The organism is Bacteroides sp. MSK.18.37 (assembly GCF_019129155.2).
In the GTDB taxonomy this organism is placed as follows: domain Bacteria; phylum Bacteroidota; class Bacteroidia; order Bacteroidales; family Bacteroidaceae; genus Bacteroides; species Bacteroides ovatus.
This window is the reverse complement of sequence record NZ_JAHOIB020000001.1, coordinates 2,479,876-2,537,546: the sequence shown is the minus strand read 5'-3', so window position 1 is coordinate 2,537,546 and position 57,671 is coordinate 2,479,876. Positions and strand designations below refer to the sequence as shown.

At 40.6% G+C, this 57,671-nt stretch carries 49 protein-coding genes and 1 pseudogene (1 of these 50 running past the window's edge); 34 read left to right on the top strand and 16 right to left on the bottom strand.

The annotated features are described in order from the left end of the window. Positions 1 to 488, top strand: the 3' end of a protein-coding gene (locus tag KSX81_RS10605) for a glycosyltransferase family 4 protein (RefSeq protein ID WP_004298302.1). 589 nt of this gene lie to the left of the window's left edge; the window shows 488 of its 1,077 coding nt (coding positions 590-1,077); its start codon lies off the left edge, out of view; the stop codon is at positions 486 to 488. Here the strand turns inward: KSX81_RS10605 and KSX81_RS10600 are convergent. Next, complete coding sequence (locus KSX81_RS10600) at positions 471 to 1,529, bottom strand: glycosyltransferase family 9 protein (RefSeq protein WP_004298301.1); 1,059 nt, start codon at positions 1,527 to 1,529, stop codon at positions 471 to 473. The genes KSX81_RS10605 and KSX81_RS10600 overlap by 18 nt on opposite strands. A 232-nt stretch (positions 1,530 to 1,761) precedes the next feature. Here KSX81_RS10600 and KSX81_RS10595 point away from each other — a divergent pair, with 232 nt between their 5' ends. Beyond that, the gene (locus tag KSX81_RS10595) at positions 1,762 to 2,673 is read left to right on the top strand and encodes a lipopolysaccharide kinase InaA family protein (protein WP_004298299.1); all 912 of its coding nucleotides are present in this window, start codon (positions 1,762 to 1,764) and stop codon (positions 2,671 to 2,673) included. On the opposite strand, the gene KSX81_RS10590 is transcribed toward KSX81_RS10595, so the two are convergent. From KSX81_RS10590 to KSX81_RS10560, 7 genes are all read right to left on the bottom strand, one after another. Continuing rightward, positions 2,674 to 3,486, bottom strand: a complete 813-nt coding sequence (locus tag KSX81_RS10590; RefSeq protein ID WP_004298298.1) for an FkbM family methyltransferase — start codon at positions 3,484 to 3,486, stop codon at positions 2,674 to 2,676. Further along, positions 3,483 to 4,616 carry a glycosyltransferase family 4 protein gene (locus KSX81_RS10585; RefSeq protein ID WP_004298297.1) on the bottom strand — a complete coding sequence of 378 codons (1,134 nt, stop codon included), beginning with the start codon at positions 4,614 to 4,616 and terminating at the stop codon, positions 3,483 to 3,485. Before KSX81_RS10585 ends, KSX81_RS10590 begins: the two co-directional genes overlap by 4 nt. Positions 4,617 to 4,645: 29 nt before the next feature. After that, positions 4,646 to 5,458, bottom strand: a complete 813-nt coding sequence (locus KSX81_RS10580; RefSeq protein ID WP_004298296.1) for a phosphorylcholine transferase LicD — start codon at positions 5,456 to 5,458, stop codon at positions 4,646 to 4,648. A gap of 15 nt (positions 5,459 to 5,473) precedes the next feature. After that, positions 5,474 to 6,205: an NTP transferase domain-containing protein gene (locus KSX81_RS10575; RefSeq protein ID WP_004298295.1), complete on the bottom strand. Its 732-nt coding sequence runs from the start codon at positions 6,203 to 6,205 to the stop codon at positions 5,474 to 5,476. Then, positions 6,202 to 7,251, bottom strand: coding sequence for a pyridoxal phosphate-dependent aminotransferase (locus KSX81_RS10570; RefSeq protein ID WP_004298294.1), 1,050 nt, complete (start codon positions 7,249 to 7,251; stop codon positions 6,202 to 6,204). Before KSX81_RS10570 ends, KSX81_RS10575 begins: the two co-directional genes overlap by 4 nt. A gap of 1 nt (position 7,252) precedes the next feature. Next, positions 7,253 to 8,062 (bottom strand): glycosyltransferase family 2 protein, encoded by an 810-nt coding sequence (locus KSX81_RS10565; protein ID WP_004298293.1) that lies wholly within the window; start codon positions 8,060 to 8,062, stop codon positions 7,253 to 7,255. 421 nt (positions 8,063 to 8,483) lie between these two features. Continuing rightward, on the bottom strand, positions 8,484 to 9,473 hold the full coding sequence (locus KSX81_RS10560) for a glycosyltransferase family 2 protein (RefSeq protein ID WP_004298291.1): 990 nt from the start codon (positions 9,471 to 9,473) through the stop codon (positions 8,484 to 8,486). Between the two features lie 293 nt (positions 9,474 to 9,766). Between KSX81_RS10560 and KSX81_RS10555 the strand changes: the two genes are divergently transcribed. After that, on the top strand, positions 9,767 to 10,771 hold the full coding sequence (locus tag KSX81_RS10555; RefSeq protein ID WP_004308031.1) for a glycosyltransferase: 1,005 nt from the start codon (positions 9,767 to 9,769) through the stop codon (positions 10,769 to 10,771). Positions 10,772 to 10,864: 93 nt separating this feature from the next. Here KSX81_RS10555 and KSX81_RS10550 read toward each other — a convergent pair whose 3' ends face one another. Next, positions 10,865 to 11,806: a glycosyltransferase family 2 protein gene (locus KSX81_RS10550; RefSeq protein ID WP_004298289.1), complete on the bottom strand. Its 942-nt coding sequence runs from the start codon at positions 11,804 to 11,806 to the stop codon at positions 10,865 to 10,867. Positions 11,807 to 12,082: 276 nt separating this feature from the next. On the opposite strand from KSX81_RS10550, the gene KSX81_RS10545 reads away from it, so the two are divergent. The 3 genes from KSX81_RS10545 (at position 12,083) to KSX81_RS10535 (ending at position 15,080) form a co-directional block, all read left to right on the top strand. Continuing rightward, positions 12,083 to 13,063, top strand: a complete 981-nt coding sequence (locus KSX81_RS10545; protein WP_004298288.1) for a glycosyltransferase family 2 protein — start codon at positions 12,083 to 12,085, stop codon at positions 13,061 to 13,063. A gap of 11 nt (positions 13,064 to 13,074) precedes the next feature. Continuing rightward, positions 13,075 to 14,049: a glycosyltransferase family 2 protein gene (locus KSX81_RS10540; RefSeq protein WP_004308033.1), complete on the top strand. Its 975-nt coding sequence runs from the start codon at positions 13,075 to 13,077 to the stop codon at positions 14,047 to 14,049. 119 nt (positions 14,050 to 14,168) lie between these two features. Beyond that, positions 14,169 to 15,080, top strand: coding sequence for an alpha-1,2-fucosyltransferase (locus tag KSX81_RS10535; protein ID WP_004322485.1), 912 nt, complete (start codon positions 14,169 to 14,171; stop codon positions 15,078 to 15,080). Between the two features lie 18 nt (positions 15,081 to 15,098). Here the strand turns inward: KSX81_RS10535 and KSX81_RS10530 are convergent, their stop codons facing one another. Next, positions 15,099 to 15,890: a family 6 glucosyltransferase gene (locus KSX81_RS10530; RefSeq protein ID WP_004298285.1), complete on the bottom strand. Its 792-nt coding sequence runs from the start codon at positions 15,888 to 15,890 to the stop codon at positions 15,099 to 15,101. Between the two features lie 313 nt (positions 15,891 to 16,203). Then, positions 16,204 to 17,202 (bottom strand): glycosyltransferase, encoded by a 999-nt coding sequence (locus tag KSX81_RS10525; protein ID WP_004322484.1) that lies wholly within the window; start codon positions 17,200 to 17,202, stop codon positions 16,204 to 16,206. 384 nt (positions 17,203 to 17,586) lie between these two features. On the opposite strand from KSX81_RS10525, the gene KSX81_RS10520 reads away from it, so the two are divergent. From KSX81_RS10520 to KSX81_RS10510, 3 genes and pseudogenes are all read left to right on the top strand, one after another. After that, the gene (locus tag KSX81_RS10520) at positions 17,587 to 18,459 is read left to right on the top strand and encodes a glycosyltransferase (protein ID WP_004298281.1); all 873 of its coding nucleotides are present in this window, start codon (positions 17,587 to 17,589) and stop codon (positions 18,457 to 18,459) included. 168 nt (positions 18,460 to 18,627) lie between these two features. Beyond that, a pseudogene (locus KSX81_RS10515) lies at positions 18,628 to 18,816 on the top strand (ATP-binding protein); the annotation flags it as partial. Between the two features lie 45 nt (positions 18,817 to 18,861). Continuing rightward, the gene (locus KSX81_RS10510) at positions 18,862 to 20,415 is read left to right on the top strand and encodes an ATP-binding protein (RefSeq protein WP_004298280.1); all 1,554 of its coding nucleotides are present in this window, start codon (positions 18,862 to 18,864) and stop codon (positions 20,413 to 20,415) included. A gap of 171 nt (positions 20,416 to 20,586) precedes the next feature. Here KSX81_RS10510 and KSX81_RS10505 read toward each other — a convergent pair whose 3' ends face one another. Further along, positions 20,587 to 21,198, bottom strand: coding sequence for an HU family DNA-binding protein (locus KSX81_RS10505; protein WP_004298279.1), 612 nt, complete (start codon positions 21,196 to 21,198; stop codon positions 20,587 to 20,589). 606 nt (positions 21,199 to 21,804) lie between these two features. Between KSX81_RS10505 and KSX81_RS10500 the strand changes: the two genes are divergently transcribed. The 7 genes from KSX81_RS10500 (at position 21,805) to KSX81_RS10470 (ending at position 31,254) form a co-directional block, all read left to right on the top strand. After that, positions 21,805 to 23,886: a BT4734/BF3469 family protein gene (locus tag KSX81_RS10500; protein WP_004298277.1), complete on the top strand. Its 2,082-nt coding sequence runs from the start codon at positions 21,805 to 21,807 to the stop codon at positions 23,884 to 23,886. Between the two features lie 78 nt (positions 23,887 to 23,964). Further along, the gene (locus KSX81_RS10495) at positions 23,965 to 25,098 is read left to right on the top strand and encodes an AAA family ATPase (protein WP_004298276.1); all 1,134 of its coding nucleotides are present in this window, start codon (positions 23,965 to 23,967) and stop codon (positions 25,096 to 25,098) included. A gap of 120 nt (positions 25,099 to 25,218) precedes the next feature. Continuing rightward, positions 25,219 to 27,054 carry an ABC transporter ATP-binding protein gene (locus KSX81_RS10490; RefSeq protein WP_004298275.1) on the top strand — a complete coding sequence of 612 codons (1,836 nt, stop codon included), beginning with the start codon at positions 25,219 to 25,221 and terminating at the stop codon, positions 27,052 to 27,054. A gap of 14 nt (positions 27,055 to 27,068) precedes the next feature. After that, positions 27,069 to 27,872, top strand: a complete 804-nt coding sequence (locus KSX81_RS10485) for a polysaccharide deacetylase family protein (RefSeq protein ID WP_004298274.1) — start codon at positions 27,069 to 27,071, stop codon at positions 27,870 to 27,872. Then, positions 27,869 to 28,825: a glycosyltransferase family 2 protein gene (locus KSX81_RS10480; protein ID WP_004298273.1), complete on the top strand. Its 957-nt coding sequence runs from the start codon at positions 27,869 to 27,871 to the stop codon at positions 28,823 to 28,825. The genes KSX81_RS10485 and KSX81_RS10480 overlap by 4 nt, the downstream gene beginning before the upstream one ends. Continuing rightward, entirely contained in the window at positions 28,809 to 29,228 is a 420-nt protein-coding gene (locus KSX81_RS10475) for a GtrA family protein (protein WP_004298272.1), read from the top strand. Before KSX81_RS10480 ends, KSX81_RS10475 begins: the two co-directional genes overlap by 17 nt. A 46-nt stretch (positions 29,229 to 29,274) precedes the next feature. After that, the gene (locus KSX81_RS10470) at positions 29,275 to 31,254 is read left to right on the top strand and encodes an LTA synthase family protein (RefSeq protein ID WP_004298271.1); all 1,980 of its coding nucleotides are present in this window, start codon (positions 29,275 to 29,277) and stop codon (positions 31,252 to 31,254) included. Here KSX81_RS10470 and KSX81_RS10465 read toward each other — a convergent pair. Further along, on the bottom strand, positions 31,241 to 33,013 hold the full coding sequence (locus KSX81_RS10465; protein WP_004322482.1) for an ArnT family glycosyltransferase: 1,773 nt from the start codon (positions 33,011 to 33,013) through the stop codon (positions 31,241 to 31,243). The genes KSX81_RS10470 and KSX81_RS10465 overlap by 14 nt on opposite strands. A gap of 29 nt (positions 33,014 to 33,042) precedes the next feature. Then, positions 33,043 to 33,678, bottom strand: coding sequence for a viroplasmin family protein (locus KSX81_RS10460; protein WP_004298269.1), 636 nt, complete (start codon positions 33,676 to 33,678; stop codon positions 33,043 to 33,045). A gap of 140 nt (positions 33,679 to 33,818) precedes the next feature. On the opposite strand from KSX81_RS10460, the gene KSX81_RS10455 reads away from it, so the two are divergent. From KSX81_RS10455 to KSX81_RS10415, 9 genes are all read left to right on the top strand, one after another. Next, positions 33,819 to 34,421, top strand: coding sequence for a nitroreductase family protein (locus KSX81_RS10455; RefSeq protein ID WP_004298268.1), 603 nt, complete (start codon positions 33,819 to 33,821; stop codon positions 34,419 to 34,421). 115 nt (positions 34,422 to 34,536) lie between these two features. Further along, on the top strand, positions 34,537 to 35,064 hold the full coding sequence (locus KSX81_RS10450) for a shikimate kinase (protein WP_004298267.1): 528 nt from the start codon (positions 34,537 to 34,539) through the stop codon (positions 35,062 to 35,064). Positions 35,065 to 35,320: 256 nt separating this feature from the next. Beyond that, positions 35,321 to 37,819, top strand: coding sequence for a tetratricopeptide repeat protein (locus tag KSX81_RS10445; RefSeq protein ID WP_004298266.1), 2,499 nt, complete (start codon positions 35,321 to 35,323; stop codon positions 37,817 to 37,819). A gap of 9 nt (positions 37,820 to 37,828) precedes the next feature. Further along, entirely contained in the window at positions 37,829 to 39,595 is a 1,767-nt protein-coding gene (locus tag KSX81_RS10440) for an HSP90 family protein (protein WP_004298265.1), read from the top strand. A gap of 8 nt (positions 39,596 to 39,603) precedes the next feature. After that, the gene (locus KSX81_RS10435) at positions 39,604 to 40,674 is read left to right on the top strand and encodes a tetratricopeptide repeat protein (RefSeq protein ID WP_004298264.1); all 1,071 of its coding nucleotides are present in this window, start codon (positions 39,604 to 39,606) and stop codon (positions 40,672 to 40,674) included. A 69-nt stretch (positions 40,675 to 40,743) separates the two neighbouring features. Beyond that, positions 40,744 to 42,636 (top strand): biosynthetic arginine decarboxylase, encoded by a 1,893-nt coding sequence (gene speA / locus KSX81_RS10430; RefSeq protein ID WP_004298263.1) that lies wholly within the window; start codon positions 40,744 to 40,746, stop codon positions 42,634 to 42,636. Between the two features lie 56 nt (positions 42,637 to 42,692). Continuing rightward, on the top strand, positions 42,693 to 43,466 hold the full coding sequence (gene argB / locus KSX81_RS10425) for an acetylglutamate kinase (RefSeq protein ID WP_004322481.1): 774 nt from the start codon (positions 42,693 to 42,695) through the stop codon (positions 43,464 to 43,466). Between the two features lie 61 nt (positions 43,467 to 43,527). Beyond that, complete coding sequence (locus KSX81_RS10420; RefSeq protein WP_004298261.1) at positions 43,528 to 44,037, top strand: RNA polymerase sigma factor; 510 nt, start codon at positions 43,528 to 43,530, stop codon at positions 44,035 to 44,037. Then, a complete protein-coding gene (locus KSX81_RS10415; protein ID WP_004298260.1) occupies positions 44,027 to 44,506 on the top strand; it encodes a hypothetical protein in 480 nt (159 codons plus the stop codon). Before KSX81_RS10420 ends, KSX81_RS10415 begins: the two co-directional genes overlap by 11 nt. 182 nt (positions 44,507 to 44,688) lie before the next feature. On the opposite strand, the gene KSX81_RS10410 is transcribed toward KSX81_RS10415, so the two are convergent. Beyond that, positions 44,689 to 45,471 (bottom strand): head GIN domain-containing protein, encoded by a 783-nt coding sequence (locus KSX81_RS10410; protein WP_004298259.1) that lies wholly within the window; start codon positions 45,469 to 45,471, stop codon positions 44,689 to 44,691. Between the two features lie 129 nt (positions 45,472 to 45,600). On the opposite strand from KSX81_RS10410, the gene KSX81_RS10405 reads away from it, so the two are divergent. Then, the gene (locus KSX81_RS10405; protein ID WP_004298258.1) at positions 45,601 to 46,299 is read left to right on the top strand and encodes a SprT family zinc-dependent metalloprotease; all 699 of its coding nucleotides are present in this window, start codon (positions 45,601 to 45,603) and stop codon (positions 46,297 to 46,299) included. A gap of 124 nt (positions 46,300 to 46,423) precedes the next feature. Here KSX81_RS10405 and KSX81_RS10400 read toward each other — a convergent pair whose 3' ends face one another. Then, a complete protein-coding gene (locus KSX81_RS10400; RefSeq protein ID WP_004298257.1) occupies positions 46,424 to 46,819 on the bottom strand; it encodes a hypothetical protein in 396 nt (131 codons plus the stop codon). 172 nt (positions 46,820 to 46,991) lie between these two features. Between KSX81_RS10400 and rimP the strand changes: the two genes are divergently transcribed. The 8 genes from rimP to KSX81_RS10360 all read left to right on the top strand — a co-directional run bounded on the left by rimP (position 46,992) and on the right by KSX81_RS10360 (position 57,532). Beyond that, a complete protein-coding gene (gene rimP, locus KSX81_RS10395; protein ID WP_004298256.1) occupies positions 46,992 to 47,459 on the top strand; it encodes a ribosome assembly cofactor RimP in 468 nt (155 codons plus the stop codon). Between the two features lie 2 nt (positions 47,460 to 47,461). After that, the gene (nusA, locus tag KSX81_RS10390) at positions 47,462 to 48,757 is read left to right on the top strand and encodes a transcription termination factor NusA (protein WP_004298255.1); all 1,296 of its coding nucleotides are present in this window, start codon (positions 47,462 to 47,464) and stop codon (positions 48,755 to 48,757) included. Between the two features lie 91 nt (positions 48,758 to 48,848). Continuing rightward, complete coding sequence (gene infB / locus KSX81_RS10385) at positions 48,849 to 51,947, top strand: translation initiation factor IF-2 (protein ID WP_004298254.1); 3,099 nt, start codon at positions 48,849 to 48,851, stop codon at positions 51,945 to 51,947. Between the two features lie 187 nt (positions 51,948 to 52,134). Next, entirely contained in the window at positions 52,135 to 52,668 is a 534-nt protein-coding gene (locus KSX81_RS10380; protein WP_008776068.1) for a CvpA family protein, read from the top strand. A 1-nt stretch (position 52,669) separates the two neighbouring features. Further along, positions 52,670 to 54,148, top strand: a complete 1,479-nt coding sequence (sufB, locus tag KSX81_RS10375) for a Fe-S cluster assembly protein SufB (protein WP_004307399.1) — start codon at positions 52,670 to 52,672, stop codon at positions 54,146 to 54,148. Positions 54,149 to 54,191: 43 nt separating this feature from the next. After that, entirely contained in the window at positions 54,192 to 54,944 is a 753-nt protein-coding gene (sufC, locus tag KSX81_RS10370) for a Fe-S cluster assembly ATPase SufC (protein WP_004298251.1), read from the top strand. Between the two features lie 13 nt (positions 54,945 to 54,957). Further along, entirely contained in the window at positions 54,958 to 56,301 is a 1,344-nt protein-coding gene (sufD, locus tag KSX81_RS10365) for a Fe-S cluster assembly protein SufD (protein ID WP_004298250.1), read from the top strand. Positions 56,302 to 56,320: 19 nt separating this feature from the next. After that, positions 56,321 to 57,532, top strand: coding sequence for an aminotransferase class V-fold PLP-dependent enzyme (locus KSX81_RS10360; protein WP_008776065.1), 1,212 nt, complete (start codon positions 56,321 to 56,323; stop codon positions 57,530 to 57,532). The last annotated feature ends 139 nt before the right edge of the window (positions 57,533 to 57,671 follow it).

Sequence of the window (57,671 nt, the reverse complement as noted above, 5' to 3'; positions counted from 1 at the left end):
ACTTCCATCTCTTGGTTGACGTAATGCGTCATTTCCCGGAATATGATCTATATATTTGTGGCGATGCTCATTTTGCTTATGCTGAAGAAGTGCGCAATCTGATCCGTGAGAATCAGCTCACTAATGTCTTTTTGACGGATGTTATTTCTCAAAGCGAGAAGATCTGGTTATATCGGAACTGTGAGGCATTCCTGTTTCCTAGTGAGGGAGAAGGCTTTGGATTGCCGGTGGTGGAAGCTATGCAATTTGGGAAGGCTGTATTTGCTGCTAATCGCACTAGTTTGCCGGAAGTTTGTAATGGACACGCTATCATGTGGGAACATTTGGATACAGAATCTATGGTGGAAAGTATCCGGGAGCATCTACCTGATTTTTATAAAGATAAGGAACGCTTGGAGAAAATCAAGGAACATGCCGCTTCATTCAGTTACGAGAAGCATATACAAGCCTACCTTGATTTATATCGGGAGTTAGCTCAATTGCCTTAGTATTGGAATCAATTGCTCGTATACCTTTTCGGGAGTAATTAATGCAAAACGCTCCTCATAGGGTAATGTCGCCTGTTGTTCCGGTGGAAGAATGTCGTCAGGACTAATTCCTTCGGCGAGTACGGAATTGGCGGGTAACCACATTGACTTTGACGCACTTGGTGAATAAATGGCAAATGAAGGAACTCCAAGAGCTTGGGCGATGTGTCTGGCTCCTCCTTCGTTCCCGAAGTAAAATGAACAGTTGGCACAAAGTGCTGCCAGTTGTCGTAATGAAGAAGCTTGTATATCGATCTTGATACGTTCCGGACATCCTAATTCCTTGTAGATATTTCTGGCATCTTCTTCTTCGTACCCCGGCGCGTAGTTGAAGATCATTTGTATGTCCTTGTATTCCTCTAATATTCTTTTCAGTGTGGCTACCATGAACTCCGTATTCCATTTTTTATGGATGAGTTTGGTTGTGACTCCTATTAATAACACAGGGCGTGCAAAATCAATCCCTTCCTTTTCCATATAATATCGGAAATCTTCTTTTTCCCGGTCAGTCAGATATAACTTGAATTCTTTTGTGTATTGAATAGGTCTGATCTTTTCTAATGGTGCTGCAAGCAATAGATTGCGTTGTACCATGTCAGTTGTCAGATTCTTACTGTAAGTGTCTGTCCGGTAGTTCAGTAGAAAATGTGTATATCCTTTAATGCGTCCTATCCGGAAAGGGGTTCTTAATGAAAAAAGAGAGAAAAAAAGAGTCCGGATAGTAGAGCGCATATCGATGATTACATCGTATCTGTTTTTATGCATTACCTGCCATACTTTTTTTATATAAGCAGTGAATGGTTTATTCTCATTCTTGTCAAATGTAATGACTTTATCTATATCCGGATGCCCCTCATAGAGTGGAGCAATATTTTTATTAAGCACGAAGTGTATCTCTGCATCGGGAAAACTTTTTTTCAGCGTGCTGCACAATGCAACAGCCAGAATTGAGTCGCCTATTTGTCTAAATCGAATAATTAGAATTCTTTTGATTGGTTTCATGCTTAAACTTCCTTATGCTTTTTATCGTGCAAACATAACTAAAAAAAAGCATTTATGTCTAAATATAAATGAAAAGAAAAAAGAAAAAATGACTAAAGCGGTTCGTAACAGGACTTATATGTAGAGAGAGTTAGCCAATCTTTGTGAGAAAAGAGAAAAATATAGTCGGAATATGGCCTAATTTCTTTATCTTTGCTCAATCTTTGTAATTAGTATTATATAGGAGAGTGTAATGAGAGTGATTGTAAATCCCAAGTACGCACATTTGCAGAAGGAGATAGAAGAAATTCCAAGGTCCTTCCAGAAAGAAAGAGATGTGGTGTATGATGGTCGTAATGTTTTAAAACGAATTGGCTTGGGCAGTATTGATGTTGTGGTGAAGAGCTTTAAGAAGCCTCACATCATCAACCGCGTTGTATATTCGTTTTTCCGGCAATCAAAAGCAGAACGTTCCTATATTTATTCTATGGAGATCCAACAGCATGGTTTTGACACTCCGGAGCCAGTGGCTATGATTGAACAATTTCAGAATGGTCTTCTTTCACATAGCTATTATATTTGTTGTTATGATGGTGGCGAAACTGTCCGTTCCCTGATGGATGGGAAAGTAGAGGGAAATGAAGATAAACTTTCTGCTTTTGCGCGCTACACTGCTGCTTTGCATCAGGCAGGTATTCTCCATTTGGACTATTCTCCCGGTAATATACTGATTCATCAGAATGAAACGAATGAATACAGTTTCTCTCTGGTCGACGTGAATCGCATGCAGTTGCTATCGGATATTGATTGTGATATGGTATGCCGTAATATGTGCCGTTTGTGTATTTCGCGTGAGGTACTGACTTACATCATGACAGAATATGCTTCTTTGCGTGGATGGGACGTCGAATCTACGGTCAGTCTGGCCCTTCGTTACAGCGATCAGTTTTTTACTCATTATATTTATCGTCGTGCGGCACGGAAAGAGAAAGAAAAGCATATTGTATCCCTGATTTTATTCTTCCGTTTATACCGTTCCGTACGTAAATTCTTTTCTTGGGAACCGCATATCTCACGTTTCTTATTGAAAAAGGAAAAGCATATCTATGATACATACCTGTGCAAGTATGATTATTGTGAATTGCTTTCTGCTGATTATCAATGATTACTTCTTACTTCCGCGCATCACTACACTGCGGATTTTATGCCTGAAAAACCCTTTTTGATTAATATATGTGCAGTTATGTTTGTCCAGAAATGCAGAGATAACTTCTTCGTCATCACGCAAATGGTATGTGCAAATGGCAAAATCCAGCTTCTGGCAATTTTGGAATAAGTTATTGCATCCGGCCAATGCGTGCCGTTCGGCTCCTTCTATATCCATTTTAAGAAATAGATGTTCATTCGTCTGGTTGTTAAAGAAATCATCTAGTGTTTGCTCTCTCGAAGAATTATGATCGCTCACATACTTCTGGACAATCGTCACTTTGTCCTGCCATGGTTCGAAGGTAGCTCTGATGGCCTCTAACCATTGCTCGTCCTGCTCAAACAAATAAACATGTTTGGCTTCTTCGATAATTTCCAATGATGAATATCCTTCGGCACAACCGACATCCACAAATACTTTCCCTGTCACTTCTTTAACGCTGTTGAAGTAATGGTGCGGTGAGCGCCTGTCTTGTTCCATACTCAAAGCCCTATAATATTTTTGAATTTTCTTGGCTGGAGTGCTTTTTCTGAAATAGAGTCGCTTCTTTTCTTTTTGAACATAGTATAAGCCTTTTTCCTCATCTTTCTGTACATCAACAGGCATATTGGCGTATTCATCCTTGAATTCATACAGGTGTCTTGAATATCCATGTTCTTTAATATATTCATAGTATTTCAGATAAGGAGAGCCAGGCTTATATCCTTTCATGAAATAATATGGGAGAGTGCCATATATAAATTTCTTTATTGTATGTTTAAGTACGTTCATTTCATTAGTTTCTTGTAGATGTTTAAGATTTCTTCCGCTTGCTTTTCTTCAGAGAATCTTTTGGCAAATTTTTGCCCCTTTTCAATCATCTCCTTTTTTCTTTCAGTATCGGAGTATATCTGTTTGAAAGCATTGGCCATTCCTTTGATATCGTCAGGATGTACATAGATAGAGTCGGGACCTCCGGCTTCTTCCAGGCAAGATCCAGTCGCGGCCACTACCGGAATATCGGAGTATAGAGCTTCTATAATGGGAATACCAAAACCTTCGAAACGGGAAGGGTATACAAAAATTTCTGCTAACTGATAAAAAGCCGGTAGATCATCAAAAGGAACATTGCTGATGATATGTACCCTTTCTTCCAGCTTATTCTCCTTAATGAAACGTTCAATTTTATCAGTATATTCCGTGTGGCGTCCTACAATGACGAGATGAATCTGTTCAGGAAGCATCGTTAGTGCCTGCACCGCTGAAAGGGCGTTTTTGCGTTCTTCAATACTTCCTACGTTAAGGATATAGTGATCCGGTAGCTGATATTTAGCCCGGATTTCTCTTTTCTTCTCTGCTGCTACAGGATGCATGAATGAAGGATCACATCCCTGATAAACAACTTCTATCTTATCGGCGGGAATCCTGAAATACTCAATAATATCACGCTTGGTACATTCGCTGATAGCAATGATTTTATCGGCATTTTCGCAAGCTTTACGGAATTTGTATGTGTATATTTTCCTGTCGATCGAATGGTAATACTGCGGATAGCGCAGAAAGATCAGATCGTGAATCGTTACAATACTTTTTACCTCGCTTTGATGTATATTCAGGGGCAACTCATTACTAAGTCCGTGGAATATATCGATTTTTTCTTTTTCCAGTTGTTGGGTAACGCCCCATACTCGCCACAATGAACTTAACTTTTTCCAGGAAGAAGTAGTGGGATAAGAAAGCTGTAGTTGCTGATACTGCTTCGTTAATTTGTCCAGTCTCTTGTTTTCCCGTTTCTTGGGGGCATACAGCACATATTCATTCTCCGGATAGAATTGGCATAGGATATTCACTATATAGCGGCTATAATTACCCAGACCGGTGAAATTCTGTACTGCACGTTTTCCGTCAAAACCTATTCTCATTTCTTCTTCTTACCTTTATGTGATTATAATTAGACTTCAAAATTCCGATAAGGTTTATTCAAGTCTAAATAATGGAAATTATGTTGTCTTTGTCCACTTTGTTTAGGTATGGTCATGTAATCTCCATATTTCTGTGACAGATAAGCGTCGTATTTCTGTACTCCCCATACTTCTTCATCTTCAAACCGGATAGGAGTGGGAGTGCCCAGGATATCCTTCGACATGATTCCTTTCATTCCATCATCATAATCGCAGACTAATGCGCATTGGTCGAAATCGTATTTCTTCATCACCTTCCTGATGCTTTCCTGTGCTCCGGTAAGGGTAAAAAACTTTCTGCATAATAGCGGTATCCATGAACTGGGACCTTTCCCATGTTTGTATGGATCGCGATGAATAAGATAAAGTACTCGTTTGTAGAACTCATACTTCGCAAAATGCATTCTTTGCGCCATACGGCTTTCCGGAACTCCATCTAGTGGAAATATATCAATATATACACCTCCCAGATATTTGAGATGCATACGCTCGATTAAGGTTGTGTTGGCATCCTGCACCTTTGCGAACGGAAGAGGATATTCCTTATCATTCTCAGCGCATACCGCTTCGTAAGGTTCCGGTAACCATTCTTTGGCATTAGCCATTAGTAAGTCATAATCAGCTCTTGGCATTCCGATATCCAAATCATCATCCCAGGGGATGAATCCTTTGTGGCGCACAGCTCCCAGCATGGTGCCTGCCATGATGTAATATCGCAGATTATGTTCTTTGCAAACTTTGTCAACAGCTAATAAGTTCTTTAATATGCGAAGCTGTAGAGGGCGGATGTCGTAATTAGCCATTCTATCTGATTTTAATTAATAAAGACTGGCTGGAATCAGCTTCTGTGCCTGTTGAAAGTCTTCTACTGTGTCCAGCTCGGCCGAGAAGAACTCGGTGGTGTCCATAACGTAAAAACTATATCCTTGCGGAATCAGTCTCTCAAAAGCCCGTTCGTAGAATATATTATCCAGCCCTTCGGTAGTAATCATAATTTCCAGTTCCCGGAATAGCGCTTTGGTATATTCAGCTGACATCTTTTCAATGCCGATAGATTCTCCGATAGCATCGGATATCGAGCAGACTTTGCTGATTTCAACGACCTTTTGTGCGTCGTCCACGATGACTTTTATTTCTTCTGCTCCGAGCTCATGACGATTCAGTGCCAATATGTCGTCCTTATCCGAATGAAGCAGTTTCTCTACAATCTGCGGATCAAATACAATGTCGCTGTCTAATAATAAAATCTCCTGCCCATCTGTATAGGAACGGGTGAGCCATAATGAATAGATATTGTTGGTTGATTCATACCTGTCATTATAGATGAAAGTAATATCTTGGGTTGGATAATGTGCCTGTAGAAAATCTACGATTTGCTGCTGGCGATACCCGGTGACAATGATGAATTCATCAAATCCGTTTTGTATCAGAGCATCAAAAGCTCTTTCCAAAAGGCATCGTTCTCCTATTTTGAGAAGACATTTGGGCGTCGTATCGGTCAGCGGGCGTAAGCGTGAAGCTATTCCTGCGGCTAATATTACTGCTTTCATTTGGATGCTATTTCTTTGATTGTATCTATAACGATCCGGTTCTGCTCTGGGCGTCCCAATGTGATACGCAAATGAGTATTGATATCCGGTTCATTCATAAACTTCACTTTATAACTCTGTTCAGCAAAAGCCTTTTGTAAAGCCTCTTTCAGTTCTATCGGGTATTTGATTAAAATAAAATTGGCAACCGATTCATATACTTTGAATCCGGGTAATACGCCGATTTCCTTTTCGTAACGCTCACGGTCTTCATTCATCAGTTTGGCGATGTTTCGGTAGTGTGCGTCCGATTTGAGAGCCGCAATGGCGATATCTTCGGATATCCGGTTGTATCCCAGATATTTATTGCTGTATCTGCTGAATTTTTCCAGCTCCTTACTCATGAATCCGAATCCCATACGTAAACCGGGCAATCCATAAAACTTGGATAAAGTACGGGAAATAATCAAATTCGGATATTTATTAACCAGCTTTTTGATATAACTAGTATCAGTTGAAACAAAAGAAGCGTATGCTTCATCTATCAGTACCACTGTTTGGCTGGGTACTTCTGCGAGCAGTTCATCCAATTCTTTTGGAGTTAAACCATTGCCGGTAGGGTTATTGGGAGAAGCTAGTAAAAGAATCTTCGGATTCTCTTTCTGAATCATATCTTTTAGCGTCTCAAAGTCATATTTAAAAGTATTTCCGTCTTCGTAGAGAGGATATTGCAAAGTATGGCCATTCACCTCATCTGCAATTGATTTATAATACCACCATGAGAACTTGGGAATCAACATCGTTTTATTTCCATCTTCTTGAGTCAGGAAGTAGTGTACAGCTTGCTTCAGAATATCTTCTCCGCCGTATCCTAATAAGACTTGTGTTTCATCTATATCATAAAGTTCGGATAAGAAAACAGATAATATACTTTTCTTTCCTTCATCATAAATGCGGGTATAAAAACAAAGTTTATTTATATCGAAGTTTTTTAAAGCTTCTACTACTTCTTTTGATGGACTGTAGTTAAATTCGTTTCGATCTAAAAAGTTCAAATTCTTTTCCATATTAGTTTTGTATGATTCCTTTATCGCACCAGGTTAGTTTCCTGACTTTCGTTTCGTTCAAAATACTGCGGTTGTTGCTCAAATTATCCGTTCCATGTAGTTCGTGATGAAGGTGGAACACAATTCCCGCAAATTTGATGGTACGCTTGCGTACACCGCTATTGATGAGGCGGCACACTAATTCATGATCTTCGCTTCCCCATCCGGTAATAGCTTCATTGTACCCATTGACTTTTAATAAATCCTCTTTCCAGAAAGCCATATTGCATCCTCTGGAATATGAAATATCCCATTGGCGATAATGCTGAAGTAGTGGGCTTAGCCAAGGCAAATGTACTCCGTTGATTGTGTTTTTAGTACCTTTGTCGTGAATAGAGATCATGCAGTTTCTTTCTGCTAGCATCTTTTGGGTTAAACCTTCCCGGATTAATACACGGCTACCGGTTACGAAACTGCCTTTTTTAGCAAAACGTACATGATCTTTGACGAAATCTTTGTGTAAGACGATATCCCCGTCAATTTGTATAATATATTCTTTAGATGCTTTCGCAATAGCTTTGTTACGGATGGAAGCCAGCCTGAAGCCTAGATCTTCATGCCAAACATGAATAATAGGGACTTCGGAGGAGGCTGCTAATTGATGAATTAGTTCTCTTGTATCTTCTTTAGAACCATCATCGGCAATGATAATTTCATCTGGAAGGAGAGATTGACGTAGCACGCTTTTAACGCATAATTCTAATGCGTCGCTTCTATTATAGGTGGATATAATTAGCGATGTACTTATGTTGCTCGCCATTGGTTTATTCATATAATTATTACTAAGTTAGTTAAATAGTTAAGGGGGCTTGCATTAAAATTCTACAAATGTATACATTTTATTTGGTTGTGACAAGCGTTAAAGGCTTTTTCAGGATAGCTACATCAAATTTTATGATTCTTTTTTTGTTCTGGAATTAATAAGTCTACATGCAAGTTCGTTGTCTTTGCGGCTCTAGTAAGTCATCTCTTCATTATAACTATTGGCTTTGTATAAATCTTCTTTCCAAAAGACTATATTCATCCTCTTACATACAAAATATCATTATGATGAAACTTCTCTTGTAAATGACTAAGAATGAAGAGATGCTTTTCCATGTTTTTAAGAAGTATAAGACTGTAAATTTTGTAAATGAAAATAATATTTTCTATGAACCTTCTTATAGTATATTATTTGTTGATAGTTTTTCCGCCTAAGTTTTGTCCTTTTTGTATTTATGACTTTTAATTAGATACTGAATGCTAAAAGGAAGTTTTAGGAATAAAAAACGTTTTATAGATTTGAATGTTAGTCGGGTTTCCAAAATAGGAGGGATACAGTTTTGAGAGAGCCTTGCTAATCCTTTTATTAAATCAACCCTTTTAATATTTGAGTACATCGCTGGTAGGTATCGATGATAAATTTCAAATAAATAATATAAGTTTATTTCTTTTTGAAGATGTTTGCTAAGGTTGTTGTCTGCTTGCATCAATCTCCTGATCTCACTAAAAACTATGGTAAGATCATTTAGATGCTTCAAGGTGTAGCCTTGTTCTATATTTGTAATAGAGTCTTCTCTCTTGCAATTATAAAGATAAGTTGTCCGGTTGGTTAGGCTAAATGATCTGGTATTTAGAGCGAGCATGGCATGCATTACTATGTCTTCGTGGTACACGTGTTCCAAAAAATGAATATGAAATTCTTTTAAAAAAGAAAGATTATATAATTTATTCCATGTAGTTACCCATATCTCATTTTTTTCTTCATAAAAGTATTGAGCCATACATAATTTACCTTTTCGTGTAATATTAGGATAGTTAGTAATTTTGAGTGAATTTTCATTCTCATCAATTTGATTGATTCCGGCTGCTACAAAGTCTACTTTCTCGTGTGAAATAATATTATATAAAGTTTCAATGCAATCAGGAACAATAGCATCGTCGCTATCCATAAAGTATAGATATTTCCCTTGAGCAGATTCAATTGCTGTGTTTCTTGTTCCTCCCAAACCAAGATTTTTTTTATGTGTAATTATACGGATGCAGTTACCTCTAGGATGTGTGCTTTTAAGTTGGTAGACTATATCCATGCTGTTATCATGCCCTAAATCGTCTACTATCAAAATCTCTAAGTTTTGATAGGTTTGGTTTAATGCAGATAATAAGGCACGTTCAATGTACTTTTCTACATTATAAATAGGCATTGAGAGAGTTATTAAGCACATACTTTTCTTCAATCATTAATAACAAAATAATATTAGGTGATTACAAAGTTACTTTAATATTTGTAATGATGAAAGTTATTTCGTTTTTTATTGATTTCTTATCCCGAGCTTGCCCTATATATAGAAAGAATAATTTCATTAGAATAAAACTTTGGATTATTTTCATTACCTTTGTTCAGAATATTGTGTTTGTCTAAATAATGGGACTGATGTAAATTCTGCAATTCCTCTATTGTTTAAGACTATTGTTCTTTAATTTAAATTTTAATAATATGATATATATTATTTGTTATGATTGGCCTTCAACATCTGGTAATCATACAGGAATGAGGTATCTTTATGAATATATTCAAAAAAGAAATCCTGAATTGTATAAAATGTATACTTTCAATATGGGTAGGCGTTTTTTGGATAAGGGAAAAAAGGGGAAGAAAATCTCTGTGCTTTTTACGGCACTTAAATTAGCAATGACATATAAATCAGGAGATAAGTTTGTTCTTACTGAATATTTACATAGAGATTCATATCAAATATTGTTTGCAAAAATAATACGCTTTATATGTCCTAAAGCACCTATATATGCTATGGTGCATCTTGTTCCTGAAAAATTGGAAAGGCGATATTCGAAAGCACAAATAAAGAAGAGTTCGCGATTTGTTACAGAAATTGTAACATTGGGAAGTAGTTTGACATGCTATCTCAATAATTTAGGAATAGAGAATGTTTATACTTCCTTTCATTATGTCGATAATAATTATTATACTCCTTCTGCAAATCTTTATAACAGAGGTGGTGATGTCAAGGTAATAGTAATGGGTGCTTTGGCACGTGACTTTGAACAGATTGCTTATATTGTTTCAAGACTTCCGCAAATTCATTTTTATATATGCAAAGGGCGGGAGAATATTGATTATTTGTTTTCAGGTTTAAAGAATGCAACATTGGTGGGGTATGTTCCGGAGGCGGAATTAAAGCATTATATGAATGATTCTGATATTTCATTAAATGTGATGAAGGATACTATTGGAAGTAATGTAATTTGTACTTCAATGGCAACAGGATTGGCGATGGTGGTTAGTGATGTTGGATCTATACGGGACTATTGCGATGAGACTAATGCATGTTTCTGTTCTTCTCCCGATGATTTTATAAAGAATATTATGATCTTAGCAAATGATCGAGAGTTGCTCAATTCGTTAAAAAAAATGTCTTTGAAAAAAGCACAGCAGTTTTCTATCGATAATTATTGTGTTAGCTTGTCATCTCTATTGAAGTAATTGAAGAGTATGGCCGTTTACAGTTATTATAGTAAAATTCTTAAAGGATATTGTTAGCAAGGGTATTCCTTAAATTCAAAAATATAAGGCAATTTATTTATTGCGAGTTAATTGCCTTTTTATTTTCTTCCCAACATGATGAACTAAAACTAGCAAAGATACATTTAGTGTGAGTTTTCTTAGAGCGTTGCATAAAAGTAAAAGGTCGTGTAAGCTAAAGTCGTTTTTTAGCGAATGCTGTAGGAATTTATATATATAACGTTTGATTGCTTTTTTGAATTTTCTTTCGTGAAGATGGGAATGGTAGTTTATACTAATCCATTCCATGAAAAGTATTGTTGCTCTAATCTTTTCTTTATTGAAATGAGTGGAGTTTGATATATTCTCTCCTTCAGCATTTCTCCAGCTGACAGGATTGCCTGGTAAAGATATGATTCCTCCTGTAAATTCTGCAAATTTAGCCCATGTTGCATCATCGGTGCACCAAGCCAAAGGGAATTTAATAAATCCTCCCGTTTGCTCCCATACTGTTCGGCTAAATACATACTCACAGGCGGCAGAACTAATTTTCCCAGATAATTTATCTAATAGGAATTCATATCCAGAAGTTAAATCGGTTTTAAAAGGAGGGTTTTTATACTTTAGTTTACCATACTCGTCAACGACTTCTAAAGGAAAACGGAATATATATTTTCCTTCAGAATGTTTTTGTGAGGCTCGAATTATACGTGCTACTCCGTCAAAGGGCATTAAGTCGTCATCTGAAAAAAGCCATATAAGTTCTTCTGCTGACAATAATATACATCGTTCCCAATGACCGGGTAGGTCTTTTTTGCCCATGTTTTGTTCAAAACGATGATATATAATGTCAAACTTGTTCTTGTAACGATCTACTATGGTCTCTAATGGGTAGGGACTTGCATCATCACCAATATATACGGTAAATTCGTGATTGTTTTGTTTAGCGATAGAATCAAGTGTTTCTTGCAAAAAACGTGGTTTATAAGCTGGTATAATAATTGCTAATTTTTTCATTTTTATTGCTATCAATTAGGTTTTGCAAATATACACATTCAGTTTGTTTAAATATTGTATTTGCAAACTTTTGTGATGGAAAACTATACTAGCAAGTTGCTGAATGCAAAATACCCCATAGAATTTTTTCTTTTGGCTTTTCAGTTATATATACGTATTGTTAATAATGGTTAATTGTAAGCGTGAAATTCTGCTCTATTTGTAAACAATCTCTTTTTAGATACTTCCTATGGATATTATTCCTTATTTTTGCAAGTAGAAAATGAATATTCAAATATGGAATCTCAATACTCGGTAAGCGTTATCATCCCTGTTCATAATACAGCTCCGTATTTGCGACGTTGTATAGAGTCTGTACGTAATCAGACGTTGAAAGATATAGAAATCATATTAGTGGATAATTTGTCGACCGATGATTCCCCTTCTATTTGTGATGAATATGCTAATATTGATTCTAGAGTAAAAGTGTTGCATCTTGATGAGGCAGGTTTATCTATAGCTCGTAATGCAGGAATTGAAATAGCGACTGCTCCATATATTGGGTTTATAGATAGCGATGATTATATTGAACCGACAATGTATGAAAACATGTTGTCAGTCATGGTACAGAACAAAGTTTATATGGTATATTGCAACTTTTGCTTTGAGTATGAAGATGGCCGTATAGAACAAATGTATCCTAATACAGCTAATGTGTATGTACGTACTAGTCAAGATGTTCAGCGAGATATTATTTTTGAGAGAGTAAGTAGTTCAGCTTGTACTAAACTTTTTGATAAGATTTTTTTTGATTCTTATCGCTTTCCTGTAGGTATGTTTTTTGAGGATCATGCGACTATTTATCGCTGGATAAGTATTTGCGATAAAATAGTTTGGATTGATGCTGCTTATTATCATTATATACAGAGAGGTGATAGTATTTGCCATACAATCAATCCTATAAAACGTTATCATTATTTCTTGGCTGAATATTCAAGATTGGAGTTTGCAAAGGAGCGGCGGTTGTTTGAAGGTAGAGATTGGTTTGATGCCGTCAATGTGATTGTGGAAAATTGCTTTAATCATTTTCAAGGGTTTATGACGGATCCTAATCATCAGTCGTATCCTGTTGAAATTAAAGATATGAGGAACAAGTTGAGTAGATGGCGTTTTTTGTCAAGAAAAGAATTGTCTTCTAAATATTATAAACGATTACGTAAGATAACTTATTTTTGGCCAATTTATTATTGGACTCACTTTGCCAAGAAAAAGAATTAAAAAATGATATAATGGAAAAAGAATACCCTTTAGTTTCGGTTATTATTCCTGTTTATAATGCGCACAATTCGATAACTAAAACGTTGCAGAGTGTTATTAATCAAACGTATACTAATCTTGAAATTGTTGTAGTGAATGATGGAAGTACAGATGATAGTTTAGATATAATAAAGACGTATGCGGCTGAAGATCCCCGGATTGTTGTATTTAATAAACAAAACGAAGGATTAGTGCAGGCGCGTAAATCGGGTATAGATATTGCTACTGGCAAATATATCCAATATTTAGATAGTGATGATATTATGCATGAGGATGCAATAACTAGGCTGGTTGCTAAAGCAGAGGAAACGCAAGCGGATATGGTAGTGGCCCCTTTTATGTTTTGCTATGATGGAGAGTTTCATAAATCAACTTTTTTTGATTTTGTAGAGTTGTCAGGCGTGGAGTTTTTGAAAAATATTCTTTTAAAAAAGGCTTATTGGTGTGTATGGTCAAAATTTCATCTTCGATCATTATATCAGAATGAAATAGAAAGGCCAGATATATCATTTGGTGAAGATGTCGTTCTTTCCACACAATTATTGTTATACTTACAAAAAGTCGTTTCAGTTGATTATATAATTATTGACTATAATTTTACCAATACGTCAATGTCACATCCAGCAACTTTTGATGATAAAAAGTATGGAGACTTTGTGAATTATACAATATGGATTGAAAATTATATTGATAAAAAAGGGTTGAGGGAAGAGATGAAGGAAGCACTTGCTCATTTCCATCTTGAAAATGCCTTTAGAAGAATTTATTGGAAACGTTTTGCTGATATTAGGAAGGAAATGAAACGGCTTGTTAATGAAATGGAATCCTATCCTTGTTTAATAAACAACTTGTCAAAAAGAGAACGTAAGATTGTGAATGCTTATAGAGTATCAGGTTTCTGGGGAGATTTGAAACTTAGATATTATAATATGCGCCATAAACTGTAATGTGCTCAGATAAATTAAGGCGTTGAGAAATGAAGCATATATTGTTTATCGCTTATAATCTAGCTGGTTGGAGGATTTGAATCTGTTGCAGTATAGTTGGTAAAATAAGATATAAAGAAATGAGTATTATTAGAAGGTGGCAAAGAAGTTGTTATAAAAGAATGTTGAAGGCTCGCTTAGTTACTCCTAAGGTTGTAGTGTTGATGGATGGTGGTATTTGTTCTCAAATGCTCCAATATTTGTTGGGAGAATTTTTTAGAAAGCGTGGATGTAAGGTTGTGTATGATCTATCCTTTTATAAGGAATGGGGAAGTGACATGGATTATAAATTTGCCCGCAATTTTGATTTGTTGAAAGTGTTTCCTTATTTGGGGCTGACAATTGCAACAGAGTTCGAAATCTCCTATTATAAGAGACATTTTTATTATGTTGGGAATAATACATCGGAATGGATAGATGATTTTTCATTTTTGGAAAAAAATCCCCCTATTTATTTAGGTGGATATTATCATTTGCCGATAAATATTTGGGTACCCGCATTTATGTCTACTTATAGAATCTCATCTGAAATATTTGATGAGGGTAGCAAAATGTTAATGTCAGAAATAAAACAGAATATCAATCCTGTAGCAGTGCATGTTCGACGGGGTGATTTAAGTGTTGAAGTTCGAGCGTATGGGAAGCCTGCTTCTTTGAGCTATTTTAAAAGGGCTGTTGATTATATGGAAAAAGAGACTGTTATGCCTTTTTTTTACTTTTTCTCAGATGAGCCGGAATGGGTGGCATCAGAACTTATTCCCTATCTTGAATTTGCAAATGAGAATTACAAGGTGGTGGATATAAATGGTTCAGATAAGGGGTATATGGATTTGTTTTTGATAGCTTATTGCAAACATCAGATAACAAGTAAAGGTACTTTGGGAAAGTATGGTGCTTTATTGAGAGATAGTGCAGATAAAATAGTGATTCTTTGTGATGATAAAGTTGAATATCAGTGGAAAGGAGTTTTCCATAATTCTGTATTTTTATAATAGAGAAAAATTGGATAACTAATCAGCCGATTTAAATTTTTGGCAGATTAGCTTAATCCTTTCCCATAAAGAGTTTTTTCTTCGCAATAATTCATGCCCGCCATATTGGGGTTTATTTTTGTCTCGAATGAGGATTATTGGTTCAAAAGGAAGGAGCCAACCTTCTGGGTATAGATATGCAGGGGACAATGTAATAGCTGGTGGATTATCTAAAAAGTATTTATTGATTAGAGATTCGTCGTGCCAAATTGGTATTATATGGTTTGTGGCATCTCTGTCAACCCATGAGCAAATTGTTGTGCAGAGTTTCAAGTAGGCCTTTGTACATCCACCTGAAAGCCCTCCAGCGTAATAATATCGACCTTCTCCCTCTGGGATATAGGCAGTAGAAGCATCTCTTCGCTCGTATGTAAATTCGGAGTTCGGTTTATTGTAGAATCCAGGGTGCATAGTTCCTAGTAATCCGTTACTATCTGATGGTGGTAGAATTTCTTTGCCAATAGGACTGGTGAATAAGAGATTGGCATTGAAGAAAAATAGATAGTCGGTTTCTCGCTCTAACTGTTCCTTGATACGAAGGAATATATGGAAACGTTTTAATGTGTTGTCAGGCCATCCTAAATTCTTTTGTTTGATCCGGTGAATATGTTTGTTGTTTTCTTCGTCATATAGTTTAGGACTATCAGTAAATACATAATACTCGATAATGAAAGATTGGTCTTGCATAAAATAACGTTCTGCGCTTAGATAAAAGTCTTTCCAAAAAATGTCATATTTGCCAGTACAGATATATAATATACCAATTCTCATTTTATTTATTGCTTTGATTCATATTATTGGCAAATATATAAAGATTTATTTTATATTATTTGTTTGAGGTGTTTTTATTTTCTGTGAATTACCGGTAGCAGGAGCTTTTTAAAAGTAAATTCTATTTATTTCTGGTCATGAGTGTCTTGCAAATGGGTAGTAAGCATTCGGTGAACCCCGTTTTTTCTATAGTTCTTACTCTGTATCTTTGCAAGTTTTTTCCAGTGCAAACATATAATATACCAATTCTCATGTTTATTGTTTTAATTTTAGACCTTCGGTTTTGTCCATTTGAGAGTGTTATTTATATTGATTATACTAAAAATAAAGCAGTAAGTAGTAGAATTGCTAATAGTATAGAGATACTTACGAATATTGAGTATAGACGTTTGTATTTTCTGTATTTTGGTTTATAGTCTGTTTTTTGTGCAAGGGCTATTAAAGGTTTTTTATATAGGTCAAGGATGTATTGTAAATGATAGCATAACCATTGGTCTTGTTTTTGACCTAGGTAATTAAAAAAGAGAATAAAATAGTATATATACCCTGCATAGCCTTGACTGTTATTGTCAAATATAGTCCGAAAGAATGATTCTCTGGTGTCAAATCCTGCTTCTTCGAGGTTGCTGCATGGTTTCATTCCATGAAAATGGATAAGCTTAGCATTCCCATTAATTCCCCAGTACGGTTTCCAGTTATATTCAATAGGTAAAATTTCCATGTCCTTGAAACACAGCTCGTTTAAGTACCCTTGATCAAAAAGTCCTGAAGTAGATCTTTGCCTTTTTTTCATCATCTCTACAAATTGCTGATATTTGATTCTCATTCCTTGGATGTTCATGACTAATATTCCAGCATTGAAATAACTCATTCTTTTTGTATCGCGTTCAAATTCGGGAGCAGCAGCTAAATAAGCAGGATGAGGTAGATCTTTCAGTAATATATCATCATTAAAGATTATGTCCATATCGGTGTATAATACATATTCGTCTTCTTTTTCTATTATAGGAATCTCCATTCTCATGAATGTGCCGAATATTCGACTATATTCTATATCTTTTCCTAGTTCTGTTTCCATCCATTCGTGAGAATATATTTCCATTAGTTCCTTTTTATATGGTAATTCATGGATGATGATCTCAACTTTAAAATCTTTTAGTAAGTTGTAAACAGGATCGCCAATTTTACCATCATATAGGCAAATTAATCGAAGAGATGTGTTTTTACGAGCACTAATTAAGGTTACCTTTAACATGTTAAAGTAATCTTTTCTGTTGACAATAGAGTCTGTCAAACAAATATAACATTTCATAATTTATAGAATATATAAAATAAATTATACTAATATGTTTCTCAAAGCTATCATAACTGTAAGTTATACAATAGTCCTTGCCAAACTGTTAGAATTGTATTGTATCTTACAAAAATAAGCAAAAAAAACTTTTACTAAGACGTTTTGATAAATAATTGTGATATGTTAGGATTTTCTTTCCTGAAGAATTGAATTCGAAGAGTTAAGGATGGATGATCTACATTCTATATTTATCTGTTAGCTTTGGAAGTCTGGAGTTTTTTATTTTTTTAAATCTAAGTTTGTCCTTACAGGATTTTATCCTTAGTTTTGTGAACTATTTTTTTATGAATTAGAGATATTCGTATAAAAGTATCTTAATATATAAAATTGATTTGAATAAATATGATTTCTATTATAATATGCAGTAGGTTTCAATCCATCTCTAAGGAATTGAAGGATAATATTGAGAATACGGTTGGGGTTGTTCATGAGATTATATGTATTGATAACAGTAAAAGTCAATATGATATATTTAGTGCTTATAACGAAGGGGTCAAAAGGAGCCAATATCCACTTCTATGTTTTATGCATGAAGATATTTTACATTACACTAGTGATTGGGGAAAGCTTCTGATAAATCATTTCAGAGATTTGAAAGTAGGGCTTATTGGAATTTCTGGACCACGTTTTATTAGTCAAATACCGGGTATTTGGTGGGGACCTGGAAGTACAGATGCAGGAAAGGATGCAATTTGCCAGTATTCTATTGACACTAATAGAGCTGATCCAACCATTACTTATAATACTTGCTTTAAACCCATTGCAGATGCGAATGCCATAGAAGTGGTAGCAGTGGATGGATGTTTTTTTTGCATGAGGAAATCTGTTTTTGATAAAATAAGATTTGATGAAATAAATTACAAAGGATTTCATTTTTATGATCTTGATATCTCATTGCAGGTTTATATGCTGGGACTGAAATCATTATGTGTATATGATATTCTAATAGAGCACATTAGTAATTCAAAGCTAGATAATGAATGGCTGACTAATGCACGAATATTTTTCACAAAATGGAAAAACTGTCTGCCGATAGTAAGTTATCCAGTGTCAGCAAAAGAAAGAAGAGTTTTAGAGAAGAACAATCTTCAAACTATGAATTATATTATTAATGAGAATAATCGAAAGCCTAGTCATTATTATAAATTCTCAGAGAAGCTATATTTATTGCGATACTGCTGTGATAAAAAAATGCTTCAGTCACTAATCTATTAGGTAAAATGTGTCACTTTATGTTGAGTGGAGCACGGCTTTTCATTTAAGAAATATTGTTTATCGCTTGTTATTGTAATAAAAATCCTTATATTCGTGTGCAGCGATGCGGAAGCATCGCCTTAGGCATTTCTTCTTATCGTTCATTTTTAATTTCTTTCTACTTTGTGAGTTGTACGTCCGGTAACTACATCAGAGGTCTCTGATTTTACAATAGGTGGTTATACCTTTGAAGTAGGTGGGAAGAATAAATCGCAGAAGCAGGTGCATGATGTGGAGAATGCGTATATCGTGAAAGATGATATTGAGTACGGGATGCGGAATGTGATTCCTCTTTGGACATTTGGTTTTTTATATTGAGATAATATGTATATTTGTACGATGTGAACTTAAACAGATTGAAATATGGGTGGCAAGATTTACCCTATTGGTATACAGAATTTTGAGAAACTCCGTAGAGGTGGCTATTTTTATATTGATAAAACGGCATTGATTTATCAATTGGTGAAAACCGGGAGTTACTATATCTTAAGTCGGCCGCGCCGTTTTGGCAAAAGTCTGCTTATTTCTACGCTTGAAGCTTACTTTCAAGGAAAGCAGGAACTCTTTGAAGGGCTGGCTATGGAGAAGCTGGAAAAAGATTGGGTAAAATATCCTATATTACATCTTGATCTTAATACGGAAAAATACGATACTCCGGAAAGTTTGGAGAATAAACTGAATGGGGCGTTGGTGGAATGGGAGAAGATATATGGCGAAGAGCCCTCGGATAAATCTTTAGCGATGCGTTTTGAGGGGATTATTAGGCGTGCCTGTCAGCAAGAGGGGCAAAGTGTGGTGATCCTAGTGGATGAGTATGATAAGCCGATGTTACAGGCTATTGGTGATGATGTTTTGCAAAAGAGTTTCCGCAATACATTGAAAGCCTTCTACGGCGCATTGAAAAGTCAGGATGGGTGTATCAAGTTTGCTTTGTTGACGGGAGTTACCAAGTTCGGTAAAGTCAGTGTGTTCAGTGATTTGAATAACCTGAATGACATTTCAATGTGGAATAAGTATATAGATATTTGTGGTGTGAGCGAACAGGAGCTATACGATAATCTGGATGCCGAACTTCATGAATTTGCCAATGTGCAGGGAGTGACGTATGAAGAGATATGTGCCAGGTTGAAAGAAATGTATGATGGCTATCATTTCACGCACAATTCCAAAGGAATGTACAATCCTTTCAGTCTGCTTTTAGCTTTTGATAGGAATGAGTTTAAAAGCTACTGGTTTGAAACAGGTACTCCCACTTATTTGGTGGAATTGCTGAAGAAACACCATTACGACCTTCATCGGATGGCCCATGAAGAAACCGATGAACAGGTACTGAACAGTATGGATTCTGAATCTACCAATCCTATTCCGGTGATTTATCAGAGCGGATATCTCACCATTAAGGGATATGATGAAGAATTTGGTATTTACCGTTTAGGTTTTCCTAATCGTGAAGTGGAGGAAGGATTTATCCGTTTTCTGCTTCCTTATTATGCGAACGTCAATAAAGTGGAATCTCCCTTTGAAATCCAAAAATTTGTTCGTGAGGTACGTGCTGGTGATTACGAATCTTTTTTCCGCCGTCTGCAAAGTTTCTTTTCGGATATTCCTTATGAACTAGCACGCGAATTGGAATTACATTATCAGAATGTACTATATATCGTGTGTAAACTGGTAGGCTTCTATGTAAAAGCGGAATATCATACGAGTGAGGGCCGTGTGGATATGGTATTGCAGACCGATAAATTTATCTACATCATGGAATTTAAATTGAATGGTACGGCGGAAGAAGCTTTGCGGCAGATAGAGGATAAACATTATGCTCGTCCGTTTGCAACGGATTCGCGGAAACTTTTCAAGATTGGCGTTAACTTTAGTGTTGAAACAAGAAATATAGAAAAGTGGTTGGTGGAGAATTGATGCGCCTCTGAAATGGATATAAAATATTCATTTCTCATGTTCTCATAAATATGACCTAAGTGTCAGATTGTTAATGGTGTAAGCTATGAGAAATGATTTTAAATTTAGTGTTTCTCATAGCTTTATTCACAAATAGACCTTAATTTGGCTTATTTCTCATACCCGTTGAAATCATTTCTCATAATGCCCCGGAGTTGGTACATAAATAGGCTGTGTGGGTTTGCCTATATTCTGTAAGTTTCCTTGTGCCTTTAGACGACGAATCTGTCTGCTGGCCATGCTTTGGGTAAAACAACAGAGTGACTGCATATTACTACGGGTCAATACAGGATGGGTTGCAAAATAGGCAGTGAGTTTCTTGTCGATCTCTTCTTCTGAAAGAGAAGCCGAATGTGGCTTGTATTTCGAACGTCGTAAGTGACTACTCATACACAAACTCTTTAAATTCCTGTCAGCCTGGAAGTTAATGGATTTTAGTTTCACTTTATCTGCACGGGTGGTAAGCGAGTGCACGGGTTCGGTCGCTTGCAATGTAATCTGGAAATAGCCGATCCCATCCAGATGTACTCGTTCTCCTTCGCATAGGTGGTTGCCCATGCATCTGCTCAATTCCATTAGCATGGCTTCTACTTCCGCTTTTCCGAAAGTGGTTGCCATGTGGATTTCTCTTGCCAATTTTTGAGTAGTCACATGTTGAAAGTTGACTACCCGTGGATGATAACTAGGTTCTTCTCCTTCTTTCTCCGGTTGGGGATTCTTATAAAACTCGAATTGTATTGCCATCTTTGTTCTAATTTAATGGTTGTTTATATATTATGTAATTGATGCGCTTAGTGTATCTTGCCTTTATTCTTTTATTATTTAACTACCAGCTAGTTCGTTCCACTAGAGTGAACGGTTCTTTTCACTCTAGTAGACAGATCTTTCTACTCTAGTGAACAGAACCGTTCACTGTAGTGAAACGATTGAGATCCTCTTTCAAAGATACGACATTATTAACTGAAAAACAAATAATTACACGGTTGTTTACATGTAAATAATAGATGAGGGCTGTGTAAAATAAGGTTGGCCAATGAGCGAAATGAATGGTTGGTATTTGACTATGAGAAATGATCCGGAATACTATGATAAATAGACAATTTTTGAGTAAAAATGAAAGACAAAGTATGAGAAATACCGGATTTAAAAACGTTTCTCATGGTGTACTATGCTGATTTTGTGTGTTTTATCTGAAACTTATGAGAATATGAGAATAAGAATTGCAAATCATTACTAGTGGACGTGCGTTTGGGAGGTGTCAAATTTGTTTATACGGGATATTAACCGTACATTTGTCTGTGGTAATAATCGCCCTACAAACACATGCAGGACAAATAAATTAATTAAGCAATGAGAATAACATTGGTAAGAGACGATGGCAAGGTGAACACTATGCGTACGTTAAGAATCGAACAGCTCGTAGAGCAAATGAAAGTGGAAACCAAAGCACAGTCTGTTTCAAAAATGAGAGAAGTCCTGCCTTTTATGCTTCCGGGTGATAAAAATGACTATGTGCAGAAAGTGCAGAAGGTGATACCTGCAGCGGCCTTTTTCCGCAAAGACGGAATAACGACCATGAGTGAATACAACGGAATTGTGATGATTCAGGTGAATAACTTATCCGGGAATATGGAAGCGGATGAAGTGAAAGAGCGGGTGAGGGAGCTGCCGCAAACTTATTTAGCTTTCACCGGTTCTTCCGGAAAGTCAGTGAAGATATGGGTCCGTTTTACTTATCCCAATGACCTTTTACCGGAAACCCGTGAACAGGCAGAGCTTTTTCATGCACACGCCTATCGGTTGGCTGTGAAATTCTATCAGCCCCAACTTCCTTTTGATATCGAACTGAAAGAACCTTCATTGGAACAATATTGTCGCTGGACTTTTGATCCGGATTTGTATTTTAATCCCGAAGCGATGCCTATTTATATGAAACAACCTGTGGCTATGCCGGGCGAAACCACTTATCGTGAACGGGTGCAAACGGAAACTTCACCATTGCAACGGCTTGCACCGGGGTATGAAAGATGTGATGCGCTTTCTGTTCTTTTTGAAGCAGCCTTCGCACGTGCACTGGATGAGGAGGATGGTTATCAACCGGAAGAAGGTGATAAACAGTCTTTGTTGATAAATCTGGCCGGGTATTGTTTTCGCGCCGGTATTCCTGAAGAAGATACGGTGCGATGGTGTCGGGCGCATTATCGTTTGCCAAAAGATGATACATTGGTTCGGGGGACTGTACGGAATGTATATCGGACTTCAGAGGGATTTGCGAGTAAGAGCAGCCTGTTGCCGGAACAATTATTTGTCATGCAGATGGATGAGTTTATGAAACGGCGTTATGATTTCCGTTTCAACCAACTAACGTCACAAGTGGAATGTCGCGAACGGAATAGCTTTAATTTTTATTTTCTTCCGGTGGATAAACGGTTGATGGCAAGCATTACAATGAATGCACAATATGAGGGGCTTAAACTTTGGGATAAAGATGTCGTGCGTTTCCTGAATTCGGATCATGTACCGGTTTATCAACCTATTGAAGAGTTTCTTTATGACCTTCCTCGTTGGAACGGTAAGGATTATATTGGCAATTTAGCCAAACGGGTTCCTTGTGACCATCCTTATTGGACTCAATTGTTTCGTCGTTGGTTTCTTAGTATGGTCGCACATTGGCGTGGGATGGGTAAGAATCATGCGAATAGCACTTCGCCTATATTGATAGGCCCGCAAGCTTATCGTAAGTCTACATTTTGCCGCTTGATCTTACCACCATGTTTACAGGCATATTATACGGACAGTATCGATTTCAGTCGGAAACGGGATGCTGAACTGTATTTGAATCGCTTTTTATTGATTAATATGGATGAGTTCGATCAGATTGGCATCAGTCAGCAGTCTTTTCTCAAGCATATTCTGCAAAAGCCTGTTGTCAATACGCGACGTCCGAATGCTTCGGCAGTGGAGGAACTCCGCCGGTACGCTTCTTTTATAGGCACAAGTAATCATAAGGATCTGTTGACGGATACTTCCGGCAGTCGCCGTTTTATCGGTGTCGAGGTGACGGGAGTGATAGATGTGGTCCGCCCTATTGATTATGAGCAGTTATATGCACAGGCAATGGCTGCATTGCGGAGTAATGAGCGCTATTGGTTTGATGAAAAAGAGGAGGCGATTATGACGGAGGCTAACCGGGAGTTTGAACAGTCGCCGGTGATTGAACAATTGTTTCAGGTATATTACCGGGCAGCGGAAGAGGAAGAAGAGGGAGAATGGTTACTTGCTGCGGATATCCTTCAACGGATACAAAAAGCAAGTAAAATGAAGTTTTCTTCCGGGCAAGTTAATTATTTCGGACGTCTCTTGCAGAGATTGGGTGTAAAGTCGTTCAGGAAAACGCGTGGGGTTTATTATCATGTGGTGCCTGTTGAGTAGGGATGATGATGAAATAATGTATAGTAGATGGCTTTTATTATTTTATAATAATTATCTTTGCGTAATAACGTGAGATGTATGAAGACTATGATAAGAAATCCTTTTATAACAAGCGGATATGTCTCTGCTGATTATTTTTGCGATCGCCGTTTTGAGAGCGAACAGTTGGTGCGCGAGGTGATGAATGGGAATAATTTGGCTCTTGTCTCTACCCGGCGAATGGGAAAAACAGGGCTGATCCGTCATTGCTTTCAGTTTCCTGAAATTAAACAGGGTTACTATACCTTTTTTATTGATATATATGATAGCCGTTCATTGCGTGATTTGGTCTTTGCACTTAGTAAGGAGATTTTGGAAGTACTGAAACCTATGGGGAAGAAAGCTTTGCATGGCTTTTGGGAATGTGTAAAATCTTTGCAGGCTAGTATCTCTTTTGATGTGAATGGTATGCCTTCTTTGAATCTGGGATTAGGAGATATACAAGCTCCGGCTACTACGCTTGATGAAATCTTCCGGTATTTAGAGCAAGCGGATAAGCCTTGTTTGATTGCTATTGATGAATTTCAGCAGATTACTGGATATGTGGAGAAAAATGTAGAGGCTACTCTCCGGACTTATGTGCAGCATTGTAATAATGCGCGTTTCATTTTTGCCGGGAGCCAGCGACATGTGATGGGGAATATGTTTTTGACGCCTTCCAGACCTTTTTATCAAAGTGTGTCAATGATGCATTTGGAAAGTATTCCTTTAGAAGAATATATTCGTTTTGCAAGTATGCATTTCAAACGTGCAGGCAAAGAAATAGAGGAAAGTGCTGTTACCACAGTTTATCAACAGTTTGAAGGAATCACATGGTATATACAAAAAGTATTGAATACACTTTATGATATGACCCCGGAGTACGGAGTTTGTAAAGTGGGAATGGTGTCAGGGGCTATTCGGCAGATTATTGATTCATTCAGATATACTTATTCGGAAATTCTTTTTCGTTTGCCGGAGAAACAAAAGGAACTGCTAATTGCTATCACTAAAGAAGGAAGGGCTAAAGCTCTCACTTCCGGCACTTTTATTAAAAAATACAAACTGGCTTCTGCTAGTTCAGTTCAGGCAGCACTAAAAGGGTTGCTGGAAAAGGATTTTGTGACTCAGGAAATGGGTATTTGTCAAATATATGATCGTTTCTTGGGTATTTGGCTGAAAGAGAATTATTAAGTCATATTTCATTTATTGAAGAGGGCTTTTCGATAAATCGCGTTAATAATTAATAGAAACTGCTGCCTGTTAATCTGTTTTATTGTATCTTTGCGGTCTTAACTTTTTTAATGGTAAATAATGAAGGAATTTCTACAACTAATGCGACGTTTTGTGTCGCCTTATAAGAAGTATATCGGCTGGGCTATTTTGCTGAATATTTTGTCTGCTGTATTCAATGTGTTCTCATTTACTTTTTTGATTCCTATCTTGAGTATTCTGTTTAAAACAGAAGGAGCAGATAAGGTGTACCATTTTATGGAATGGGGTAGTGGCGATTTAGCAGATGTTGCCAAGAATAACTTCTATTATTACATCTCTCAGATGATTGTGGATAATGGTCCCACTGTAGCTCTTATTTTCTTGGGACTATTCCTGATGGTGATGACATTGTTTAAAACCGGTTGTTACTTTGCTTCTTCAGCCGTGATGATTCCATTACGTACAGGAGTGGTACGTGATATTCGTATTATGGTGTATGCTAAGGTAATGCGTCTGCCGATGTCTTTCTTCTCGGAAGAAAGAAAGGGAGATATTATAGCTCGTATGAGTGGTGATGTGGGGGAAGTGGAAAATTCCATTACCAGTTCATTGGATATGTTGATGAAAAGCCCGATTCTGATTATTATATATTTTGTGACATTGGTTACGGTTAGTTGGCAGTTGACTCTTTTTACTATCATTGTATTACCGGGAATGGGTTGGTTGATGGGAGTCGTCGGAAGAAAACTGAAACGTCAATCACTGGAAGCACAGGCTAAGTGGAGTGATACGATGTCACAATTAGAAGAAACACTGGGAGGCTTGCGCATCATCAAGGCTTTTATTGCGGAAGATAAAATGATTAACCGCTTCACCAAATGTAGCAACGAGCTCCGGGATGCGACAAACAAGGTTGCTATACGTCAGGCTATGGCTCATCCGATGAGTGAGTTCTTAGGAACGATTCTGATTGTAGCTGTATTGTGGTTTGGAGGTACATTGATTTTAGGAAAGAATGCAACCATCGATGCTCCTACATTCATCTTCTATATGGTTATCTTATATAGTGTAATCAATCCATTGAAAGACTTTGCTAAAGCGGGATACAACATTCCGAAAGGGTTGGCTTCCATGGAACGTGTGGACAAAATCCTGAAGGCAGAGAATAAGATTAAGGAAATTCCGAATCCGAAACCGTTGAAAGGTTTGAATGATAGAATCGAATTTAAAGATATCTCTTTCAGCTATGATGGTAAAAGAGAGGTGTTGAAGCATGTAAACCTGACAGTTCCCAAAGGAAAAACAATCGCACTGGTTGGCCAATCGGGATCCGGTAAATCTACATTAGTCGATTTGTTGCCGCGTTACCACGATGTGCAGGAAGGTGATATTACCATTGACGGAACAAGTATTCGTGATGTACGTATTGCAGATTTGCGCAGTTTGATTGGTAATGTAAACCAGGAGGCTATTCTGTTTAATGATACATTCTTCAATAACATTGCTTTTGGTGTGGAGAATGCGACAATGGAACAAGTAGTAGAGGCGGCGAAGATTGCCAATGCGCATGATTTCATTATGGAGAAACCGGAAGGATATAATATGAATATCGGTGACCGTGGCGGAAAATTGTCCGGTGGTCAGCGTCAGCGTATCAGTATTGCGCGTGCTATTTTGAAGAATCCTCCGATTCTGATTCTTGATGAGGCTACTTCTGCTTTGGATACCGAATCAGAACGTCTTGTACAGGAAGCGTTGGAACGTTTGATGAAAACACGTACGACGATTGCTATTGCCCACCGTCTTTCTACGATTAAGAATGCAGATGAAATCTGTGTACTGTATGAGGGTGAGATTGTGGAACGTGGTAAGCATGAAGAACTCATAGAGTTAAACGGTTACTATAAACGTCTGCATGATATGCAGCAGTTGTAATTCTTGATATTGCAATGATATTATTAAGTTTTGATACAGAAGAATTTGATGTACCTCGTGAGCATGGTGTAGACTTTCCGTTGGATGAAGCAATGAAAGTGTCAGTCTATGGTACAAATCGGATACTGGACTGCCTGAAAAACAACGGGGTGAAAGCTACTTTCTTTTGTACAAGCAATTTTGCAGAAAATGCGCCGGAAGTGATGCGGCGCATTATGGACGAAGGACATGAAGTTGCTGCGCATGGATGTGACCATTGGCAGCCACAGGCTTCGGATGTCAGTCGTTCAAAAGAAATTCTGGAACGTCTTACCGGCAGGACGATACAAGGTTATCGCCAGCCGCGTATGTTCCCCGTATCAGATACGGAACTTGAACGGATGGGGTATGTATATAACTCCTCATTGAATCCCGCATTTATCCCCGGAAGATATATGCATTTGTCGGAGCCCCGTACCTGCTTTATGACGGGTAAGTTACTTCAAATCCCGGCTTCTGTAACTCCGTGGATTCGCTTCCCGCTATTCTGGTTGTCTTGTCATAATCTGCCGATGTGGCTGTATCAACTCCTGGTAAACCGGGTATTGAAGCATGACGGATATTTTGTGACTTATTTCCACCCGTGGGAATTCTACCCGTTGGGTGAACATCCTGAATTTAAGATGCCTTTTATTATCCGCAATCATTCCGGTAAAGGAATGGAGGAACGTTTGGATGTGCTTATCCGCAAACTGAAAGAAAAAGGATATGCTTTTATGACTTACTCGGAATTTGCACAGATAAAACTGGCTGAACTAAATAAACCGGACGAAAAATGATAAAATTGGCTATTGTATCCCCCTGCTATAATGAGGAGGAAGTGTTGGAAGATTCGGCCGCCCGTTTGACAGCCTTGTTTGATGAGTTGGTGGCGAAAGAAAAGATCAGTGCCGACAGCTTTGTGCTCTTTGTGAATGATGGCAGCAAAGATCGTACATGGAGCATCATTAAGAAACTGCACGGGACGAATCCTTATATAAAAGGAATGAATCTGGCACGGAACGTGGGACATCAGTATGCGATCATGGCCGGTATGATGACCGCTAAAGACTGGAGTGATGCCGTTATTACCATTGATGCCGATTTGCAGGATGATCTGAATGCGATTGAGGAGATGGTCGATGCCTATATGCAAGGATATGATGTTGTATATGGAGTGAAAGTATCCCGTCAGGCAGACCCCGTGTTGAAACGTCTTTCTGCAACAGCCTTTTATAAATTACAGCACAGGATGGGAGTGGAGACTATCTACAATCATGCGGATTTTCGTTTTCTAAGCCGGAGAGTGCTGGAAAAGTTGTCTCATTATCAGGAACGCAATGTCTATCTGCGTGGTATTATCCCGTTGCTGGGTTTCCCTTCTACTACGGTAGATGATGTGATCCGGGAACGGACAGCCGGAACTTCCAAATATACAGTGAGAAAGATGTTCAGTCTGGCTTTGGACGGGATAACCTCTTTCTCGGTAAAGCCCATTTACGGAATTGTTTATCTGGGAGGTATCTTTGTTTTTATCAGTATTTTGATTGGAATCTATGTTCTTTACGCATTGATTTCGGGTACTGCGGAACATGGCTGGGCCTCTTTGATGTTGTCTATCTGGTTTGTTGGCGGGGTTGTTTTATTATCCATAGGAGCTGTCGGACTGTATATTGGCAAGATTTATAAAGAGGTAAAACGTCGTCCGCTCTATAATGTGGAAGAAGTGTTGTACGATGATCAGAATAAGTAAGGCTATACTTGAGAAGCACCCGGATTGGCGGGATAAGTTCTGGCAATTTGTTCGTTTTGGAGTTGTCGGCACTATATCTTCAGCCATTCATTACGGCGTATATTGCCTGGTCTTGTTGGTTGCGAATGCCAATATCTCCTTTACGGCTGGTTATGCTGTAGGATTTGTCTGCAACTACTTCCTGACTACTTTCTTCACCTTTCGTTCCAAACCATCCTCGCATAATGCGATCGGCTTTGGTTTTAGTCATCTGATTAATTACCTGCTTGAGATCGGCTTACTGAATCTCTTCCTCTGGATAGGGGCGGGTGAACTGCTTGCACCGATACTGGTAATGATTATCGTGGTGCCTATCAATTTCCTGATTCTTCATTTCGTTTATATCTATAAAGGGAGGAAATAACACTATTCAATCCCTTTCATTTAATTCATAAAAAGAAAAGGCTATTATGAAACGTTTTCTAAATCTTATTGTATATATACTTACCATACATGTTTCGGCTTTACTGATCGCAGGACTGTTTCGCCTGGTACTTTTTATCTCATCTTATCATCAGTTGACCTCTGAAGCCTTGTCGGATAAGACACTTCCGATGCTTGCTTTTGTGCATGGTGTCTGGTTTGACAATGTGATAGGCTGTTACATACTTCTGTTGCCTCTGGTAGTTGCGGTGGTATGTGGAGTTTGCAACTATTATGGGAAAGCGTTGTTCCGTTTCTTTACGATCTTTTTCAGTGTCTTTTATGGATTGGTTTATTTAATCAGTGCGTCGGACATTCCTTATTTTGCCTATTTCTTTAAACATATCAACTCTTCCATATTCGAATGGTTCGGTTATGCGGGAACTACCGCCGGAATGATATTGGGGGAAAGTGCCTATTATCTGTCCATCGGATTATTCCTTCTCTTTCTGGCCGGATTCGTAGTTTGGCTTATCTATCTGGCACGTTATTTCCATCATCGTAGCCTTACCATTTCCGCTCCGTTTCCTTATTGGAAGCGAGGAGGGGCGGTTCTGATCGGTGCTTGCTTAATCGGACTCTGCATCTTTGGAATCCGGGGGCGTACAGGCTATAACCCGATCAAAGTAAGTGCGGCATATTTCTGTCAGGATGCTTTTCTCAATCAACTGGGAGTAAGTCCTACTTTTAACCTGCTGACGAGTGTGATGGATGATATGAGACCTGAAAATAAATACTTGCATCTGATGGATGAACAGGAAGCCATCACCAAGGCGCAAGCTCTGCTCAACCGTCCGGGAGATGCGAATGTTTCCCCGTTGGCTGTTTATAGGCATGCTGCAAAAGCGGATAGCGTGCAACAACGCCGTCCTAATGTCGTCTTGATTATGATGGAGTCTATGTCCGCCAAGTTTATGAAGCATTTCGGGCAATCGGAGACTTTGACTCCTTTCCTGGATAGCCTGTATACCCGTTCTATCAGTTTCCGCAATTTCTATTCGGCAGGAATCCATACGAACCATGGTTTGTATGCCACCTTGTATTCTTTTCCGGCTATGATGAAACGGAACCTGATGAAAGGCTCTGTCATTCCCCGCTATTCGGGACTGCCTACCGTACTGAAAGAAAACGGCTATTACAACCTTTTCTTTATGACGCATGAAGGACAGTATGATAATATGAACGCTTTCTTCCGGACGAACGGCTATGATGAAGTGTTTTCACAAGAAGACTATCCGGTTGATAAGGTTGTGAATAGCTTTGGAGTGCAGGATGATTTCTTGTATGACTATGCAATTCCGGTATTGAATCAGCGGGCTGCCACCGGACAACCGTTTTTTGCTACTTTACTGTCCATCAGTAATCATCCGCCGTATGTGATACCTCCTTTCTTCCATCCGAAAACAAGTGAACCGGAGATGCAGATCGTTGAGTATGCGGATTGGGCTTTGCGTCAGTTCTTTGAAGAGGCGCGTAAACAACCCTGGTTTGATAATACGATATTCGTATTGGAAGGAGATCATGGCAAACTGGTGGGAGACGCCGAATGTGAACTACCGGAATCTTATAATCATATTCCACTGATGATTTACTCCAGCCGTATTCAGCCGGAAGAGAAAACTGCATTTGGCGGTCAGGTAGATATACAGCCAACAATATTAGGGCTGTTGAATATTGATTATCTACAGAATAATTTTGGAGTGGACTTGCTGAAGGAAGAACGTCCCTGTATGTTCTATACTGCTGACAATATGGTGGTGGGACGCAATGACACGTTACTCTACCTTTATAATTACGAGACTCAGCAGGAACTTACTTATGATATCGGTAACGGCAAATTGAATGCTGTTCCGATGGATGATAGCTTTTTTCCTTTGAAAGAATATAGTTTTTCCATGCTCCAATCGGCGGAGTTCCTTGTGAAGCATGGAAAAACGCTTAATTCTATACCTTTTACTCAACAATAGGAGTCGTTTCGTTATTTTCAGGCTGTTGGTTTTTAACGAACTTGTATATCTTGGCTATTTGCCGGAGTACTCGTTTAGGGGATTCATATACCTCCTCAAACTGATACCCTTCTTTCTCGAATTCGGGAAGATATTTCTCTGCATCATTCGTGCCGATTAACAAGAAACCTTCCGAAGGACGTTTCTCATAGAAGTTGTCGAGACGATTGTGCAGATAGAAATTGAGTTCGAAATAATGTACGGGGTCACCTGCTGCATGCAGACTTTCTTCAATGAATTCGTACATCGTTCCTTCGCTTTCCGGCGCAACCTTTTCTATTTCTGTAGCGATGAATTTGACCGACTTCGAATTTAATGCTGCCGGCTGATAAGCACCGTCCAATGCAAGGTATAATCCCATTGTAAGCACAACGAGAGCGTATAGGAAACGGTTGTTCAATGCATTTTTCCGTTGATAGAACCACCAGTAGATACCGAGAATGGTAGGAATGGCAATCAGGAATAAGGCCCCTGCTCCGCTGATATTCTGTATTGCACGCATGAAATTAATATTGTCCTGCGCGTGACGACCCTGGAAAATAGTTTCAGGGATGAGTCCGCATTTTAATACGATGAAGCAGGTGAACAGTAGCAGGCTGATTACTGCAAGAATACTTCCGTATACCTTGATGACTTTAGATTGCTTCTTGACCAGATAGAATAGATATTTGGCAAGGAAATAAGCAATGAAAGGATAGATCGGCATCAGATATACACTACGTTTGCTCTGCGGAATACAGTAGAAGACGAAGATTACAACGATACTGGTGAAAGAGAATAAATCCACCGGGTCCATATTCTTTATCCATGTGGTGAAGCGTTTCCACCAGGCTGCCGGTTGGATGCTGAATTTATGGTAAGTCAGGCTGAACAGGGAGAGCACGACTAACAGTGTCCAGGGAACGTATCCGGCAAATAGGGTCACAAAATTATAATGCCAGGGGTTCACGCATGAATTGTAACTCATGGTATTAGTCATACGACCGAAGTTTTCTTCCATAACTAATGCCAGGAACTCTTCTCCACCTTGTTGGTAAGCAGCGACATACCAGCAGAAAGGCAGGATGAGTGAAAGAATGGCCCAGGCGGAAAGTAACAAGAATGCTTTGAAGAAGTTGACACCCCGGAGTAACAAGAAGATGCCTACCACTAAACATGGAATGATAGTACCTACCGGTCCTTTAGTCAGTGTTCCGCAACTCATCAGGAGAATGGCCAGCCAGGGAATACCTTTGAGTCCCTTCTCATACCATTTGTAGAGACAATACAGAGCGCCAACGGTGAGCGCTGTCAATACCATATCCACCCGGCAGTTTGCTCCGGCCCGGTGCAGCTCAAAATTAGTCAGGGTAATAAAGGCGGCCAACAACGCCAGTTCCACTCCTTTTCTTTTGGCAAAGAACAGAAAGCCGCAGAGGGTCATGGCGATCAGGGCGATGGCAGACGGCAAGCGGGAGGTCATTTCTGTGACTTGCCCTCCATTCACTGCTGCCGAAACAGCAGCAATGCTCCAGTGGAAGAAAGGCGGTTTGTAAGCCATTTCTCCTCCGTTGTTTCTGGGTAAAATCCAGTTTCCGCTATCCAGCATGGAGTAGGAGACAATAGATTCGCGAGGCTCCCCTTTGGTGTGGTACTCCGATAAACCGAGGAAAGGCAGGATAGTAACTACGCAAATGACTAGTAACAGCCAGAAAGCTTTGTTTGAAGTCAATGTTTTCATCTTTATCTTATATTGAAATTTATGTTCTTTTATTTTCTGCCGAAGTCGGCCGGAATTTCTCCCCATTCTTTCGTTTCCCATTTCAGAATACGGGTGGTATAGGTGTTTCCCTGCAACCATTTTTCTGCCCGTTCAATCAACAGAAAGAGTTCTTCTGTTTCCGGGGTTCGGGGGAGTTTGGTCTTGCACTTTTTCTGTCGCACCCAGCTGATGGCATTCGCGCTGTCACTGTAAATGGGCATATCGAAACCTTTCTTTTTCAGCAACGCCAAACCGTGTACGATGGCTAGAAACTCACCGATATTATTCGTGCCTTTCATCGGGCCGAAATGAAAAATCTCCTGACGGCTGGCAATGTGTACGCCGCGATATTCCATCGGTCCCGGATTACCGCTACAGGCTGCATCGACAGCCAGGCTATTGTCGATCACACAAGAAGGTAAAGTATCTGAAGAAGGTTTAGGACCTCCTGATTTAGCCTTTGCATTCTTGCCGATATAAGCATAGGGAGACATTGTCAACGCGCGTTCCGCTTCTTCGCGCGTATCAAATGATTTGTATTTGGCAGCTTCATATCCTTTGATTTGAAGTTGGCAGTCTGTCCAGGAAGTATAAACTCCGGGGGTGACACCTTCCCATACTACATAAAATTTCTGTTTAGCCATTTTTTCTGACGATAATTTTAGATAGTCAATGAATTGACGCTGCGAAGGTACAAATATATTCTCTAACTGAACAAGTTAGGGGGGCTACTTGTTATAAAAAAAAGAGAGTTTTAAGAATATAAAATAAGAAAGGAACTATTATGGAAAGATCTTTTAGTGAAGCTTTGAAACAACGTCGAACTTACTATTCAATTACTAATCAGTCACCTATATCCGATCAGGAGATCGAATGTATCGTTAATATGACCGTGCGCCACGTACCGTCGGCATTCAATTCGCAATCTACCCGTGTGGTACTTCTATTGGGAGAATCGCATAAGAAATTGTGGCAGATTGTGAAGGACGCATTAAAGAAGATTGTACCGGCTGAAGCGTTTGTCAAGACAGAGGAGAAGATAGATCATTCGTTTGCCTGTGGGTATGGCACTGTATTGTTTTTTGAGGATCAGAAGGTTGTGAAAGGGCTTCAGGAGGCTTTCCCGGCTTATCAGGAGAATTTCCCGGGATGGTCATTGCAGACTTCTGCCATGCACCAGTTAGCTATCTGGGTAATGCTCGAAGATGTAGGTTTCGGAGCATCGCTGCAACACTATAACCCGTTGATTGATGAAGAAGTGCGCCGTGCATGGGATTTGCCGGAACATTGGCATTTGATTGCGGAAATGCCGTTCGGACTTCCTCTCGGCAAACCGGGTGAAAAAGAATTCCAGCCGCTTGAAGAACGGGTGAGAATCTTTAAATAAATCGGGAATGAAGAATGAATAATGAAGAATTGGATGGCATAATGGCTAAAATTCTTTATTCTTCATTCTTCATTCTTCATTAAATGATTAATTTTGTGAGCAAAATTAATCATTTATGGTTCGTATCTTCCTTACCGGCTATATGGGTGCCGGAAAAACGACGTTGGGTAAGGCTTTTGCCCGATATATGAATATACCGTTCATCGATCTGGACTGGTATATTGAAGAGCGTTTTCACAAAACCGTTGGAGAATTATTCATTGAACGAGGCGAAACAGGATTCAGGGAGCTGGAGAGAAATATGCTCCATGAAGTAGCTGAGTTTGAGAATGTGGTAATTTCGACGGGGGGTGGAGCGCCTTGTTTTTATGATAATATGGATTTTATGAACCGGACCGGAAAGACTGTTTTTCTGGAGGTGCATCCGGATGTGTTGTTCAGGCGCTTGCGTGTGGCTAAACAACAACGTCCTATTCTTCAGGGTAAAGAGGATGAAGAACTGAAAGCGTTCATTGTTCAGGCACTCGAGAAGCGTGCTCCTTTTTATCATCAGGCACAATATATCTTTAATGCAGACGAATTGGAAGATCGTTGGCAGATTGAAACATCGGTGCAATGTTTGCGACAACTTTTGGGATTGTAGAAGTAACAGTCGTTATATTTTGTGTAATCGTCATTTGGAAAGCTGTGGAATGTGTGTAATTTGTGCCTGATAATGAATGATTATTGGGAGGAATTTTACTGTATTCAGAAATCAGGTAGTTGTAATGTTCTCTTTTTGTTGGAACTTCGTTTTTTTTGAGACTCTTGTTTGTGCATTCGGTCAATATTTGTACCTTGCACTCGTTATGAGATTTTTTATTGACTAGTAACACAAAATTAAGGTAAAGTTCTATATCATGAAAACTTTAAAAGAGAAATTTGGGGAGTTATCCGCTAAAATTAAAGCATCCGGACAGCCTGCAAGGGTATGGTTTCCGCAGTATACACCGGCTTCATTGTTAAGTGCGGAAAACTGGTGGGAAGCATTGGCTGTATGTGAATATGCTTTGGACACAAAAGAAGACGAGAAATTAACAGAAGATTTTTTTGAACTGATATTCAGTGCTTTTGACTGTAACGTAGAGGTGGAACTCAACGCGGAAGAATATGAATTCTGGTGGGAAAAGGTGATGCAGGTATGCGACCGTGTGGCAGAGTTTAGCGGTGCGGGATGGGCGCAGAAGGGTGCACAATATTCCGAAGCCCGTTATGGAAAGCGGGACATGAGTTATTTGTTTCCATACTACGAGAAGGCCGCCGATATGGGTTGGGCTGAAGCGGAAGCAACTGTTGCCTATTGGCGATACATGGGATTCTATTGCGAACAAGATAAAGAAGAGGGTGAACGGCGTTTTGCAGCTCTCACTTCTCCCGAAGCTATTTTATGGGGAAAGCATTATCGTGCTTTTGCCGAAGAATTTGCAGGGGATAAAGCAAAGGCATTACAGATACGGAATGAACTGCTTGCCGAACTGCCTGAAGGTGAACGTTTGCGTGCTCATGTATATGCATCGTTAGGAGATGCGCTCGACAGAGCGGAAGGTAACGTGGCAGAGGAAGCTGCTTACTACGAAAAAGCCCTGGAAATAGTTCCCAATCTTTATAGTCTTAAAAATCTGGCTACGCTTTATTTCCGTTACCCGGAACTGAATAAACCGAAAGAATTGAGCTTTGAACTTTGGGAAAAGGCTTGGCATGCCGGTGTGTGGTCTGCCGCCAATTTCCTGGGATATAACTATCAGGAGGAGGAATGGCTGGATATGCCTAAGGCGATTGAATGGCTGGAAAAGGGCATGCTTTATTGTGAACCCTACAGTGCGTATGAACTGGCATTGATCTACCTGTATAATGATGAATATAAGAACGTGGAACGTGGACTGATGTGTCTGAACCGTTGCGTGGAGGATGATTATATACAAGGTATCGAAGGACTGGCCAATATTTATTTCAACGGTGATTTGGTGCCGGAAGACATGAATCGCGCGAAAGAGTTGTTGGAGAAAGCCATTGAGTTGGGTTCGGGAAGTGCAGCTTATCGTTTGGGCTGGATGTATGAACGTGGCTTCTTGTCTGAAGAACCGGATTATGTGAAGGCTTTAGAGTTTTATGAAAAAGCGGCTTCACTGAATAATGCCGATGGGTATTGCCGTGTGGCTCTTTATCTGGCTAATGGATATAGCGGTGTGAAGGACCCTGTAAAATCAAGGGAATATTATGAAAAAGCGGCCGAACTGGGTGCTTGCTTTGCCCTTGTGGAACTGGCATTCTTATATGAGAATGGCGATGGAGTGGAGAAGAATTATGAAAAGTCATTTGAACTGATTAGCAAGGCTGCCGAACAGGGTTATCCTTATGCAATGTTCCGTGTAGGTCTTTATATGGAAAAGGGTGTTCTTGGTGAAGTGAAACCGGAAGAGGCCTTTGCCTGGTATACAAAGGCAGCTGAAGCGGACGATAATGATGCGATCTTTGCTTTGGGACGTTGCTATAGAGAAGGTATCGGAACGGAAGAAAATTGGGATAGGGCACTCGAATGGTTTAGTAAAGGGGCGGAAAAGAATGAAGCCCGTTGTCTGACGGAACTGGGGATGGCTTATGAGAATGGTAATGGCGTGGAAGAGAATCCACAGAAGGCAGTGGAATATATGATGAAGGCTGCTGAACAGGATTATGGCTATGCTCAGTTTAAGATGGGAGATTATTATTTCTTCGGTTGCGGTCCCTGTCTGGAAGATAATAAAACGGCAGTGGAATGGTATGAAAAGGCAGTGGCTAATGAGATTCCGATGGCTATGCTGCGTGTGGGTGAGTATTATCTGTATGACTATGATAGCCTGAATGAGTCGGAAAAGGCTTTTGCTTATTTCAAGAAAGCTGCCGAATATGAATGGTATAGTGAAGGACTGGGTATCTGTTATGAAATGGGTATCGGAGTGGAAGAGAATGAAACGGAAGCCTTTAAATATTATACACTGGCTGCGGATAATGGAAATACGACAAGTATGTATCGTACCGGACTTTGCTATTATAACGGAGTAGGTGTGAAACAGAATTATGCTGAGGCCTATCGCTGGTTCACGGATGCGGCGGGGAATGAGAATGTCGCTGCAATTTATTATCTGGGCAAGATGATGATGTATGGCGAAGGTTGTAACCCTGATCCGGAAGCTGCAGTGCAATGGTTGCTGAAAGCTGCCGAGAAAAATAACGATAAAGCACAATTTGAACTTGGAAATGCCTATCTGACAGGAAATGGCGTGGAAGAAAACGATGAAATTGCAATGGAGTGGTTCGAAAAGGCCGCAGAGAATGGCAATGAGAAAGCTCTTAAAATCACCGGAAGGAGGAGGAAGTAAAAGAGGAACATGGAAAAAGAAGGGAATAATCTGTTTCAGGTCAATCTTAAAGGTATGATTGCCCTGTTATCAGAGCACATTTATAGTAACCCGAATACTTTTGTTCGCGAACTGTTGCAGAATTGCGTAGATGCCATCACGGCTCTACGCAATATTGACGAGAATTATAAAGGTCGCATCGATGTCTTTCTGAATGAGGACAAGACAGTGGTATTTCGGGATAATGGTATCGGACTGAAAGAGGAGGAAGTTTATCGCTTTCTGACTGTTATCGGGGAGAGCTCAAAGCGGGATACTCCCGATGCGGACGATTTTATCGGAAGGTTCGGTATCGGATTGTTATCTTGTTTTGTGGTGACCAATGAAATCACCGTAGAGAGTCGTTCTGCAATGGGCGGACAGCCTGTTTGCTGGTGTGGAAAAGTGGATGGGACGTATCAGCTGACTTTATCAGACGAAGAACGGCCCATCGGCTCACAAGTGGTATTGCACCCGAAAGGAGACTGGATGCATCTTTTTGAATATGAAACATTTAAGAAGATACTGGTCGGTTACGGAGAAGTGCTGCCGTATCCTATCTATCTGCATTATCAGGGGGAAGAGGAGTTGGTAAATACGCCTTCGCCTGTATGGCTTGACCCGAAGGCGACTCGTAAGGAGTTGCTGGATTATGGAGCGAAAGTGTTTCAATCGTCTGCTCTCGATGCTTTCCGGATCTATACTGAAAGCGGCAAGGTGGAAGGGGTGCTTTATGTCCTGCCTTTCCGTACACAATTTTCAGTGCGCAACTCTCATAAGGTCTATCTCAAACGTATGCTGTTGAGTGAGGATGATTGCAATCTGTTGCCGTCGTGGGCTTTCTTTATCCGTTGTCTGGTGAATGCGGACGGGTTGCTGTCTACCGCTTCCCGGGAGTCTTTGGTGAGTAATGACCAACTGAAAGATGCCCGGAAAGAGATCGGGGTGGCTATCAAGGATTATCTGCGGGGATTGGTGCAGAATGACCGTGCCATGTTCAATCGGATTCTGGATGTTCATCACTTTCATATCAAGGCGATTGCTTCGGAGGATAATGAATTGCTTCGTTTGTTTATGGATTATCTTCCTTTTGAAACCAATAAGGGTTTGCGTAGCTTTGGAAGTATTCGTTCGGCAAGCAATGTGATATGTTATACCAAGAATCTGGAGGATTTCCGGCAAGTGCGGCGTATAGCCGGAGCACAGGGTTGGCTGGTCGTGAATGCTGCTTATACGTTTGATGAAACGTTGTTGAAAAAGTATGTCCGCCTGAATCCGGAACTTACTTTGGATGAAATATCTCCTTCACGGTTGCTGGAGCAGTTTGGTGAAGTGGAGGCGAACCAGGAGTTTCAGGCTTTTGAGGTGAAAGCGAACGAGTTGTTGAAGCGATTTGGCTGTATCTGTCGTCTGAAGCATTTTACTCCGGTGGATATTCCGGTTATTTTTGTGGCGGAGGAAAAGGAGAATGCCGCTAAAAGTGCTAATAATCCGTTGGCGGCTGTACTGGGAGCTGTGAATACTACAAAGCAGATTCCGCCGACACTCACTTTCAATGCGGATAATGAAATGGTGCAGACCTTATTGCAAATACAAGGAGACAATAAACTGTTTCAGCATGTGGTGCATATATTGTATGTACAATCGCTTCTGCAAGGTAAATATCCGGTAAACAGCGAAGAAATGGAGCTTTTCAACCATTCGCTAAGTGAACTGATGACTTCGAAAATGAATGATTTTATAAATTTCCTGAATTAAAAAAGAGTATGAGATACACACTTGAAATACAAAAATTGCTGTTGCAGACACAGAATGACAACCTGCATCCCCGCGAAAAAGCCAATCTATTGAAAGAAGCTATCCGCATCGCCGATGAGAACGAAGATGTGGAATGGGCTACGGAGTTGAGACTGGATCTTATTTATGAACTGAATCTTCTTTCGGCGGATGCTGAAGAGATTACCGTGTTCTCTAAAATTCTGGATGATTACGAGAACCACAAGGATGTGATTAAGGAAGATGACTTGTTGTGGAAATATAAGTGGATATGGGCTTGTACGTTCGATCTTCCGGAGATCCCGATGGAGCAGGTACAGGCAATTGGGGAGGATTATAAAACCCGTATCCTCCGGAACGGGTATTCTTTGCGGAGTTATTATCACCGCTGGTCTGTGGAATGTGTCTGGATGCGGCAGTATGACAAGGCGAAAGAATACATTGATAAAATGTTGAATGAGAAGATAGACGATCAGTCGTGTGAGGCTTGTGAATTGAACTTTATGCTGGATTATTATCTGGAAACGGGACAGTTTGATGAGGCTTACAGCCGCGCGCAACCGTTGATTAATAAGCAGGTCACTTGTTATGAAGCCAATTTGCGGGCCTATTTGAAGCTTGCTTATTATGCGCAGAAAGCAGGTAAACCGGAGATTGCCGCCGATATGTGTGCACGTGCCGAAGAAGCATTGGTGGGAAGAGAGAAGGATGAATATCTTTTGCTCTATCTGGGATTGTTTATTGCCTATAATATGATGACGAAGCCGGAAAGAGCTTGGGAATATGCCGAACGCTGTATCGGTTGGAGTTTGCGTACTAATACGCTGAAGAGTTATCGTTTCTCCTGTGATATGGTAGAGGCTCTGAAATATGAAACCCGTCCGGAAGTCTCGTTGTCTTTGCCGGAAGAGTTCCCGCTTTATCGTCCGGATGGGATTTATCAGGTAAACGAACTTCGCAATTATTTCTATCAACAGGCAGAAGAGCTGGCACGTCGCTATGACGCCCGTAACGGAAATAGTGGTTATATGGACCGTTTGAAAGATTTAATGTCTAATTAATTGCCAACATGTAGATTAATCCGTATTTTTGCCGTCCAATTATTTACTAAAAACACTGAATAACAGAAAATGAGAAAGTGGCGTATTGAAGATTCTGAGGAACTCTACAACATCACAGGTTGGGGTACCTCGTACTTTGGTATTAATGACAAAGGTCATGTAGTTGTTACACCTCGTAGAGACGGAGTGACTGTCGATCTGAAAGAACTGGTCGATGAGTTGCAATTGCGTGATGTGGCTTCTCCCATGTTGATACGTTTTCCGGATATTTTGGACAACCGTATTGAAAAGATGTCTTCCTGCTTTAAACAAGCGGCCGAAGAGTATGGTTATAAAGCCGAGAACTTTATAATTTATCCGATTAAGGTCAACCAAATGCGCCCGGTGGTGGAAGAGATTATCAGCCACGGAAAGAAGTTCAATCTCGGACTGGAAGCCGGTTCCAAACCGGAACTCCATGCAGTGATTGCGGTCAATACGGATTCTGACTCATTGATTGTCTGTAACGGATATAAAGACGAAAGTTACATCGAACTGGCTTTGCTTGCCCAGAAAATGGGTAAACGTATCTTCCTCGTTGTAGAGAAGATGAACGAACTGAAGCTGATTGCAAAGATGGCAAAACAGCTGAATGTGCAGCCTAACATCGGTATACGTATCAAACTCGCTTCTTCCGGTAGCGGAAAGTGGGAAGAGTCTGGAGGTGATGCCAGCAAATTCGGCTTGACTTCCAGTGAACTTCTCGAAGCGCTCGACTTCCTGGAGAGCAAAGGGATGAAGGATTGTTTGAAACTGATTCATTTCCATATCGGTAGTCAGGTGACAAAGATACGTCGTATTAAAACGGCTTTGCGTGAGGCTTCACAGTTCTACGTGCAGCTACATTCGATGGGATTCAATGTGGAGTTTGTAGATATTGGCGGTGGACTCGGAGTGGATTATGACGGAACCCGTTCGTCCAATAGCGAAGGCAGCGTGAATTATTCCATCCAGGAATATGTAAACGACTCTATTTCTACTTTGGTGGACGTGAGCGATAAAAATGGTATCCCACACCCGAATATCATAACGGAGAGTGGACGCGCATTGACGGCACATCATTCTGTTCTTATCTTTGAGGTACTTGAAACCGCTACATTGCCCGAATGGGATGACGAGGAGGAAATTGCTCCGGATGCACACGAATTGGTGCAGGAGTTATATGGAATCTGGGATTCGCTGAATCAGAATAAGATGTTGGAAGCATGGCACGATGCGCAGCAGATCAGAGAGGAAGCGCTGGACTTGTTCAGTCATGGAATCGTAGATCTGAAAACCCGTGCACAAATCGAGCGTCTGTATTGGTCTATTACACGTGAGATTAATCAGATTGCCGGCGGTTTGAAGCATGCGCCTGATGAATTCCGCGGACTGTCTAAGTTGCTTGCCGATAAATATTTCTGTAATTTCTCGCTCTTCCAGTCGCTTCCCGACTCTTGGGCGATTGACCAGATATTCCCGATCATGCCTATCCAGCGATTGGATGAGAAACCGGAACGTTCGGCTACCTTGCAAGATATAACCTGCGACTCGGACGGCAAAATTGCCAACTTTATCTCTACCCGTAACGTGGCTCATTATCTGCCTGTACATGCACTGAAGAAAACAGAACCTTATTATGTGGCTGTGTTCCTGGTGGGAGCTTATCAGGAGATTTTGGGAGATATGCATAATTTGTTTGGTGATACGAATGCCGTGCATGTTTCGGTGAACGAGAAAGGATATAATATCGAACAGATTATCGACGGAGAAACGGTAGCGGAGGTGTTGGACTATGTGCAGTACAATCCGAAGAAACTGGTACGTACGCTCGAAACTTGGGTGACGAAATCAGTGAAAGAAGGAAAGATTTCTTTGGAAGAAGGAAAAGAATTCCTTTCCAACTATCGTTCGGGGCTTTACGGATATACTTATTTGGAATAACCGGCAGGGTGCCGGAGCCGGATTCTCCATTCGGTGAACTTATTAGAAATCAAGAAATGAGAGAAAAACTAACAGTTATTAAGGTGGGTGGCAAAATCGTAGAAGAGGAAGCCACCCTTCGTCAGTTGTTAAATGACTTTGCCGCTATCGACGGACATAAAGTGTTGGTTCATGGTGGCGGTCGTTCGGCAACAAAGATTGCCGCACAACTGGGTATTGAAAGCAAGATGGTAAATGGTCGTCGGATTACCGATGCCGAAACATTGAAAGTCGTAACGATGGTGTATGGCGGATTGGTGAATAAAAATATTGTGGCAGGTCTGCAAGCACGCGGAGTCAATGCACTCGGATTGACCGGTGCGGATATGAATGTAATCCGTTCGGTGAAACGTCCGGTGAAAGAAGTAGACTACGGGTTTGTGGGAGATGTGGAACAGGTGGACGCTACTTTATTGTCGGATTTGATACATAAAGGCGTTGTTCCTGTGATGGCTCCATTGACGCACGACGGCCACGGCAATATGCTGAATACGAATGCAGATACCATTGCCGGAGAAACGGCGAAAGCGTTGTCGGCCCTGTTTGATGTGACATTGGTATATTGTTTTGAGAAGAAAGGCGTGTTGCGTGACGAGAATGATGACGACAGTGTGATTCCCCAAATCACCCGTGCCGAATTTGAACAATATGTAGCTGATGGCGTTATTCAGGGAGGTATGATTCCCAAGTTGGAGAATTCTTTTGAAGCAATAAATGCAGGAGTATCTGAAGTGGTAATCACCTTAGCATCAGCGATTAATAACTCTGGTGGAACAAGAATAAAAAAATAATTCAAAAAAAAGTAGTGGGCGACTGTAACTTTTCATATCCTAGCCCGTCATTATTATAGAGATGCAAGAAATCAGCTTCCGAAACGATATTTTGCCGTTGAAGGATAAACTCTTTCGATTGGCTCTCAGAATCACCCTGGATAGGGCCGAAGCCGAGGATGTCGTTCAGGACACCATGATAAGAGTGTGGAATAAGCGTGATGAGTGGTCTCAATTTGAATCGGTCGAAGCCTATTGCCTGACAGTGGCAAAGAATCTGGCGATAGATAGAAGTCAAAAGAAAGAAGCTCAAAACGTGGAACTCACCCCCGAGATGGAGGAAGAACCTGATGCAAACAGTCCGTATGACCAGATGATTCATGATGAAAGAATGAACATTATTAATAGACTGGTAAACGAACTTCCCGAAAAACAGCGGCTTATCATGCAACTGAGGGACATTGAAGGTGAAAGCTATAAGAAAATTGCAGGGTTGCTGAATCTGACAGAGGAACAAGTTAAAGTGAACCTCTTCAGAGCCAGACAAAAAGTAAAACAAAGGTATTTAGAAATTGACGAATATGGATTATAAGGATATAGAACAGCTCCTGGAGCGATACTGGCAATGCGAAACTTCCGTTGAGGAGGAAGCAACATTGCGCGACTTCTTCGCAAAGGAGGAAGTTCCTGCTCATTTGCTTCGCTATAAAAACCTGTTTGTTTATCAACAGGTTCAGCAGGAAGTAGGACTGGGCGAAGACTTTGATACACGTATTCTGGCAGAGGTGGAGCCTACGGTCGTAAAAGCGAAACGCTTGACACTGACCGGTCGTTTTATTCCTCTGTTCAAAGCCGCTGCCGTGATTGCAATCATCCTTTCTTTGGGGAATGTGGCACAACATTCTTTCTCCGGAGATGACGGAAGTGTATTGGCAACGGATACCATTGGTAAACAAGTAACAGCACCATCGGTCGCTATTTCAAATGATGTGAAAGCGGAACAGGTTCTAGCCGATAGTTTGGCGAGGGTTAACCACAAGGTGCAAGTTATAAACGAATAGACATTTTCATTTGCTTTAAACATATAATATAGTTAGTGTGCTTAATTAAAACAACAACGAAGGCGAAACTGTGAAGTTTTCAATTCTCTCAAATTTTTATAATAAAACTAACTAAATAAATGGGCTACCGCGCGATGCAGTAGCCCTTTTATGCTTTTAGACTGTATTTGTTCAAATTGTCTTTATTTGATCTGCCGTATGTTTTTCCGTGGAGCATCCACTTCTTGTGGATTGCCTTTATAGGCAATATCGCCACTTCCTTTCACGCGGGCAACCAGTTTTTGACTTGCATAACAACTGATGTTTCCGGATCCACTGATACTTGCATCCGTATTCTCTGCTTCTAAATCTGCAGCCTGAATGTTTCCCGATCCGGCAATAGCATATTTTGCTTGAATGGCTTTACCTTTAAGATTAATATTACCCGAACCTGAAATTCCTGCCTGACATTCCTGGCTCTCTATTTGTTGCAGTCTAACATCTCCCGATCCGTTAATTGAAACAGCCATTCTTCGGCAATTAAGCCCTTCTCCCTGAATGTTCCCCGAACCATTTATATGGAACTCGATATCTTTAGAGGTTTGTATTCCATTGATTAATTTTATATTTCCCGATCCGTTGATTGACAGCTTATTCAGTTCCGGAGCAAAAACTTTTATTTCCAGTTTTCCTTTCCATATACTGACATTCTTCTTGAATTTTATCATTAATGTATTACCGTCTACATACGTTTCTACAAGTGGTATAATGTTGTCGGAACCATGTATCTCCACGTGACTGCGTGTGTCTTGGTGATAACTGATATTGGCACTTCCCAATAGTTTGATTTCATTGAAATGATCGGCTTTTACTTCTTGGGAGATGTAGTTTTTGCTGCCTACTACGTGTTTTCCCTGCAAGCAAGAGCCGGCAGTAAGTACTAGAGACAATCCGGTGACTAATACGAGCAATAAACTTGTTTTCATAATTATGTTTTTCTATGATTGATATGACAGTTAGACGGAAGAAACTGATATAAAGTTGCATCTTCCGCGAAGTTTTTCATTGGAATCTTCTTTTTTATTACTTTTGTGGCTGTTGATAGGAGGATTATAATGGATAAGATCGTAGAAGATGACGAATTAGGACGTCTGATAGTGCGTGTCAATTCACGTGCGAGGAGTCTTGTGTTTCGTACAAAGAGTGATGCTGTTTATGTTTCAGTTCCTCCCGGCACTACATTGAAAGAAGTGAAGCAGGCAATCGAGAATCTGCGTGGTAAACTTCTGGCCTCCCGTCAAAAATTAGCCCGGCCATTGATTGATTTGGACTATAAAATTGATGCGGAACACTTTAAGTTGTCCTTGGTGTCCGGTGAAAAGGATCAGTTTCTGGCTAATTCCCGGTTGGGGGTTATGGAAATTGTTTGTCCGCCTCATGCGGATTTTACGGACGAGAAACTGCAAAGCTGGTTGCATAAGGTGATTGAAGAATCGTTGAGGCGGAATGCGAAAAGTATCCTTCCTTCACGTTTGGCTTCCTTGTCCAAGCAATGCGGACTTCCTTATTCGAGTGTGAAAATAAACTCCAGTCAGGGCAGATGGGGCAGTTGCTCGGCTCGAAAGGATATTAATTTGTCCTATTACCTGGTTCTGTTACCTTCTCATTTGATAGACTACGTGTTGCTGCACGAATTATGTCATACGCGCGAGATGAATCATAGCGAACGATTTTGGGTATTGCTCAATCAATTTACAGAAGGAAAAGCATTGGCTTTGCGGGGGGAATTGAGAAAGTATCGTACGGAGATTTAGAATACTTTATTGCCAGGATAGTGCTATCGTGTTGGCACACTTGTGTCAACACGCTGGCACAGTCGTGACAATGCGATGGCATGGTTGTGCCAATATGGTGGCACAGACTTAGTTAATACCTTTATTACTTGGCTAATTGTTTAATCCCGTCTGATTCTTTTTCGAACTGATAAGTTCCTCCTTTTTCACTAAGATCAAACGTAGACACTAATTCTGTGTTATTATCTACAATCAACAAGGCGCTCTGTTCGGCAAAACGTCCTATTTCTACAGTGTAAGGTTCTTCCGACATGGTTTTGTTGGAGATCAGACTGTCGTTGACAAATAATGAGATAGAATCTCCGGCAAAACCTTTTACCAGACTGATCGTATAGCTTTCGATGAAATGACGTTCTTCCTGCTTTTCCCGTTGTAGCCGCATGCTCATATAGACAAAAATAACCACGACAAAAATGACGGCAAAAGCAAGAATTCCGTTACCTACCATAAACTGTTTATTTGTGTTGAGACGATGTGCCATAGTCGTTATTTTTTGAATTACGGCGTAAAGATACGAATATAGCACTGTTAATTCATACTTTTTTTCTTTAATGTTTTGTAGTCGAACAGATTATTTATATCTTTGCAACCGAAAACGGATGAAAGGTGGAGGGGCAATTAAGCTCCTTTTTTTGTTCTTATATAGCTAATAAATGATAGAAAAGAAAACTGTTTGTCAGATTGTAGAAGAGTGGCTGGAAGGAAAAGACTACTTTTTAGTAGAGGTAACCGTGAGCCCGGATGACAAGATTGTGGTTGAAATAGACCATGCAGAAGGTGTTTGGATTGAAGATTGCGTGGAGCTTAGCCGCTTCATAGAGTCGAAACTGAACCGCGAAGAGGAAGATTATGAACTGGAAGTAGGGTCGGCTGGGATCGGACAACCCTTTAAAGTTCTGCAACAGTATTATATCCACATCGGACAAGAGGTGGAAGTGCTGACCGGAGACGGACGGAAGCTGGCCGGTATACTGAAAGATGCCGATGAAGAGAAGTTTACGGTAGGCGTACAAAAGAAAGTAAAAACCGAAGGATCAAAGCGCCCGAAATTGGTAGAAGAGGACGAAACCTTCACTTATGAGCAAATAAAATATACTAAATACTTAATTAGCTTTAAATAGTTATGGCCAAAAAAGAAGAAACAATCAGCTTGATTGATACATTTTCGGAATTTAAGGAACTGAAGAATATCGATAGAACGACGATGGTTAGCGTACTCGAAGAGTCGTTCCGTAGCGTAATCGCGAAAATGTTTGGCACCGATGAAAATTACGACGTAATCGTGAACCCGGACAAGGGTGACTTCGAGATATGGCGTAACCGTGAAGTTGTGGCCGATGAAGATTTGACTAACCCGAATATGCAGATTTCGTTGAGCGAAGCACAGAAAATTGATGCTTCTTACGAAGAAGGTGAAGAGGTGACTGACGAGGTTATCTTTGCCAAGTTCGGACGTCGTGCGATCCTGAATCTTCGCCAGACACTGGCTTCCAAGATTCTGGAACTCGAAAAAGACAGTATTTATAATAAATATATAGATAAGGTAGGTACTATCATCAATGCAGAAGTATATCAGATCTGGAAAAAAGAGATGTTGCTTTTAGACGATGAAGGAAACGAATTGCTGTTACCTAAGACCGAACAAATTCCGAGCGACTTTTATCGTAAAGGTGAAACGGCCCGTGCAGTAGTTGCCCGCGTGGATAACAAGAATAATAATCCTAAGATTATCTTGTCACGTACTTCTCCCGTTTTCCTGCAACGCCTGTTCGAGATGGAAGTACCCGAAATTAATGATGGTTTGATTACCATCAAGAAGATTGCCCGTATCCCCGGCGAACGTGCCAAGATCGCGGTGGAATCTTACGATGACAGAATCGACCCTGTAGGAGCCTGTGTAGGTGTAAAGGGAAGTCGTATTCATGGCATTGTTCGTGAACTTCGCAATGAGAACATCGACGTAATCAATTATACATCGAACATCTCATTGTTTATACAGCGCGCTTTAAGCCCGGCTAAGATTTCTTCTATTCGTCTGAACGAGGAAGAGAAGAAAGCAGAGGTATTCCTCAAACCGGAAGAAGTTTCGCTGGCTATCGGTAAAGGCGGTTTGAATATCAAACTGGCCAGTATGTTAACTGAGTACACTATCGACGTGTTCCGTGAGTTGGATGAGAATGTAGCTGACGAAGATATCTATCTCGACGAGTTTAGAGACGAAATCGACGGATGGGTGATCGACGCTATCAAAGCTATCGGCATCGATACAGCGAAGGCTGTGTTGAATGCTCCTCGTGAGATGTTGATTGAAAAGACGGACTTGGAAGAAGAGACAGTGGACGAGGTAATACGCATTTTGAAATCGGAGTTTGAAGAAGAAGATCCTTCAATTGAAAATAAAGATGAAATTAAAGATTAAAAGTTGCGATACAATATAATGCAGCAGACTTTTATTTCTTAATTCTCAATTTTCAATTAAACAAGCTCCATTTATTCATTAATTTTAAAATATGACGATAAGGTTAAACAAAGTTACAAGAGATTTGAACGTAGGAATCGCGACGGTAGTTGAGTTCCTGCAAAAGAAAGGGCATACCGTTGAGGCTAATCCTAATACTAAAATTAGCGAGGAGCAATACGCTATACTCGTAAAGGAGTTTAGTACAGATAAGAACCTTAGACTTGAATCGGAGCGTTTCATACAGGAACGTCAGAATAAGGAACGTAATAAGGCGTCGGTATCGATTGAAGGCTTCGAAAAGCAGCCCGAAAAACCGAAGTCGGAAGATGTGATTAAGACAGTCGTACCTGAGGATGCACGTCCGAAGTTTAAACCTGTCGGAAAAATAGATTTGGATAAATTGAACGGTCGTAAACCTGAAAAGGTAGAGAAAGAACCGGAACAGAAACAGGAAGAACCGGTTGTGGAACGGCCTGTCGTTAAACCCGAAGTGAAAAAGGAGCCCGAGAAGAGAGAACCCGAGGTGAAGAAGGAAGAGGTGGTGACACCTCCTGTTTCTGTAGTAGAGCCTACTCCAGTGGTGGTTGAACCCGTAGTAGTGCCGGAACCTGTAGTGGAGACGAAGCCGGTAGAAGTTGAAAAAGTAGTAGAAGAAGTGAAAAAAGAAGAGCCGAAGGTAGTAGTAGCTGCACCTGTGAAGGCGGAAGAACATAAAGAAGAAGAAAAGGTGGAAACTGCACAGGCTGAAGTAACCCCGGTAGCGGAAAAGGCTCCGGAGGATGATGGTGTTTTCAAAATCCGTCAACCGGAATTGGGCGCAAAGATTAATGTGATCGGTCAGATCGACTTGGCTGCATTGAATCAGTCTACTCGTCCCAAGAAGAAATCGAAGGAAGAGAAACGTCGCGAACGTGAAGAAAAGGAAAAAATCCGTCAGGATCAGAAGAAGTTGATGAAGGAAGCTATCATCAAGGAAATCCGTAAGGATGATTCTAAATTGGCGAAGAGCGGACCTAAGGACAGTGCGGAAGCGGCTGCTAACAAGAAGAAACGTAACCGTATCAATAAAGAGAAGGTGGACGTTAACAATGTTGCAACTTCCAACTTTGCTGCTCCAAGACCTAATGTACAGGGTAAAGGCGGCAATAGTAACGGTCAGGGTGGCCAGGCCAACGGACAGGGAAATAACAACAGAAGAAATAACAACAATAAAGATCGCTTCAAGAAACCGGTTATCAAACAGGAAGTGAGCGAGGAAGACGTAGCAAAACAGGTAAAAGAAACCCTTGCACGTCTGACAACCAAAGGTAAGAATAAAACGTCCAAATACCGTAAAGAGAAACGTGAAATGGCTTCCAACCGTATGCAGGAACTGGAAGATCAGGAAATGGCAGACAGCAAGGTATTGAAGTTGACCGAGTTCGTTACGGCTAACGAATTGGCAACGATGATGGATGTTTCTGTTAACCAGGTTATCGCTACTTGTATGAGTATTGGTATCATGGTTTCCATCAACCAGCGTTTGGATGCTGAAACCATCAATCTGGTGGCTGAAGAATTCGGATTCAAGACTGAATATGTAAGTGCGGAAGTGGCACAAGCTATCGTTGAAGAAGAAGATGCTCCGGAAGATTTGCAACCGCGCGCTCCGATTGTAACGGTGATGGGACACGTTGACCACGGTAAGACTTCTTTGCTTGACTATATCCGTAAGGCGAATGTAATTGCCGGTGAGGCCGGAGGTATTACCCAGCATATCGGTGCTTATAACGTGCAATTGGAAGACGGTCGTCGTATTACATTCCTCGATACTCCGGGTCACGAAGCGTTTACCGCTATGCGTGCACGTGGTGCCAAAGTAACGGATATTGCTATCATTATTGTGGCTGCCGATGATAACGTGATGCCACAGACGAAAGAAGCGATCAATCACGCGATGGCTGCCGGTGTACCTATTGTATTTGCAATCAATAAGGTAGATAAACCGACTGCAAATCCGGATAAGATTAAAGAAGAACTGGCTGCAATGAATTACCTTGTTGAAGAATGGGGTGGTAAATATCAGTCACAAGATATCTCTGCCAAGAAAGGTATGGGTGTGGAAGACTTGCTGGAAAAAGTATTGCTCGAAGCGGAAATGCTCGACCTGAAGGCAAATCCGAACCGTAATGCTACGGGTTCCATCATCGAATCTTCACTGGATAAGGGACGCGGATATGTAGCTACTGTATTGGTATCTAACGGTACTTTGAAAGTAGGAGACATCGTATTGGCGGGAACCAGCTACGGACGTGTGAAGGCTATGTTCAACGAACGTAACCAACGCGTCAAGGAAGCAGGACCTTCCGAACCGGCATTGATTCTGGGATTGAATGGTGCTCCTGCCGCAGGTGACACATTCCATGTAGTCGAAAGCGATCAGGAAGCTCGTGAGATCACTAATAAACGTGAGCAGCTGGCTCGTGAACAAGGTTTGCGTACGCAGAAGATCCTTACATTGGATGAATTGGGTCGTCGTATTGCTTTGGGTAACTTCCAGGAATTGAACATCATCGTTAAGGGTGACGTGGATGGTTCTGTTGAGGCATTGAGCGACTCGTTGATTAAGTTGTCTACGGAACAAATCCAGGTAAATGTTATCCATAAGGGTGTGGGAGCAATTTCCGAATCTGATGTTTCTCTGGCTGCTGCTTCGGATGCGATTATTGTCGGATTCCAGGTACGTCCTTCGGGTGCTGCCGGTAAGATGGCCGACCAAGAGGGTGTTGACATCCGTAAGTATTCTGTCATCTACGATGCAATCGAAGAGGTAAAGGCTGCTATGGAAGGTATGTTGGCTCCGGAAGTAAAGGAACAGATTACTGCAACCATCGAAATCCGCGAAGTATTCAATATTACGAAAGTCGGTCTTGTAGCCGGAGCAATGGTGAAGACCGGAAAGGTGAAACGCAGCGACAAGGCTCGTTTGATCCGCGATGGTATTGTGATCTTTACCGGAAACATCAACGCATTGAAACGTTTCAAGGACGATGTGAAGGAAGTAGGTACAAACTTCGAGTGTGGTATCAGTCTGGTGAACTGCAACGACATGAAGGTAGGCGATATGATTGAGACATTCGAAGAAATAGAAGTGAAACAGACGCTGTAAATATAGTAAGGTTATAAGTGTATTATAATGTTATAATATAGCAGAGGTCATGATATGATAAAGAGGTGGTAATGTGGTACTGTTTGCAGAACACCACCTTACCACCTTATTTTTTATCATTCGGCACCTTCTCATTATAATCAGCTTATATACGACTTATTGGTTTATAGCTTATAACATAATAAACGTGGCAACGATTGATATAATTATCCTTATTGTAATAGGCGCCGGAGCGATTGTAGGTTTTGTAAAAGGCTTCATTCGTCAGTTGGCTTCTATTTTGGGGTTAATAGTCGGTCTGTTGGCAGCGAAAGCTCTGTATGCTTCTTTGGCGGAAAAGCTTTGCCCGACGGTGACGGATTCAATGACAGTTGCGCAAGTGTTGGCTTTTATCATGATCTGGATTGCCGTACCATTGATCTTTGTATTGATTGCCTCGCTATTGACAAAAGCAATGCAGGCTATTTCGTTGAACTGGTTGAATCGCTGGTTAGGAAGTGGGCTGGGAGCACTTAAGTTTCTGTTGTTAACGAGTGTAGTGATTGGTGCGATAGAGTTTGTGGACAGCGATAATAAGTTAATTAGTGCAACAAAAAAGGAAGAATCTTTGTTATATTATCCGATGGAAACGTTTGCGGGGATCTTTTTCCCTGCTGCGAAGAATATGACGCAACAATATATATTAGAGAATAAAGATAAAGATGCAACAAGAACCCAATAAAATGAAACCCAATCAGAAAGACGAACTTGAAAAGAAGACTGATAATGAGTTTGTCCGGAAATTTGCGGAGGAGAAATATAAATACGGTTTCACCACAGAGGTGCATACGGACATCATTGAGCGTGGACTTAATGAAGATGTCATTCGTCTGATTTCATCGAAAAAGGACGAACCGGAGTGGTTGCTGGAGTTTCGACTGAAAGCGTATCGCCATTGGCTGACGCTGGAAATGCCTACCTGGGCACATCTCCGTATCCCTGAAATTGATTATCAGGCGATTTCTTATTATGCCGATCCGACAAAGAAGAAAGAAGGACCGAAGAGCATGGAGGAAGTCGATCCTGAACTGATAAAGACGTTTAATAAACTGGGAATTCCTTTGGAAGAGCAAATGGCTCTTAGTGGAATGGCAGTGGATGCCGTTATGGACTCTGTTTCCGTAAAGACTACCTTCAAGGAAACGCTGATGGAGAAAGGAATTATATTCTGCTCGTTCAGTGAAGCCGTGCGGGAGCATCCGGATCTGGTGAAGAAATATATGGGCTCGGTAGTAGGTTATCGGGACAATTTCTTTGCAGCGTTGAATTCCGCAGTGTTCTCTGACGGCTCTTTCGTGTATATTCCGAAAGGAGTACGTTGCCCGATGGAGCTTTCCACTTATTTCCGTATCAATGCCCGTAACACGGGACAGTTTGAGCGTACGCTGATTGTAGCGGATGATGATTCGTATGTTTCTTATCTGGAAGGATGTACGGCTCCGATGCGGGATGAAAATCAGCTGCATGCCGCTATCGTTGAGATCATTGTGCATGACCGTGCAGAGGTAAAATACAGTACCGTTCAGAACTGGTATCCGGGAGATGCAGAAGGCAAGGGCGGTGTATACAACTTTGTGACTAAACGCGGTAACTGTAAAGGAGTGGACAGTAAATTATCCTGGACACAAGTGGAAACCGGTTCGGCAATCACCTGGAAATATCCTTCCTGTATCCTGACGGGCGATAACTCGACCGCTGAATTCTATTCCGTAGCTGTAACGAACAACTATCAGCAGGCAGATACCGGAACGAAGATGATTCATCTGGGTAAGAACACTCGTAGTACGATTGTAAGTAAAGGCATTTCTGCCGGACATAGTGAGAACTCCTATCGTGGGTTGGTACGCGTGGCCGAGAAAGCGGATAATGCCCGTAATTATAGCCAGTGTGACTCTCTGTTGCTGGGAGATAAGTGTGGTGCACATACCTTCCCGTATATGGATATTCACAATGAGACGGCAGTGGTAGAACATGAAGCTACGACAAGCAAGATTAGTGAAGACCAGATATTTTATTGCAACCAGCGCGGTATTCCGACAGAAGATGCTATCGGACTTATTGTGAACGGATATGCAAAGGAAGTGTTGAATAAACTTCCGATGGAGTTTGCGGTAGAAGCACAGAAGCTGCTTACCATCTCATTGGAAGGAAGCGTGGGGTGATGTTGACTTTTTAATAGTAAATCGTAAAATCGTAAATATAATCATGTTAGAAATAAAAGACCTGCATGCCAGCATTAATGGCAAAGAGATATTGAAAGGTATTAACCTGACGGTGAATCCCGGTGAGGTGCACGCTATTATGGGACCGAATGGTTCCGGTAAAAGTACGCTTTCCTCCGTATTGGTGGGTAATCCGGCTTTTGAGGTAACAAAAGGTTCGGTCACTTTTTATGGAAAGGATCTGTTGGAGTTGAGCCCCGAAGATCGTAGCCATGAAGGAATCTTCCTTAGTTTCCAGTATCCGGTGGAAATCCCGGGTGTGAGCATGGTGAACTTTATGCGTGCTGCTGTGAATGAGCAACGTAAATATAAAGGTCTGCCTGCACTGACCGCCAGTGAGTTTCTGAAGCTGATGCGTGAGAAACGTGCGGTGGTGGAGTTGGATAATAAACTGGCTAACCGTTCGGTGAATGAAGGCTTTTCCGGTGGTGAGAAGAAACGGAACGAGATTTTCCAGATGGCTATGCTGGAACCGCGTTTGAGCATCCTCGACGAGACAGACTCCGGTTTGGATATTGATGCGCTCCGTATTGTTGCGGAAGGAGTGAACAAGCTGAAAACTCCTGAAACAAGTACAATCGTTATTACCCACTACCAACGTTTGCTCGATTATATCAAGCCTGATATTGTGCATGTCCTTTATAAAGGTCGTATCGTAAAAACTGCCGGACCGGAACTTGCTCTGGAACTGGAAGAAAAAGGATACGATTGGATCAAGAAAGAAGTAGGAGAATGACAAATATAAAACGATGATGGTTGAACAACAATATATAGAACTTTTCTCACAGACGGAAGCGATGATCTGTAAGCATAGTGCCGAAGTGCTGAATGCACCTCGTGCGTCAGCATTTGCCGATTTTGAGCGACTCGGATTTCCGACCCGTAAGATGGAGAAGTACAAATATACGGATGTGAGCAAGTACTTTGAACCGGATTTCGGTTTGAACTTGAATCGTTTGGCTATTCCGGTCAATCCGTATGAAGTGTTTAAGTGTGATGTGCCGAATATGAGTACCTCCTTGTATTTTGTGGTAAATGACACATTTTATAATAGAGCGCTTCCCACAGGAAATCTGCCGGAAGGTGTGATTTTCGGTAGCCTGAAAGAAGTGGCCGAGCAACACCCGGAATTGGTGAAGAAATATTACGGTCAACTGGCAGATACCTCTAAAGATGGTGTGACTGCTTTCAATACCGCTTTTGCACAAGATGGCGTTGTCTTTTATGTGCCGAAGAATGTGGTGGTGGAAAAAACAATCCAGTTGGTAAATATCCTGCGTGCAGATGTTAACTTTATGGTGAACCGTCGCGTACTGATTATCCTGGAGGATGGCGCGCAAGCCCGTTTGCTGATTTGTGACCATGCAATGGATAATGTGAACTTCCTGGCGACACAAGTTATTGAAGTATTTGCTGGTGAGAATGCGGTATTCGATATGTATGAACTGGAAGAAACACATACAAGCACAGTTCGTATCAGTAACCTGTATGTAAAGCAAGAGGCCAACAGCAATGTATTGCTCAACGGAATGACTTTGCATAATGGTACTACCCGCAACACGACCGAAGTGTTGCTGGCAGGAGAAGGAGCCGAAATAAACCTTTGTGGTATGGCGATTGCCGATAAAAACCAGCACGTAGACAATCATACAAGTATTGACCATGCCGTACCGAACTGTACCAGCAATGAGCTGTTCAAGTATGTGCTCGACGACCAGTCGGTAGGTGCGTTTGCCGGATTGGTACTCGTGCGTCCCGATGCACAACATACGAATTCCCAACAGACTAACCGGAATCTTTGTGCTACGCGTGATGCAAGAATGTATACACAACCTCAATTGGAGATTTATGCGGATGATGTGAAATGTTCGCATGGAGCAACAGTAGGCCAGTTGGATGAAGGCGCATTATTCTACATGCGTTCGCGCGGTATTGCAGAGAAAGAAGCCCGTCTGCTGTTGATGTTCGCATTTGTCAACGAAGTGATCGATACCATTCGTTTGGAAGCGCTGAAAGATCGTTTGCATCTATTAGTAGAGAAACGTTTCCGTGGCGAGTTGAATAGATGTCAGGGTTGTGCCATTTGTAAGTAACCACTAAAAAATAATGAACGTGGATATTCAAAAGATACGTGAAGATTTTCCGATATTGAGCCGTACGGTTTACGGTAAACCTTTGGTTTATTTCGACAACGGTGCGACAACACAGAAACCCCGTCTGGTGGTTGATGCGTTGGTGGATGAATATTATTCCGTCAATGCCAATGTGCATCGCGGCGTACATTATCTTTCCCAGCAAGCTACGGAACTGCATGAAGCTTCCCGTGAAACGGTACGTGAGTTTATCAATGCCCATAGCACGAATGAAGTTGTCTTTACACGCGGAACAACAGAAAGTATCAACCTGCTTGTTTCCAGCTTCGGCGACGAGTTTATGGAAGAAGGGGATGAAGTGATTGTTTCCGTGATGGAACATCATAGCAACATCGTTCCCTGGCAACTGTTGGCTGCCCGTAAAGGAATTGCCATAAAAGTCATCCCGATGAATGATAAAGGCGAACTTCTGCTGGATGAATATGAAAAACTATTTTCCGAACGCACGAAAATAGTCAGCGTAGTTCATGTATCGAACGTACTGGGTACAGTGAATCCGGTGAAGGAGATGATCGCAACAGCTCATGCGCATGGTGTACCTTGCCTGATAGATGCTGCACAGTCTATTCCTCACATGAAAGTGGATGTACAGGAGTTGGATGCCGATTTTCTGGTATTCTCCGCCCATAAGATATATGGTCCGACAGGTGTCGGAGTACTTTATGGAAAAGAAGAATGGTTAGATCGCCTTCCACCTTATCAGGGAGGAGGAGAGATGATTCAGCATGTCTCTTTCGAGAAGACCACTTTTAATGAACTTCCTTTCAAGTTTGAAGCCGGTACGCCCGACTATATCGGAACTACCGGACTGGCAAAAGCCCTTGATTATGTGAACGGACATGGCATTGAACAGATAGCCGCCCATGAGCATGAACTGACAACTTACGCTTTGCAACGTCTGAAAGAAATCCCCCATATACGTATATTTGGTGAAGCAGCCGAACGGGGAGCGGTCATTTCTTTCCTGGTGGGAGATATCCATCATTTCGACCTCGGCACGTTGCTGGATCGTCTAGGTATTGCCGTGAGAACAGGGCATCATTGTGCACAACCTCTCATGCAACGTCTTGGCATAGAAGGAACTGTACGTGCTTCGTTTGCCATGTACAATACCAAATCGGAAATAGACACTTTGGTGGCAGGAATTGAACGTGTCAGCAAGATGTTTTAAAGATATGAGCTGCTATTCCTGTGGAGTAGCGGCTTTTTTTATTCTTTAACTAAAAAAAGAGGGCCTCGAGTGCAGTGATTTGAGCTTTCGTGCGTCTAATAGGTAAAGAAACAAAATGTTCATTGAATATCAGGAGGGT

Bases quoted from the DNA above. Each gene is read 5' to 3' on its own strand.
- KSX81_RS10600 (WP_004298301.1), bottom strand. From the start codon at position 1,529: ATGAAACCAATCAAAAGAATTCTAATTATTCGATTTAGACAAATAGGC.
- KSX81_RS10595 (WP_004298299.1), top strand. From the start codon at position 1,762: ATGAGAGTGATTGTAAATCCCAAGTACGCACATTTGCAGAAGGAGATA.
- KSX81_RS10590 (WP_004298298.1), bottom strand. From the start codon at position 3,486: ATGAACGTACTTAAACATACAATAAAGAAATTTATATATGGCACTCTC.
- KSX81_RS10585 (WP_004298297.1), bottom strand. From the start codon at position 4,616: ATGAGAATAGGTTTTGACGGAAAACGTGCAGTACAGAATTTCACCGGT.
- KSX81_RS10580 (WP_004298296.1), bottom strand. From the start codon at position 5,458: ATGGCTAATTACGACATCCGCCCTCTACAGCTTCGCATATTAAAGAAC.
- KSX81_RS10575 (WP_004298295.1), bottom strand. From the start codon at position 6,205: ATGAAAGCAGTAATATTAGCCGCAGGAATAGCTTCACGCTTACGCCCG.
- KSX81_RS10570 (WP_004298294.1), bottom strand. From the start codon at position 7,251: ATGGAAAAGAATTTGAACTTTTTAGATCGAAACGAATTTAACTACAGT.
- KSX81_RS10565 (WP_004298293.1), bottom strand. From the start codon at position 8,062: ATGAATAAACCAATGGCGAGCAACATAAGTACATCGCTAATTATATCC.
- KSX81_RS10560 (WP_004298291.1), bottom strand. From the start codon at position 9,473: ATGCCTATTTATAATGTAGAAAAGTACATTGAACGTGCCTTATTATCT.
- KSX81_RS10555 (WP_004308031.1), top strand. From the start codon at position 9,767: ATGATATATATTATTTGTTATGATTGGCCTTCAACATCTGGTAATCAT.
- KSX81_RS10550 (WP_004298289.1), bottom strand. From the start codon at position 11,806: ATGAAAAAATTAGCAATTATTATACCAGCTTATAAACCACGTTTTTTG.
- KSX81_RS10545 (WP_004298288.1), top strand. From the start codon at position 12,083: ATGGAATCTCAATACTCGGTAAGCGTTATCATCCCTGTTCATAATACA.
- KSX81_RS10540 (WP_004308033.1), top strand. From the start codon at position 13,075: ATGGAAAAAGAATACCCTTTAGTTTCGGTTATTATTCCTGTTTATAAT.
- KSX81_RS10535 (WP_004322485.1), top strand. From the start codon at position 14,169: ATGAGTATTATTAGAAGGTGGCAAAGAAGTTGTTATAAAAGAATGTTG.
- KSX81_RS10530 (WP_004298285.1), bottom strand. From the start codon at position 15,890: ATGAGAATTGGTATATTATATATCTGTACTGGCAAATATGACATTTTT.
- KSX81_RS10525 (WP_004322484.1), bottom strand. From the start codon at position 17,202: ATGAAATGTTATATTTGTTTGACAGACTCTATTGTCAACAGAAAAGAT.
- KSX81_RS10520 (WP_004298281.1), top strand. From the start codon at position 17,587: ATGATTTCTATTATAATATGCAGTAGGTTTCAATCCATCTCTAAGGAA.
- KSX81_RS10510 (WP_004298280.1), top strand. From the start codon at position 18,862: ATGGGTGGCAAGATTTACCCTATTGGTATACAGAATTTTGAGAAACTC.
- KSX81_RS10505 (WP_004298279.1), bottom strand. From the start codon at position 21,198: ATGGCAATACAATTCGAGTTTTATAAGAATCCCCAACCGGAGAAAGAA.
- KSX81_RS10500 (WP_004298277.1), top strand. From the start codon at position 21,805: ATGAGAATAACATTGGTAAGAGACGATGGCAAGGTGAACACTATGCGT.
- KSX81_RS10495 (WP_004298276.1), top strand. From the start codon at position 23,965: ATGAAGACTATGATAAGAAATCCTTTTATAACAAGCGGATATGTCTCT.
- KSX81_RS10490 (WP_004298275.1), top strand. From the start codon at position 25,219: ATGAAGGAATTTCTACAACTAATGCGACGTTTTGTGTCGCCTTATAAG.
- KSX81_RS10485 (WP_004298274.1), top strand. From the start codon at position 27,069: ATGATATTATTAAGTTTTGATACAGAAGAATTTGATGTACCTCGTGAG.
- KSX81_RS10480 (WP_004298273.1), top strand. From the start codon at position 27,869: ATGATAAAATTGGCTATTGTATCCCCCTGCTATAATGAGGAGGAAGTG.
- KSX81_RS10475 (WP_004298272.1), top strand. From the start codon at position 28,809: ATGATCAGAATAAGTAAGGCTATACTTGAGAAGCACCCGGATTGGCGG.
- KSX81_RS10470 (WP_004298271.1), top strand. From the start codon at position 29,275: ATGAAACGTTTTCTAAATCTTATTGTATATATACTTACCATACATGTT.
- KSX81_RS10465 (WP_004322482.1), bottom strand. From the start codon at position 33,013: ATGAAAACATTGACTTCAAACAAAGCTTTCTGGCTGTTACTAGTCATT.
- KSX81_RS10460 (WP_004298269.1), bottom strand. From the start codon at position 33,678: ATGGCTAAACAGAAATTTTATGTAGTATGGGAAGGTGTCACCCCCGGA.
- KSX81_RS10455 (WP_004298268.1), top strand. From the start codon at position 33,819: ATGGAAAGATCTTTTAGTGAAGCTTTGAAACAACGTCGAACTTACTAT.
- KSX81_RS10450 (WP_004298267.1), top strand. From the start codon at position 34,537: ATGGTTCGTATCTTCCTTACCGGCTATATGGGTGCCGGAAAAACGACG.
- KSX81_RS10445 (WP_004298266.1), top strand. From the start codon at position 35,321: ATGAAAACTTTAAAAGAGAAATTTGGGGAGTTATCCGCTAAAATTAAA.
- KSX81_RS10440 (WP_004298265.1), top strand. From the start codon at position 37,829: ATGGAAAAAGAAGGGAATAATCTGTTTCAGGTCAATCTTAAAGGTATG.
- KSX81_RS10435 (WP_004298264.1), top strand. From the start codon at position 39,604: ATGAGATACACACTTGAAATACAAAAATTGCTGTTGCAGACACAGAAT.
- speA (WP_004298263.1), top strand. From the start codon at position 40,744: ATGAGAAAGTGGCGTATTGAAGATTCTGAGGAACTCTACAACATCACA.
- argB (WP_004322481.1), top strand. From the start codon at position 42,693: ATGAGAGAAAAACTAACAGTTATTAAGGTGGGTGGCAAAATCGTAGAA.
- KSX81_RS10420 (WP_004298261.1), top strand. From the start codon at position 43,528: ATGCAAGAAATCAGCTTCCGAAACGATATTTTGCCGTTGAAGGATAAA.
- KSX81_RS10415 (WP_004298260.1), top strand. From the start codon at position 44,027: ATGGATTATAAGGATATAGAACAGCTCCTGGAGCGATACTGGCAATGC.
- KSX81_RS10410 (WP_004298259.1), bottom strand. From the start codon at position 45,471: ATGAAAACAAGTTTATTGCTCGTATTAGTCACCGGATTGTCTCTAGTA.
- KSX81_RS10405 (WP_004298258.1), top strand. From the start codon at position 45,601: ATGGATAAGATCGTAGAAGATGACGAATTAGGACGTCTGATAGTGCGT.
- KSX81_RS10400 (WP_004298257.1), bottom strand. From the start codon at position 46,819: ATGGCACATCGTCTCAACACAAATAAACAGTTTATGGTAGGTAACGGA.
- rimP (WP_004298256.1), top strand. From the start codon at position 46,992: ATGATAGAAAAGAAAACTGTTTGTCAGATTGTAGAAGAGTGGCTGGAA.
- nusA (WP_004298255.1), top strand. From the start codon at position 47,462: ATGGCCAAAAAAGAAGAAACAATCAGCTTGATTGATACATTTTCGGAA.
- infB (WP_004298254.1), top strand. From the start codon at position 48,849: ATGACGATAAGGTTAAACAAAGTTACAAGAGATTTGAACGTAGGAATC.
- sufB (WP_004307399.1), top strand. From the start codon at position 52,670: ATGAAACCCAATCAGAAAGACGAACTTGAAAAGAAGACTGATAATGAG.
- sufC (WP_004298251.1), top strand. From the start codon at position 54,192: ATGTTAGAAATAAAAGACCTGCATGCCAGCATTAATGGCAAAGAGATA.
- sufD (WP_004298250.1), top strand. From the start codon at position 54,958: ATGATGGTTGAACAACAATATATAGAACTTTTCTCACAGACGGAAGCG.